Annotated in this window: 53 protein-coding genes, 1 tRNA gene and 2 pseudogenes (1 of these 56 cut by a window edge); 26 read left to right on the top strand and 30 right to left on the bottom strand. The window is 74.4% G+C overall.

Going from position 1 to position 56,609, the window contains the following annotated elements:
• From urtC to FB558_RS13490, 4 genes are all read right to left on the bottom strand, one after another.
• A protein-coding gene (gene urtC, locus FB558_RS13505; RefSeq protein WP_142052467.1) for an urea ABC transporter permease subunit UrtC crosses the window boundary here: on the bottom strand, positions 1 to 648 show its 5' portion. 432 nt of this gene lie to the left of the window's left edge; 648 of the gene's 1,080 nt are visible here — the first part of the coding sequence; its start codon is at positions 646 to 648; the stop codon falls past the left edge of the window.
• The gene (gene urtB / locus FB558_RS13500; protein ID WP_142052464.1) at positions 645 to 1,529 is read right to left on the bottom strand and encodes an urea ABC transporter permease subunit UrtB; all 885 of its coding nucleotides are present in this window, start codon (positions 1,527 to 1,529) and stop codon (positions 645 to 647) included. The genes urtC and urtB overlap by 4 nt, the downstream gene beginning before the upstream one ends.
• Position 1,530: 1 nt before the next feature.
• Entirely contained in the window at positions 1,531 to 2,787 is a 1,257-nt protein-coding gene (gene urtA / locus FB558_RS13495) for an urea ABC transporter substrate-binding protein (protein ID WP_142052461.1), read from the bottom strand.
• Positions 2,788 to 2,848: 61 nt separating this feature from the next.
• Positions 2,849 to 3,574 (bottom strand): hypothetical protein, encoded by a 726-nt coding sequence (locus tag FB558_RS13490; RefSeq protein WP_246106407.1) that lies wholly within the window; start codon positions 3,572 to 3,574, stop codon positions 2,849 to 2,851.
• A gap of 57 nt (positions 3,575 to 3,631) precedes the next feature.
• Here FB558_RS13490 and FB558_RS13485 point away from each other — a divergent pair, with 57 nt between their 5' ends.
• Positions 3,632 to 4,912 (top strand): adenylosuccinate synthase, encoded by a 1,281-nt coding sequence (locus FB558_RS13485; protein WP_142052457.1) that lies wholly within the window; start codon positions 3,632 to 3,634, stop codon positions 4,910 to 4,912.
• Positions 4,913 to 5,256: 344 nt separating this feature from the next.
• On the opposite strand, the gene FB558_RS13480 is transcribed toward FB558_RS13485, so the two are convergent.
• The 4 genes from FB558_RS13480 to nth all read right to left on the bottom strand — a co-directional run bounded on the left by FB558_RS13480 (position 5,257) and on the right by nth (position 8,800).
• Positions 5,257 to 6,453, bottom strand: coding sequence for a MarP family serine protease (locus tag FB558_RS13480; RefSeq protein ID WP_142052454.1), 1,197 nt, complete (start codon positions 6,451 to 6,453; stop codon positions 5,257 to 5,259).
• A gap of 19 nt (positions 6,454 to 6,472) precedes the next feature.
• Positions 6,473 to 7,165, bottom strand: coding sequence for an NUDIX hydrolase (locus tag FB558_RS13475; protein WP_142052451.1), 693 nt, complete (start codon positions 7,163 to 7,165; stop codon positions 6,473 to 6,475).
• The gene (locus tag FB558_RS13470) at positions 7,162 to 7,806 is read right to left on the bottom strand and encodes a TlpA family protein disulfide reductase (RefSeq protein WP_246106406.1); all 645 of its coding nucleotides are present in this window, start codon (positions 7,804 to 7,806) and stop codon (positions 7,162 to 7,164) included. Before FB558_RS13470 ends, FB558_RS13475 begins: the two co-directional genes overlap by 4 nt.
• A gap of 115 nt (positions 7,807 to 7,921) precedes the next feature.
• On the bottom strand, positions 7,922 to 8,800 hold the full coding sequence (gene nth / locus FB558_RS13465) for an endonuclease III (protein ID WP_425467999.1): 879 nt from the start codon (positions 8,798 to 8,800) through the stop codon (positions 7,922 to 7,924).
• 153 nt (positions 8,801 to 8,953) lie between these two features.
• Between nth and FB558_RS13460 the strand changes: the two genes are divergently transcribed.
• From FB558_RS13460 to FB558_RS13450, 3 genes are all read left to right on the top strand, one after another.
• Positions 8,954 to 9,205, top strand: a complete 252-nt coding sequence (locus FB558_RS13460) for a hypothetical protein (protein ID WP_094922125.1) — start codon at positions 8,954 to 8,956, stop codon at positions 9,203 to 9,205.
• A gap of 146 nt (positions 9,206 to 9,351) precedes the next feature.
• Positions 9,352 to 10,026 carry a Crp/Fnr family transcriptional regulator gene (locus tag FB558_RS13455; RefSeq protein ID WP_094922123.1) on the top strand — a complete coding sequence of 225 codons (675 nt, stop codon included), beginning with the start codon at positions 9,352 to 9,354 and terminating at the stop codon, positions 10,024 to 10,026.
• Between the two features lie 120 nt (positions 10,027 to 10,146).
• Positions 10,147 to 11,388, top strand: a complete 1,242-nt coding sequence (locus tag FB558_RS13450) for an MFS transporter (RefSeq protein ID WP_246106405.1) — start codon at positions 10,147 to 10,149, stop codon at positions 11,386 to 11,388.
• Between the two features lie 10 nt (positions 11,389 to 11,398).
• On the opposite strand, the gene FB558_RS13445 is transcribed toward FB558_RS13450, so the two are convergent.
• Complete coding sequence (locus tag FB558_RS13445) at positions 11,399 to 12,193, bottom strand: MBL fold metallo-hydrolase (protein ID WP_142052447.1); 795 nt, start codon at positions 12,191 to 12,193, stop codon at positions 11,399 to 11,401.
• Positions 12,190 to 12,990: an NUDIX hydrolase gene (locus tag FB558_RS13440; protein ID WP_142052444.1), complete on the bottom strand. Its 801-nt coding sequence runs from the start codon at positions 12,988 to 12,990 to the stop codon at positions 12,190 to 12,192. The genes FB558_RS13445 and FB558_RS13440 overlap by 4 nt, the downstream gene beginning before the upstream one ends.
• Positions 12,991 to 13,103: 113 nt before the next feature.
• On the opposite strand from FB558_RS13440, the gene FB558_RS13435 reads away from it, so the two are divergent.
• Positions 13,104 to 13,994, top strand: coding sequence for a Gfo/Idh/MocA family protein (locus FB558_RS13435; RefSeq protein WP_142052441.1), 891 nt, complete (start codon positions 13,104 to 13,106; stop codon positions 13,992 to 13,994).
• Positions 13,995 to 14,267: 273 nt separating this feature from the next.
• On the opposite strand, the gene FB558_RS13430 is transcribed toward FB558_RS13435, so the two are convergent.
• From FB558_RS13430 to sp36, 4 genes are read right to left on the bottom strand one after another with little or no spacing between them, the layout of a single operon-like run.
• Positions 14,268 to 16,730 (bottom strand): hypothetical protein, encoded by a 2,463-nt coding sequence (locus FB558_RS13430; protein WP_142052438.1) that lies wholly within the window; start codon positions 16,728 to 16,730, stop codon positions 14,268 to 14,270.
• A gap of 32 nt (positions 16,731 to 16,762) precedes the next feature.
• Positions 16,763 to 17,332, bottom strand: coding sequence for a hypothetical protein (locus FB558_RS13425; RefSeq protein ID WP_142052436.1), 570 nt, complete (start codon positions 17,330 to 17,332; stop codon positions 16,763 to 16,765).
• Positions 17,329 to 17,796, bottom strand: coding sequence for a RidA family protein (locus tag FB558_RS13420; RefSeq protein ID WP_142052433.1), 468 nt, complete (start codon positions 17,794 to 17,796; stop codon positions 17,329 to 17,331). Before FB558_RS13420 ends, FB558_RS13425 begins: the two co-directional genes overlap by 4 nt.
• Positions 17,793 to 17,966, bottom strand: a complete 174-nt coding sequence (gene sp36, locus FB558_RS13415; protein ID WP_142052430.1) for a Sp36 family protein — start codon at positions 17,964 to 17,966, stop codon at positions 17,793 to 17,795. Before sp36 ends, FB558_RS13420 begins: the two co-directional genes overlap by 4 nt.
• A gap of 72 nt (positions 17,967 to 18,038) precedes the next feature.
• On the opposite strand from sp36, the gene bagA reads away from it, so the two are divergent.
• Positions 18,039 to 19,064 carry an ATPase BagA gene (bagA, locus tag FB558_RS13410; RefSeq protein ID WP_142052427.1) on the top strand — a complete coding sequence of 342 codons (1,026 nt, stop codon included), beginning with the start codon at positions 18,039 to 18,041 and terminating at the stop codon, positions 19,062 to 19,064.
• On the top strand, positions 19,061 to 20,212 hold the full coding sequence (bagB, locus tag FB558_RS13405; protein WP_211366372.1) for an ATPase BagB: 1,152 nt from the start codon (positions 19,061 to 19,063) through the stop codon (positions 20,210 to 20,212). The genes bagA and bagB overlap by 4 nt, the downstream gene beginning before the upstream one ends.
• A gap of 7 nt (positions 20,213 to 20,219) precedes the next feature.
• Here bagB and FB558_RS13400 read toward each other — a convergent pair whose 3' ends face one another.
• A complete protein-coding gene (locus FB558_RS13400) occupies positions 20,220 to 20,648 on the bottom strand; it encodes a VOC family protein (RefSeq protein ID WP_142052423.1) in 429 nt (142 codons plus the stop codon).
• Between the two features lie 78 nt (positions 20,649 to 20,726).
• On the opposite strand from FB558_RS13400, the gene FB558_RS13395 reads away from it, so the two are divergent.
• Complete coding sequence (locus FB558_RS13395) at positions 20,727 to 21,308, top strand: TetR/AcrR family transcriptional regulator (protein ID WP_211366370.1); 582 nt, start codon at positions 20,727 to 20,729, stop codon at positions 21,306 to 21,308.
• A 12-nt stretch (positions 21,309 to 21,320) separates the two neighbouring features.
• On the opposite strand, the gene FB558_RS13390 is transcribed toward FB558_RS13395, so the two are convergent.
• Positions 21,321 to 21,677, bottom strand: coding sequence for a WhiB family transcriptional regulator (locus FB558_RS13390; protein WP_142052417.1), 357 nt, complete (start codon positions 21,675 to 21,677; stop codon positions 21,321 to 21,323).
• A 166-nt stretch (positions 21,678 to 21,843) separates the two neighbouring features.
• On the opposite strand from FB558_RS13390, the gene FB558_RS13385 reads away from it, so the two are divergent.
• The 6 genes from FB558_RS13385 (at position 21,844) to FB558_RS13360 (ending at position 32,266) form a co-directional block, all read left to right on the top strand.
• Entirely contained in the window at positions 21,844 to 24,228 is a 2,385-nt protein-coding gene (locus tag FB558_RS13385) for a transglycosylase domain-containing protein (RefSeq protein ID WP_246106404.1), read from the top strand.
• Positions 24,229 to 25,324: 1,096 nt separating this feature from the next.
• On the top strand, positions 25,325 to 25,666 hold the full coding sequence (locus tag FB558_RS13380) for a hypothetical protein (RefSeq protein ID WP_142052414.1): 342 nt from the start codon (positions 25,325 to 25,327) through the stop codon (positions 25,664 to 25,666).
• 199 nt (positions 25,667 to 25,865) lie between these two features.
• Positions 25,866 to 27,884, top strand: a complete 2,019-nt coding sequence (locus FB558_RS13375) for a bifunctional MFS transporter/dTMP kinase (RefSeq protein WP_142052411.1) — start codon at positions 25,866 to 25,868, stop codon at positions 27,882 to 27,884.
• Entirely contained in the window at positions 27,881 to 29,032 is a 1,152-nt protein-coding gene (locus FB558_RS13370) for a DNA polymerase III subunit delta' (RefSeq protein WP_142052408.1), read from the top strand. The genes FB558_RS13375 and FB558_RS13370 overlap by 4 nt, the downstream gene beginning before the upstream one ends.
• Before the next feature lie 86 nt (positions 29,033 to 29,118).
• On the top strand, positions 29,119 to 31,902 hold the full coding sequence (locus FB558_RS45180; RefSeq protein WP_211366368.1) for an ATP-binding protein: 2,784 nt from the start codon (positions 29,119 to 29,121) through the stop codon (positions 31,900 to 31,902).
• A 118-nt stretch (positions 31,903 to 32,020) separates the two neighbouring features.
• On the top strand, positions 32,021 to 32,266 hold the full coding sequence (locus FB558_RS13360; protein ID WP_142052404.1) for a hypothetical protein: 246 nt from the start codon (positions 32,021 to 32,023) through the stop codon (positions 32,264 to 32,266).
• Between the two features lie 34 nt (positions 32,267 to 32,300).
• On the opposite strand, the gene FB558_RS13355 is transcribed toward FB558_RS13360, so the two are convergent.
• Positions 32,301 to 33,257, bottom strand: coding sequence for a helix-turn-helix transcriptional regulator (locus FB558_RS13355; RefSeq protein WP_142052395.1), 957 nt, complete (start codon positions 33,255 to 33,257; stop codon positions 32,301 to 32,303).
• Between the two features lie 54 nt (positions 33,258 to 33,311).
• Here FB558_RS13355 and FB558_RS13350 point away from each other — a divergent pair, with 54 nt between their 5' ends.
• Positions 33,312 to 34,460, top strand: coding sequence for an epoxide hydrolase family protein (locus tag FB558_RS13350; protein ID WP_142052392.1), 1,149 nt, complete (start codon positions 33,312 to 33,314; stop codon positions 34,458 to 34,460).
• Between the two features lie 121 nt (positions 34,461 to 34,581).
• On the opposite strand, the gene FB558_RS13345 is transcribed toward FB558_RS13350, so the two are convergent.
• Positions 34,582 to 35,286, bottom strand: a complete 705-nt coding sequence (locus FB558_RS13345; protein ID WP_142052389.1) for a class I SAM-dependent methyltransferase — start codon at positions 35,284 to 35,286, stop codon at positions 34,582 to 34,584.
• A gap of 119 nt (positions 35,287 to 35,405) precedes the next feature.
• On the opposite strand from FB558_RS13345, the gene FB558_RS13340 reads away from it, so the two are divergent.
• Positions 35,406 to 35,482, top strand: a tRNA-Thr gene (locus FB558_RS13340).
• A 100-nt stretch (positions 35,483 to 35,582) separates the two neighbouring features.
• On the opposite strand, the gene FB558_RS13335 is transcribed toward FB558_RS13340, so the two are convergent.
• The 3 genes from FB558_RS13335 to FB558_RS13325 form a co-directional block, all read right to left on the bottom strand.
• A complete protein-coding gene (locus tag FB558_RS13335; protein WP_246106403.1) occupies positions 35,583 to 36,377 on the bottom strand; it encodes a DinB family protein in 795 nt (264 codons plus the stop codon).
• A gap of 90 nt (positions 36,378 to 36,467) precedes the next feature.
• A complete protein-coding gene (locus FB558_RS13330) occupies positions 36,468 to 36,827 on the bottom strand; it encodes a type II toxin-antitoxin system RelE family toxin (protein ID WP_142052386.1) in 360 nt (119 codons plus the stop codon).
• Between the two features lie 10 nt (positions 36,828 to 36,837).
• Entirely contained in the window at positions 36,838 to 37,140 is a 303-nt protein-coding gene (locus FB558_RS13325; RefSeq protein WP_142052383.1) for a type II toxin-antitoxin system Phd/YefM family antitoxin, read from the bottom strand.
• 165 nt (positions 37,141 to 37,305) lie between these two features.
• On the opposite strand from FB558_RS13325, the gene FB558_RS13320 reads away from it, so the two are divergent.
• Positions 37,306 to 38,292, top strand: a complete 987-nt coding sequence (locus FB558_RS13320; RefSeq protein WP_142052380.1) for a helix-turn-helix transcriptional regulator — start codon at positions 37,306 to 37,308, stop codon at positions 38,290 to 38,292.
• 69 nt (positions 38,293 to 38,361) lie between these two features.
• Positions 38,362 to 39,294, top strand: coding sequence for an alpha/beta fold hydrolase (locus tag FB558_RS13315; RefSeq protein ID WP_142052377.1), 933 nt, complete (start codon positions 38,362 to 38,364; stop codon positions 39,292 to 39,294).
• A gap of 355 nt (positions 39,295 to 39,649) precedes the next feature.
• Here FB558_RS13315 and FB558_RS44460 read toward each other — a convergent pair whose 3' ends face one another.
• From FB558_RS44460 to FB558_RS45890, 3 genes and pseudogenes are all read right to left on the bottom strand, one after another.
• On the bottom strand, positions 39,650 to 40,657 hold the full coding sequence (locus FB558_RS44460; RefSeq protein ID WP_246106402.1) for an ATP-binding protein: 1,008 nt from the start codon (positions 40,655 to 40,657) through the stop codon (positions 39,650 to 39,652).
• Between the two features lie 438 nt (positions 40,658 to 41,095).
• Positions 41,096 to 41,221, bottom strand: a pseudogene (locus tag FB558_RS45895) (hypothetical protein); the annotation flags it as partial.
• Positions 41,222 to 41,676: 455 nt separating this feature from the next.
• Positions 41,677 to 42,753: pseudogene (locus tag FB558_RS45890) on the bottom strand (AfsR/SARP family transcriptional regulator); the annotation flags it as partial.
• A gap of 238 nt (positions 42,754 to 42,991) precedes the next feature.
• Here FB558_RS45890 and FB558_RS13305 point away from each other — a divergent pair.
• Complete coding sequence (locus FB558_RS13305) at positions 42,992 to 44,020, top strand: NADP-dependent oxidoreductase (RefSeq protein ID WP_142052374.1); 1,029 nt, start codon at positions 42,992 to 42,994, stop codon at positions 44,018 to 44,020.
• Positions 44,021 to 44,322: 302 nt separating this feature from the next.
• Here FB558_RS13305 and FB558_RS13300 read toward each other — a convergent pair whose 3' ends face one another.
• Positions 44,323 to 45,786 (bottom strand): amidase, encoded by a 1,464-nt coding sequence (locus FB558_RS13300; protein ID WP_142052371.1) that lies wholly within the window; start codon positions 45,784 to 45,786, stop codon positions 44,323 to 44,325.
• A 170-nt stretch (positions 45,787 to 45,956) separates the two neighbouring features.
• On the opposite strand from FB558_RS13300, the gene FB558_RS13295 reads away from it, so the two are divergent.
• Positions 45,957 to 46,841 (top strand): LysR family transcriptional regulator, encoded by an 885-nt coding sequence (locus FB558_RS13295; protein ID WP_142052368.1) that lies wholly within the window; start codon positions 45,957 to 45,959, stop codon positions 46,839 to 46,841.
• Between the two features lie 15 nt (positions 46,842 to 46,856).
• On the opposite strand, the gene FB558_RS13290 is transcribed toward FB558_RS13295, so the two are convergent.
• From FB558_RS13290 to FB558_RS13280, 3 genes are all read right to left on the bottom strand, one after another.
• Entirely contained in the window at positions 46,857 to 47,948 is a 1,092-nt protein-coding gene (locus tag FB558_RS13290) for a winged helix DNA-binding domain-containing protein (RefSeq protein ID WP_142054143.1), read from the bottom strand.
• 9 nt (positions 47,949 to 47,957) lie between these two features.
• On the bottom strand, positions 47,958 to 48,533 hold the full coding sequence (locus FB558_RS13285) for a DinB family protein (protein ID WP_142052365.1): 576 nt from the start codon (positions 48,531 to 48,533) through the stop codon (positions 47,958 to 47,960).
• Between the two features lie 287 nt (positions 48,534 to 48,820).
• Positions 48,821 to 49,249, bottom strand: coding sequence for an ATP-binding protein (locus FB558_RS13280; protein WP_142052362.1), 429 nt, complete (start codon positions 49,247 to 49,249; stop codon positions 48,821 to 48,823).
• A gap of 147 nt (positions 49,250 to 49,396) precedes the next feature.
• On the opposite strand from FB558_RS13280, the gene FB558_RS13275 reads away from it, so the two are divergent.
• The 6 genes from FB558_RS13275 to FB558_RS13250 all read left to right on the top strand — a co-directional run bounded on the left by FB558_RS13275 (position 49,397) and on the right by FB558_RS13250 (position 54,794).
• On the top strand, positions 49,397 to 50,392 hold the full coding sequence (locus FB558_RS13275) for a Gfo/Idh/MocA family protein (RefSeq protein ID WP_142052359.1): 996 nt from the start codon (positions 49,397 to 49,399) through the stop codon (positions 50,390 to 50,392).
• Between the two features lie 36 nt (positions 50,393 to 50,428).
• Entirely contained in the window at positions 50,429 to 50,944 is a 516-nt protein-coding gene (locus FB558_RS13270; protein WP_142052356.1) for a helix-turn-helix domain-containing protein, read from the top strand.
• A complete protein-coding gene (locus FB558_RS13265; protein ID WP_211366366.1) occupies positions 50,941 to 52,041 on the top strand; it encodes a serine hydrolase domain-containing protein in 1,101 nt (366 codons plus the stop codon). The genes FB558_RS13270 and FB558_RS13265 overlap by 4 nt, the downstream gene beginning before the upstream one ends.
• Positions 52,038 to 52,397 (top strand): hypothetical protein, encoded by a 360-nt coding sequence (locus tag FB558_RS13260; RefSeq protein ID WP_142052353.1) that lies wholly within the window; start codon positions 52,038 to 52,040, stop codon positions 52,395 to 52,397. Before FB558_RS13265 ends, FB558_RS13260 begins: the two co-directional genes overlap by 4 nt.
• Before the next feature lie 121 nt (positions 52,398 to 52,518).
• Positions 52,519 to 54,003: a GntP family permease gene (locus FB558_RS13255; protein WP_211366365.1), complete on the top strand. Its 1,485-nt coding sequence runs from the start codon at positions 52,519 to 52,521 to the stop codon at positions 54,001 to 54,003.
• A gap of 8 nt (positions 54,004 to 54,011) precedes the next feature.
• Positions 54,012 to 54,794, top strand: coding sequence for a DeoR/GlpR family DNA-binding transcription regulator (locus FB558_RS13250; protein WP_211366363.1), 783 nt, complete (start codon positions 54,012 to 54,014; stop codon positions 54,792 to 54,794).
• 12 nt (positions 54,795 to 54,806) lie between these two features.
• Here FB558_RS13250 and FB558_RS13245 read toward each other — a convergent pair whose 3' ends face one another.
• Both FB558_RS13245 and FB558_RS13240 read right to left on the bottom strand, forming a co-directional pair.
• Positions 54,807 to 56,087 carry an MFS transporter gene (locus tag FB558_RS13245; protein ID WP_142052350.1) on the bottom strand — a complete coding sequence of 427 codons (1,281 nt, stop codon included), beginning with the start codon at positions 56,085 to 56,087 and terminating at the stop codon, positions 54,807 to 54,809.
• Positions 56,084 to 56,536, bottom strand: a complete 453-nt coding sequence (locus tag FB558_RS13240; RefSeq protein ID WP_211366361.1) for a MarR family winged helix-turn-helix transcriptional regulator — start codon at positions 56,534 to 56,536, stop codon at positions 56,084 to 56,086. Before FB558_RS13240 ends, FB558_RS13245 begins: the two co-directional genes overlap by 4 nt.
• Between the last annotated feature and the right edge of the window lie 73 nt (positions 56,537 to 56,609).

The raw sequence follows: 56,609 nt of genomic DNA, 5'->3' as shown, positions 1-56,609 counted from the left end.
CACCAGCAGCTCGCCGTAGCGGCTCACCATGAGCTGGCGGGCGAGCGCCAGCAGGAGCAGCAGCACCCCCGCCGCCGTGAGGAACAGCACGAGGCGGTTGGCCGGGTCGGACAGCGCGAACCCGAAGAACCCGCGGAAGCCCGACAGCCCCGTGGAGCCGCCCGTGCCGGTCGGGTTGCCGATCAGCAGGATCGCGAACGCCGCCGCGAGTGCCTGCGAGAGGATCGCGAAGTACGCCCCGCGCACCTTCCGCCGGAACGTCGCGAGGCCGAGCACCGCGGCCAGCGCCGCCGGGAGCAGCAGGATCGCGAGCAGCGTGACGACCTCGGACCGGAACGGCTCCCACCACCACGGCACGCCGTCGGACGAGATGAGCGCCATGAAGTCGGGGGTGCCGCCGGGGCCCGCGTCGGCGAGCGTCAGGTGCATCGCCATCAGGTACGCGCCGATCCCGAAGAACACGCCCTGGCCGAGCGTCAGCATGCCGCCGCGGCCCCAGGCCAGCCCGATCCCGACCGCGACGATGCCGAAGCAGAGGTAGCGGCCGAGCTGGTCGAGCCGGAACGGCGACAGCACCAGCGGCGCGACGACGAACAGCAGCAGCGCGGCCACGGCGAAGGCGGCGGGCACCCGCCAGCGCGTGCTCATGCGAGGCTCCTCGTCCGGACCGCGAAGATCCCCTGCGGGCGCACCTGCAGGAACGCGACGATGAGCGCGAAGACGAGCACCTTGGCGATCGACGCGCTCGTGGAGTACTCGATCCAGCTCTGCACGACGCCCAGCAGGAACGCGGCGATCACCGCGCCCTTGATCTGCCCGATCCCGCCGACCACGACGACGAGGAACGCGTCGACGATGTAGGCGGTGCCGAGGTTCGGCGAGATCGAGCCCATCAGCGTGAGCGCGACGCCCGCGACGCCGGCCAGCCCGGACCCGATGAAGAACGTGAGCCGGTCGGTGGCGCGCGTCGAGATCCCCGCGGTCTCGGCGAGCGGCCGGTTCTGCACGGTGGCGCGGATCCGCCGCCCGAGCGCGGTGTACCGGAGCAGGGCTGCCAGCGCGACGAACGCCGCCACCGCGAGCAGCAGGATGAACAGCCGCGTGCGGGGGAACGCGAACCCGAGCACCTCGACCGGCCCGGACAGCCACGCGGGCGCCGGCACGTCGACGCCCGCCGTGCCGAACACGTCGCGGGCGAGCTGCTGCAGCACCAGCGAGACGCCCCAGGTGACGAGCAGCGTGTCCAACGGGCGGTGGTACATCCGCCGCAGCAGCGTGGCCTCCAGCACCACGCCGAGCACGCCGCCGACGGCGAACGCGATCGGCAGCGACACCAGCAGTGACAGACCCGCCGCCCCGAGCACGTTCTGCGTGACGAACGCGGTGTACGCCCCGGCCATGAGGAACTCGCCGTGCGCCATGTTGATCACGCCCATCTGGCCGAACGTGAGCGCGAGGCCGAGCGCGGCGAGCAGCAGGATCGAGCCGCCGGACAGGCCGTTGAAGACCTGGGTGACGAGGATGTCCACGTCAGCTCGCGAGACCGGAGGCCCACGGGTACGTCTTCAGGAACGGGTCCGGCTCGATCGGCGCGCCCGACGACCACTCGGTGTGGATGAGGCCGTCGGGGCCGATCTTGCCGATGAGCGCGGTCTTCGCGATGTGGTGGTTCTCGCCGTTCACGGTGACCGTGCCCTCGGGCGCGTCGTAGCTCACGCCGCCGGCGGCCTCCTGCACCGCGGCGACGTCGAAGGATCCGGCCTTCTCGACCATGCCCTTCCACAGCCACAGCGAGGTGTACGCCGCCTCCATCGGGTCCGAGGTCACCCGGTCCGACCCGTACTTCGCCTTGAACGCCTCGACGAACTGCTGGTTCGCCTGCGAGTCGAGCGTCTGGTAGTAGTTCCAGGCCACCGGCTGGCCGACGATGTTGTCCACGCCGACGCCGCCGACCTCCTCCTCGGCGATCGACACGCTGAGCACCGGCATCGCCTCCGGCGTCAGGCCGAGGTTGCGGTACTCCTTGAAGAACGCGACGTTGGAGTCGCCGTTGAGGGTGTTGAACACCGCGCCCGCGCCCGCGTCGCGGACCTTGGAGACGATCGTGGCGAAGTCGGTGTGACCGAGCGGGGCGTACTCCTCGCCCCGGACCTCGATGCCGTTCGCGGCGGCGTACGCCTTGATGATCTTGTTGGCGGTCTGCGGGAAGACGTAGTCGCTGCCCACCAGGAACAGGCTCGTGACGCCCTGCTCCTTCAGGTAGTCCAGCGCCGGGATGATCTGCTGGTTGGTCGTGGCGCCGGTGTAGAAGATGTTCTCCGACGACTCCAGGCCCTCGTACTGCACCGGGTAGAACAGCAGGGCGTCGTTGCTCTCGAACACCGGCAGCATCGCCTTGCGCGACGACGAGGTCCAGCCGCCGAACACCGCGGCCACGCAGTCGCTGCGGATCAGCTTCTGCGCCTTCTCCGCGAAGATCGTCGGTTCCGACGCGCCGTCCTCCGCGACGACCGCGAGCTGCTTGCCGAGCACCCCGCCCGCCGCGTTGATCTGCTCCGCGGCGAGCGAGAGCGAGTCGAAGACGGTGTTCTCGCTGATCGCCATCGTGCCCGACCGGGAGTTGAGGAAACCGACCTTGACCTCCGGCCCGGACGTGTCGACGCACGAGGGGGCGGCGGCCGCGGGACCGCCGGGATCGTCGACGCGGGCTCCGCAGGCGGAGAGGGCGATGCCCACCGCCAGGACGGCGGCGGTCGACAGGGTGCGGCGGGATCGCGGAGTCGTCACCCGGCGGAACCTAGGAACGCTCTGTTGCCCCTGTGATCCGTTGAGGTGAACAGGGTGTGACTCAGGGGCGCACCAGCCGCCAGTCCTCGGTGTGGCGGTACCAGGTCCAGCGCGGCACGGTGCGCGGGTGCGGGACGCCGTCGACGACCACGGTGTTCGGCTCGCAGCCCACCTGCACCGCGCGCCCGAGGGCCGAACCCGTACCGCTCGGCGCGCGCGACGCCACCGGACGCGTCCGCCCGTCCGGGGCGCGCCCGCTCCACCCCGCGCGCACGCCGATGCCCTCCGGACCGGGGGCGACGACCAGGCGCCGGGCCGCCCCGCGCAGCACCAGCACGTCGTCGCAGTAGCACTCGCCGCGCACGTCGCGCAGCTCCCCGCGGCCGACGAGCACGCCGCCGCTGTCGTCGCGCACGAGCGGGACCGGCGAGGCGTCGCCCTCCACGGCGAGCGCGGCCGCGTCGTCGCCGGTGGGCAGCCCCCACGCCGCCGTCGCGGGCGATCGCGCCTCCGGCAGGTAGGCGACCTCGACGTCCAGCCGGTCGGTGCGCAGCAGCCGCAGCAGCACGGCCGCGAGGGCGGCGTCGGTGCCGCTCACCACGACCCTGCGGGGGCGGCGCTCGGCGAGCACGGGGTCGAGCGCGGCCCGATCCGGGCGAGCGGGCAACGCCACTGCCGGGAGGGCGGCGAGAGCGGCGGCACGGCGACTACCGTGCACGGGGAGCCGCGGTGCCTGCCCGGTGTCGGAGCAGGTCAGCAGCACCACGTCCGAATCGATCGAGTCCACTTGATCGGTTACCCTTCCCCGCCGCGTGCCGACGCGCGGCCAGGACTGGAGTTTCACATGCCGGCGATCGTGCTGATCGGCGCCCAGTGGGGCGACGAGGGCAAGGGCAAGGCCACCGACATCCTTGCTGGTCAGGTCCAATGGGTGGTGCGCTACCAGGGCGGCAACAACGCCGGCCACACGGTGGTGCTCCCCGACGGCCAGGACTTCGCCCTGCACCTGATCCCGTCCGGGATCCTCACGCCGGGCATGCGCAACGTGATCGGCAACGGCGTGGTGGTGGACCCGGGGGTGCTGCTCGACGAGCTGTCCGGGCTCGAGGCCCGCGGCGTCGACACGAGCAACCTGATGATCAGCGCCGACGCGCACTTGATCATGCCGTACCACGTGGCCATCGACAAGGTCACCGAGCGGTTCCTGGGCAAGGCCAAGATCGGCACCACCGGCCGCGGGATCGGTCCGGCCTACCAGGACAAGGTCGCCCGCGTCGGCGTCCGGGTGGCCGACGTGCTCGACGAGAAGATCCTGCACCAGAAGGTCGAGGCCGCCCTCGACCTCAAGAACCAGATCCTGGTCAAGGTCTACAACCGGCGCGCCCTCGACGTCGACGAGGTGGTGGACACCGTGCTGGCGCACGGGCGCCGGTTCGCCGAGCGGATCGCCGACACCCGCCTGCTGCTCAACAAGGCGCTCGAGGGCGGCGAGACCGTGCTGCTGGAGGGGTCGCAGGGCACGCTGCTCGACGTCGACCACGGCACCTACCCGTTCGTCACCAGCTCGAACCCGACCTCGGGCGGCGCGGCCGTCGGCTCCGGCATCGGCCCCAACAAGATCACCCGGGTGATCGGGATCCTCAAGGCCTACACCACGCGCGTCGGTTCCGGCCCGTTCCCCACCGAGCTGCTCGACGCCATGGGCGAGCACCTGCGCAAGGCGGGCGGCGAGGTGGGCGTCACCACGGGGCGCCCGCGGCGCTGCGGCTGGTTCGACGCGGTGATCGGCCGCTACGCCGTGCGCGTCAACGGGATCACCGACTTCTTCCTCACCAAGCTGGACGTGCTGTCCGGGCTGGAGAGCGTGCCGATCTGCGTCGGCTACGAGGTCGACGGCAAGCGCGTGGACGACATGCCGATGACGCAGACCGACGTGCACCACGCCCAGCCCGTGTACGAGGAGCTACCGGGCTGGTTCGAGGACCTCTCGGCCTGCCGCACCTTCGACGAGCTCCCCGCGAACGCGCGGGCCTACGTGCAGCGGATCGAAGAGCTCACCGGGGCGCCGGTCAGCGCGATCGGCGTGGGGCCCGGACGGGACCAGACGATCACCCGGGACGTCTGAGGCCGGCCGGAGGGCCGGCACGAAGACGGCCAGCACCGCCACCACCGCGAGCGCGCCGGCGGCCAGCACCCCCGCCCGCCCCGGCAGCGCCGGGAGCTCCGGCCAGCCGAGCAGCATGACGCAGGCGGCCGCGGCGACCGCCCCGGCCAGCAGCGGGGCGACGGTGCGCCCGGTCGTCGCGCGCCGCCTGGTCGATCGGCCGGAACGGGATGGGGGCCTGGCGTAGGTCACGCTAGGACAATCGGCCCAACCCGCGCCCGTGTTGCACCCGTCGTCACTGCGTGACGGGTCGTGCGAGGCCCGTGACCAGCAGGAACAGCGCGTGCTGTGATCGCTTCGCGTGGTCAGACGGCGCAGCTGCCGGTGTCGACCTCGCGCCGCAGGCCCGGGGCCGCCTCGACGGCGCCGGCCACCTGGTCGACCGTCAGGACGAAGCCGGTCTCCTGGTCGTCGAGGGCCGCGCCGAACACCACACCGACCACGCGGCCGTCGGGAGCGATCATCGGTCCTCCCGAGTTGCCGGAGCGCACGACCGCCCGCACCGTGTACACCTCGCGGGTGACCTCACCGGAGTCGTAGATGTCCGGCCCCTTGAGGTTGATCATCGAACGGACCTTCGCCGCCGTGGCGGTGTACGGGCCGTCCAGCGGGTAGCCCACGATGATCGCGTCGTCGCCCGCGGCGGCCGCGCCCGGGTCGAACGACAGCGGCTCGGCCTCCAGGTCGGGCACGCGGATCACGGCGAGGTCGACGGCCGGGTCGTAGAGCACCACCTCGCCGTCCAGCTCCCGCACCTTCCCCCGGCTCGTGCGGATCTCGACGCCGGTCTCCGCGGTGCCCGCGACGACGTGCGCGTTGGTCATGACCAGCTCCGGGCCGATCACGAAGCCGGTGCCCTCGAGCTGGCGCGCGCACGACGGGGCCCGGCCGCGGACCTTGAGCACGCTGCTCGCGACCTCGTCGACGACGGCGCTCTGGGCCAGCGCCGGGTCGGGCACGCCGACCTCGGTGATCGGGGTCTCCGCGAACGGGCTCAGGACGTTCGGGAAGCCGGAGTTGTTGAGCAGCTGGCCCAGCTCGGCCGGGAGGGCCTTGGCGGCCTCCGGCATGACGTTGTCGACGGTGCGCAGGACGTCCGAGCCCCGCACGGCCGACGCGAGCCCCGGGAAGCTCGCCGAGGCCAGCGGCAGCGCCACGAGCCAGGCCGCGACCACGACCGTGAGGGCCTGCAGGACCGAGCCCAGCGTGGAGTCGACCTGCAACGAGCGCGCACCGGTGATCCGGTCGCGGATGCGCCTGCCGAAGAAGACGCCCGTGGTCTCCCCCAGCGCCACCAGCAGCACGACCACCGCGATGCTGACGATGATCCGCGTGGTGGGTGCCTCGACGCCCGCGGCCAGCAGGGGAGCCAGCCGCACGCCCAGCACGGCGCCGGTGAGCACCCCGACGAACGACAGCAGCGCCACCGCCATGCCGTGGCGCCATCCGGAGACGGCTGCGATCAGTGCGAGCAGGACGACGACGACATCAACCCAGCTCACCTGGTTCCGGCCCCCGAGTTCATCCTGCGACCTCCCGCCGATCGGCCCGCGCAGCCGACCACGCAGCGTCGAGGTCGACCACCCGAGTGGTGTCCCACGAACGCGCCCATCCCCCGCGATCCAACAGCGCGGACAATAGGCCCCCGGTGAAACCCCACACGAGCAGGCCCGCCACGGCGAAGGCCGGGCCCGTGTAGCCGGACGGGTGGTGCACCTGCATGCGGTGGGCCGGATCGGCGAGCGCGGCGATCGGCACCCGCACCACGCTCGCGGTCTCGCGCGCGTCGACGGCGTGCACCGCGACCGGGCGCTCCCAGTGGGCGAGCACGGGCGTGACGACGAAGCCCGACGGCGGGACGAACAGCTCGGGCAGCAGCGCGAGCGGCGCCACCCCTGAGGGCTCCACGCCGGCCTCCTCCTCGGCCTCCCGCAGGGCCGTGGCCACCACGTCGGCGTCGTCGGGATCGGCGCCGCCGCCCGGGAAGGCCACCTGGCCCGCGTGGTTGCGCAGGGTGCTCGCCCGCTCGACGAGCAGCACGTCCGGGCCGTGCGCGGCGTCCTCGCCGAACAGCATCAGCACCGCGGCCCGGCGGCCGCCTGCCGGCGGCGGGATCCGGCGGTGCCCCAGCGCAGCCGCGTCGATGTCCCGGACGCCCCGCAGCAGCGGCCGCAGCCAGTCCGGCGCCCGCTCGGGCCGCAGCGCGGCGCTCACGACAGCCGCTCCACGGCCGCGGCGACCTCGTCGGCCGTGACGAACGGGGTGGGCGGGTCGACCCGGACCGCCGTGCCGTCGGCGCGCACCACGTACGAGGCGGGCAGCGCGGGTGGGACGTCCAGCGCGGCGCGCAGCGCGCCGTCCGGGTCGGTGACCGACGGGAGCGCCACACCGAGCTCGGTGAGCAGGCGCAGCGCGGCGCGCGGGTCGTCGCGCACGTCGATGCCGAGCACGGGCACGGCGCCGGGCCGCGCGGCGTACTCGGCGAGCGCGGGCAGCTCCTCGCGGCACGGCCCGCACCAGGAGGCCCAGACGTTCAGCAGGGCGGGCCCGCCGGCCAGCGCGGCGCCGACGTCGACGGGACCCGGGACGCCGAGGCAGGGGACGGTGATGCCCGCCAGCGGACCGGCGGGTGCCGCGCCGGTGGGCGCCGGGCACGCCACCGAGCCCGCCGCGGCCCGGGCGGCGGCGAGCTCGGCGTCGGGAACGGGGGCCGGCTCGCCGGTCGCGACCGGCGGCGGCCCGGGCGCGGGATCGTCGCGCGGCCAGAGCGCGAACACGGCGACCGCGGCGAGCACCACGACCACGACCGTGGTGACGATCTCCGAGCGCCGCACCACCGCGCCGGGGCCGGTCACGTGCCCGCCCGGACGCCCTCGCACACCGATCGCCGCGCTCGCACACCGACTGCAGTCGGTGTGGCAGCGCCGGAACCGGTGTGCGAGCGACGACGGGCCGCGGTGTGGCAACGGCTCACGGGGCGTCCGCGTCCTCGCGGCCCACCGGTGCGGGCGCGTCGTCGTCGGGGATGCCGACGATCTCGAGCAGGTGGGCCCGCGACGGCCCCTTGACCAGCGCCGCCGCCTTCATCGGGTCGGTGGGGCCCGCGCCGAAGGTGGGGCAGTCGGCGCTGAGCGAGCAGGCCCCGCAGGCCGGCTTGCGCGCGTGGCAGACCCGGCGCCCGTGGAAGATCACGTAGTGCGACACCATCGTCCAGTCGCGCTTGGGCACGAGCGCGCCGATGGCGTGCTCGACCTTGACCGGATCCTCCTCCTCGGTCCAGCCCCAGCGCCGGACCAGGCGGCCGAAGTGCGTGTCGACCGTGATGCCCGGGACGCCGAAGGCGTTGCCGAGGATCACGTTGGCCGTCTTGCGCCCGATGCCGGGCAGCGCCACCAGCTCCTCGAGCGTTCGCGGCAGCTCACCGCCGTGCTTCTCCACGACGGCGGCGCCGAGGCCGATGAGCGAGCTCGCCTTGTTCCGGAAGAAGCCGGTGCTGTGGATCATCTCCTCGAGCTCCGCGCGGTCGGCCTGCGCGTAGTCGAGTGCCGTGGGATACCGGCGGAAGAGCGCCGGTGTGACCGAGTTGACCATCTTGTCGGTGGACTGCGCCGACAGCACCGTGGCGACGGCCAGCTCCAACGGCGTGGTGAAGTCGAGCTCGCAGTGGGCGTCGGGGTGGGTGGCGGCGAGGGTGCGCAGCATCCGGCCGACGCGCCGGGCCCGGCCCAGCGCGGGCTCGCCCTCGGCGACCCGCTTGGCGAGCCGGGCCGCGCTCCGGGCGGTGGCCCGAGGTGCGGGAGCGGGCTCTGCGGCGCCCCGCGTCGGCGTGCTGCGGGAGGCGGTGGTCACGGGTTCGAGGGTACGGAAGCCCCCCGACTGTGTCTGACTGCCTCCGCCTGCGCTCCGGCGTGCCCGCGATGGTCACGAAATGGTCTCGGGACGGGAACGCGCCGACCCCCGCCGACGCGCGACCCCGGGCGGTGCGGGACCATCAGCGCCGACATGACTGCCTGGTTGTCCGTCCTCGTGCCGTTGCTGGTGATGTTCTTCGCGCTCGGAATGGAGCGCGTCGAGTCCAAGCTGCGGGAGACCACCGTGCGCCCGGAGGAGCTCGAGGAGCTGCTCGAACGGCCCCGTCCCGACGAGGTCCGCGCCCTCTTCCGGCAGGGTTCGGGCCGCGCTCTCGAGCTGTTCCGGCTCCGCAACCGGAGCTCGCGAGGACGACGGCCGGGGCGTCGCAGCAAGGCCGCCTGACGGGCGGATCAGGGCGATCCGGGGTGAATGTCCCCCGGTCGTGCGAGTAATTCGGCGGTTGCCGCGTCACCGACGGTGCGCGCACCCCCTAGACTGACGCGCCGGTGATCCGCCGCGGGGCAGCGGCCGGGACGAGGAGCGGTGCAGTGGACGAGGTTCTGATCCGCGCAGGGATCTTCCAGGGCGTGGAGCCCCACGCGGCCGACGCGCTGGCCCAGGCGCTCGAGCCCGCGGAGTTCCCGCGCGGGCACGTGATCTTCGCTGAGGGCGAGCCGGGCGACCGGCTGTACATCGTGGGCAGCGGCAAGGTGAAGATCGGGCGCAAGTCGCCGGACGGCCGGGAGAACCTGCTGATGGTGGCCGGTCCGTCCGACATGTTCGGCGAGCTGTCCATCTTCGACCCGGGGCCGCGCACGTCGTCGGCCACCGCGGTCACGGAGGTCCGCACGTACACGATGGACCGGCCGGCGCTGCGGGAGTGGATCGGCAAGCGCCCGGAGATCGCCGAGCAGCTGCTGCGGGTGCTCGCCCGTCGGCTGCGGCGCACCAACAACGCGCTCGCCGACCTCATCTTCACCGACGTGCCCGGTCGCGTCGCGAAGGCGCTGCTGCAGCTGGCGCGCCAGTTCGGGTCGCAGGAGTCGGGCCTGCTGCGTGTGACGCACGACCTCACGCAGGAGGAGATCGCACAGCTGGTGGGGGCGAGCCGGGAGACGGTGAACAAGGCTCTCGCCGACTTCGCCCACCGCGGCTGGCTGCGGCTGGAGGGCAAGAGCGTGCTGATCCTGGAGCCCGAGCGGCTCGCGCGCCGCGCCCGGTAGCTCCCGCCTCGACGCACGAAAGGCACTCTCGTCCGACAGAGCGGGACGAGAGTGCCTTTCGTGCGTGCGGAGCCGGAAACGAGTGGTACGGCCGTACCAGTTTGTGCGACCCTGGTCTCCGTGACCGCCGCTCCCGCCTCCCTCGCCGACTACCGTGCCGCGCTCACCGCCCCGGGAGCCGCGGTGCCGGTGCTCGCGTCGGCGGTCGGCCGGTTCCCCATCGCGATGCTGTCGCTGGCCACGCTGCTCTACATCCAGCAGGTGAGCGGATCGTTCGCCGTGGCGGGGCTGGTCTCGGCCGGCACGATGATCGGCGTCGCCGCCGGGTCCGTGACGCAGGGCAGGCTGATGGACCGGTTGGGCCCGACCCGGCCGTTGCTGGTGATCATCGCGTTGTTCGTGGTCGCGGTCGGCGCCCTGGTCGCCGCCGTCGAGACCGCGCAGCCGGTGCCGGTGCTGGTCCTGCTGGCCACGTCCACGGGCCTGGTGCACCCCGCGCTGGAGGGGGCCTCCCGGTCGCTGTGGAGCGAGCTCGTACCGCCCGGGCGGGTCCGTTCGGCCGCCCTGAACTACGAGGCGATCAGCCTGGAGACCTTCTTCATCCTCGGCCCGGCGACCGCCGCGTTCCTCGTCACGGCGCCGTGGCCGGGCCTGGGACTGGCGGTGGCCGCCTCCGCGATGACCCTCGGTGCCACCGGCTTCGCGTTGAGCGGGCCGGCACGTCGCACGGCGCCGGCCCCGACCACGGGGCGGACCAGCATGCTGGGCGCGATCGCCCGGCCGGGGATGCGGACGGTGGCGCTCGCCGCGCTGGGATTCGGGCTCGTCGTCGGATCGGTGGAGGTCGGGGTCCCCGCCGTCACCGCGGCCGCCGGGTCGCCCGCGCTGGGCGGTGTGCTGCTGTCGGCGTGGTCGGTGACGTCCGTGCTCGCCGGCGTGCTCTACGGCATGCGCCCCTGGCCGCGCCCGCTGCACCTGCGGATGCCGGTGCTGCTCGGTGGGTTCGGCGTGCTGGTGGCGGCGATGGCGCTGTCCGGGCCGACCGGCTCGCTGGCCGTGCTCCTCGTCACGATGCTCGTGGCCGGTGCGCTGATCACCCCGCAGGTCACCGGGCACTCGCTGGCCGTCGACGTCACCGCCCCTCCCGGCACGGCCACCGAGGCGTTCGGCTGGGTGATCACGGCGGCCACCCTCGGCATCGCGGCCGGCCAGTCGACCGCGGGCGTCGTCGTGGAGGCGTACGGCCCCGCCGCGGCGTTCCTCACCGGCGGCCTGGCGGGCGTGGTGCTGGCGGCGGTGCTGTGGCTGCGCAGGGCCACCCTGATGGCCGACCCCGTGGGGCAGCCGGCCGTCGCGGCCTGAGCGTGCGGGATCAGGAGGCCGTGCCGCGCAGGTGGTCCAGCTGGGCCCGCACCGACAGCTCCGCCGCGGGCCACACCGCGCGGTCGACGTCGGCGTAGACGGTCTCCACCACCTGCCGGGGCGTCGCCTGCGGCCCGAGCCGCACCAGCGCCGTGCGGACCTGCTCCAGCCGTTCCTCGCGGTGGGCGAGGTAGGCCCGCGCGACGGCGGGCGCGTCGGGCAGCTCGGGCCCGTGCCCGGGCAGCACGGCCGTGCCCGCGGCGAGGTCGGCCAGCCGGTGCAGCGAGTCGAGGTAGGGCCCCAGCGCGCCGTCCGGGTGCGCGATGACGGTGGTGCCGCGGCCGAGGATCGTGTCCCCGGTCAGCACGACGGGGTCCGCCTGCGGGCCGGAGAGCAGGAACGACAGCGAGTCGGACGTGTGGCCGGGAGTGGCCACCACGCGCAGCTCGACGCCGGCCTCGGCCACCACGTCGCCGTCGCCGAGGGCCTCCGAGCCGAGCACGAGCGACGGGTCGAGGGCCCGCACCGGCGCCCCGGTGATCTCGGCGAACCGGCGGGCGCCGCCCGCGTGGTCGTGGTGGCGGTGGGTGAGCAGCACCAGCGCGACCGGGCCGTGCGCCGCCACGCGCTGCAGGTGCGCCTCGTCGTCCTCACCCGGGTCGACCACCACGCAGTCCGGCGCCCCCGGCGCCCGCAGCACCCAGGTGTTCGTGCCCTCCAGGGTCATCGGGGACGGGTTCTCGGCGAGCAGCACCGCGGCCAGCGGGGTGACCGGCCGCAGCACGCCGTAGGCGGGACGCGTCATGCGGGGCGGTCCGGGAAGCCGGCGGCGGGCACGGCGGTCTCGTCGGGCAGCACCGCGACGAGCAGGTCGCCCTCCTTGCGCACGCCCGGGACGATGGGCCGGATCTCGCGCCCGGCCGCGGCGTCGAGAACGGTGCCGCTCTCGGCGTGCTCGGCGATCTCCTGGAGGGTGTAGGAGGTCGGTGGCATCAGCTGCATCTCGCCGCGCCGCCAGTGCTCCAGCGCCTCGTCGGGGTGCCACCACGTGGCTTCGACCGCCTCCGTGGTGTGCGCGTCGGCCTCCTGCCCCTCGGGCACCAGCGCCGCGAAGAACGCCGTGTCGTAGCGCCGTGGAGGGCCGGGCGGGGTGATCCAGCGGGCCCAGGGGCGCAGCAGGTCGGCACGCAGCGCCAGGCCGCACGCGGTCAGGACGTCGCCCAGGGTGCGGCGGCGGGCCAGGAGGTCGTCCCGGTACCGCTGCGTCCCGGGCGGCACGTCGGGCCCGGCGAGCAGCACCCCGCACTCCTCGAACGTCTCGCGCACCGCGGCGTGCACCAGCGCGCCACCGAGCTCGGCGGGGTGTCCGAACCGGTCGCCCCACCACTGCGAGTCGGGTCCGGTCCAGTGCTCGGCCTCGGTGCGGTCACCGGCGTCGACGCCGCCGCCGGGGAACACGGTCATCCCGCCGGCGAACACCATCCCCGCCACGCGCCGTTGCAGGAACACCTGCAGGGGCGTGCGGCCGGGTGGCGGAGCGGGGTGGTCGCGCAGCAGCAGCACGGTCGCCGCCGGTCGGGGGTCGACTGGGGCGGGGGGCACGTCCGCACACTAGTGCTCCCCACCGCAGATTCGCCAAGGGTCTCGGCGGCCACCGATACCCCCGAGCGGCCTCCGACAGGAGGTACCAGCCCCGGACCGGCAGGATGTGCGCCATGGATGGGCTGCGGGTGGGTCTGGTCGGCGGCGGGCCGTGGGCCCGGACGGTGCACGGTCCGGGGCTCGTCGCTCATCCCGACACCGAGGTCGCGGCGGTGTGGACGCGCCGTCCCGAGATCGCCCGTGAGCTGGTCGGCGAGTTCGGCGGTCGCGCGTTCGAGGACCTCGAGGTGTTCCTCGACGCCGTCGACGCGGTCGCGTTCGCCGTGCCGCCCCAGGCGCAGGGCAGGCTCGCCCTGCACGCCGCGGCCGCGGGGAAGCACCTGATCCTCGAGAAGCCCCTCGCGGGCACCGTCGCCGAGGCGCGGGCCGTGGTGGACGCGGTGGCGCGCGCGGGCGTCCACTCGTCGGTGGTGCTGACCATGCGCTACGCGCCCGGCGTCCGCGACTGGCTGGCCGGCATGCCGGAGGAGCCCGCGGGCCCGGACACCGTCGCCTCGGCCCGCTGGCTCTCCGGATCGCTGCTCGGCGGCCCCTACGCCACGTCGTCCTGGCGGGCCCAGCACGGCGCGCTGTTCGACATCGGGCCGCACGTCATCGACCTCCTCGACGCGGCCGTCGGGCCGGTCGCCGAGGTGGCGTGGGCGCGGTGCGACGATCCCGACCTGTGGCGGTTCGGCCTGGTCCACACCGGCGGGGCGCAGAGCACGGTGACGCTGTCGATGAGCCTGCCCGTGGACCCGTCGGAGATCGAGTTCACGGTGCTCGGCGGGGCGGGGCGCCACCGGCTCGCGGGCCGCGGCGCGGACGCGGCCACCTGCTACGCCGCGCTGCTCGACGAGCTGGTGGCGGCGGCCGACGGCTCCGGCCCACCTCCCGCGTTGGACGCCGCACGCGGGCTCCGCGTCCAGGAATTGGTCGAGGCCGTCCGCACCGCCGTCCGCTGACCCGGCCCCGGCTTCACCCGGTCGTCGATCGTTCCCACCCGCAGTCCTTCCGAGACGCATGTCGGTGTGGCCGTGACCGCTCTGGTGTGCGGGTGGAAGTGATCTCGGGACAGGCGCCCGTGATCGCGCCGACCCGCACGCTGGTGCTGTCGGGCGGGCGGTGGTGTGCGGGTGGGAACGATCTGGTCGGGGCCCGCTTCGGTGATCCTTCCGACGCGCGCGTGCGTGTCGTTCGGATCTGCGCGGTGTGCGGCTCGCCGTGATCTCGACCGGTCAGCCGGCGAGGTCCGGGGGTGCGCTGCGCCGGCTGCCGTTGGTCCTGGGAGCGGCGCCGCGGGCCAGGTCGGGCCGCCTGCCGATCCGCGGCTTGCGGCCCTCCACCAGCTCGGCCTGGAGCCGGGCCAACAGCTGCCGGTCGGCGTCGCTGAGCCGCGCGAGCGACTCGGGGCGCAGACCCAGTTCGGGCCGCTGTCCTGCGGGCCGGGTGCCGGCCCGGTCGTGGGGCTCGGCCCGGTCGTCGCCCTCGCCGTCCGGGTGCTCGTCGTCCGCGTGCCGGTCGTCCGGGCGCCGGTCGTCGTCCTCGTCGGCCCGGTCGCGGTCGTCGGCACGGGAGGGGACGTCCTCGTCGAGATCGTCCTCGAGGGCGTCCTGGTCGTCGGTGAAGCGGTGCCGGGGGGCCGGGCGCGGCGCCGGGCGGGGCGGGGGTTCGCCGCGCGCGTCCCCGTCCTCGTCGGTGGTGCCCGGGCCCTGGACGCCGCGGTCGGGTCGCTCGTCGAGCGCCGACGGTGCCATCGCCCAGGTGCCCGAGAGCCACTCCTCGGACCAGTCGTCGTCACCGGCCGGCTCGGCCTCGGCGGCCGGCGCCGGGCGTCCCGGCTCCGGGCCGAGCGGGTCGTCGAGCGCCGTCGGGTCCAGCAGGGGTGCGAGCAGGGGCTGGTGCAGCGGCCCGTTGAAGGGGTCGTTCAGCGAGTCGAACGCCGGCGTCTCGCGGCGCTCCGGCTGCGGGTCGGGCTTCCGCGGCGGGCGGGGCGCACGGTCCTGCACGTCGGCCGGTGGGGCCTGGTCCCGGTCGTCGTCGAGGCGGTGCACCGCGGGACGGGGCTCGGTGACGGGCAGGGGCCGGGGAGCGGGGTGCGGCCCGGTGCGCCGGACCAGCGGGATCGGGGGCGGGACCGGGGCGCGGGAGATCGGTGTGACGGTCGGCCGCGGCCTCGTGGTGGGCGCCGGGCGGGGCGCGGGCCGCGAGTCGTCGCGCATCGGGACCGGGCGGGGCGGGGCGAGCGGGTGCGGCGCGGGCGGTCCCGCGGGGTCCTCGTCCTCGGCGCCGGGCGGGGGCTCCTCGACGCGCCGGTCGTGGCGGATGTCGTCCCGCCGGTCGTCGCGGATGTCGTCGGCGAGGTCGTCCTCGTCGCCGTACTCCCCGTCGCTGTACTCCCCGTCGCCGCCCTCGTCCTCGCCGCTCTCGTCCCCGCGGCGGTCGCCGTTGCGGAAGGCGGCGGGCAGGTCGTCGCGGTAGCCGTCGACACCGCGCAGGTGACGGTCGCCGCCGCGCTCGGCGGGCCGGTCGTCGTGGGACCCGTCGGTCGGGTCGCCCCGCCGGTCGTCGCGGGAGCCGTCGCGGAGGTCGTGCCAGGCCTCGTCGCGGTGGTCGTCCCGCGGGGCCTCGTGGTGGTCGTCGAGCGGACCGTCGTGGTCCGCGTCGTCACCGTCGACCGGGTGGACCGGGGCGAGGACGTCCTCGTCAGGGGCGCCGTCGATGCGGTGGCCGTCCCACGGGCTGCCGGGCTCCGGCGCCCTGCGGGCCGGGACCGGACGGTCGTCCCCGCTCAGCCCGCCACCGGGACGGTGGCCGTTCTGCTCCGCCGGGGTGAACCGGTCGAGCCGCTGGGTGCCGGCGACCTCCTCGGCGCCCGGCCGCGGAGACGGCGCGCGGCGGGGCTCCTGCGCCGCTGGGGTGTCGCGGTGCCACGGCGTCGGCGTGCGATCCGGCTGCGGGGCGAGCGCGTGCCGTTCCTGCACCGGGGCCGGGGTGGGTGGCGTGGTGGGGAGGACCGCCGTGGTCTCGGCGTCGTCCTGCGGGGCTGCGGGTTCGCCCGCGGTCGCCGGAAGTGCCGGTTCCTCGCCCGCGTCGGTACCCGCGCCGTCGGTGCGCAATGTGACCGCGTTGTCCAGCGCGGCCGCGTGGTAGTCGGACAGCGGCCCGCTCGCGGTGAGCACCTCGACGGAGGCGGGCGTCCCGGCGCGCTCCAGGACCGCCGCGAGCTGGTAGGCCAGCACGTCGGGCGGCCGGGCGGCGGCCGGGAGCTGGACGAGGACCACGGGGTGCGGCAGCGGACCGGGCGCGGTGCCCGCCGGGGTGACGCGCCGGGTGAGCAGGACCCGGCAGCCGGTCAGCGTGCGTGCCGGGAGGCCGCGAACGGCGGCGGCCACCGGGTCGTCGTCCCCGGGGGCGGTGAACCGGTGTTCGGTGCCGTCCTCGTCGTGGGGTGCCGGGAGCGCCTCCGCGGGGCCGAGGTCGGTGCGTGCCACCCGGGCCGCGGCGACGAGCGCGGCGCGCAGGGGCGCCGGCAACACGGCGCGGGCGGCCACGAGGCTCGCGGTCAGCATCTCGACGGCCCGTGCGTCCTCCCCGACGGCCACGAGCTCGCGTGCCCAGGTCAGGAGGTCGTCGTCCACCCGGCCGGCCAGTGCCAGCAGCAGGTCGTGCGTCGTCCCCTGCGACGTCCGGTCCTCCACCTGGCCTCCTTCCGTTCCGTCGGCGGCTCCCCTCACGCGCCGACCAGCGCCGCCGCGGATCTCCAGAGCGGCGCGGAACCGATGATGGCTGCCTGGTGGTAGGCCGGGGGCTCCCCGTGCGGTGGGAGCACCTCCACGCACGGTGTGCGGTCGCCGTGGGCGCGCAGCAGCCGTTGCAGCGTGCCGGCGAGCTCCCAGGGCCGCTCGGCGCCGAGCACGAGGACGACCCGCTGCCCGCCGCGCCAGCACTGGCGCAGCTCGACGCAGCCGGGATGCCCCCGGACGACGGCGAGCACAGCCAGCGCAACGGTGTCGACGGCGCGGTCGCCGGGGTGGAAGGCCGCGGGCGGGTCGTGCGGTGCCGACGCGGGCAGCACGGCGTCGAGCAGCGGGTGGGCGGAGCCCACGGCCACCTCGAGCAGGTCGCGCTCGTCGTCGGTGAGCCCGACGCGGTGGCGCAGCAGCTCGCGGGGCAGGGTGGCGCCGATGACCTCGCGCCCGCCGCCGGCGAGCCAGTCGCGCATGCGCCACAGCAGTTCGTCCGGCAACCGGCCGGCAAGGCGCAGCAGCAGCTCGTGGCAGGCCGGGTCGGGACCGGTCACGCGGTGCCCAGCTCGACGACCAGCTCCACCTCGACCGGGACCCCGAGCGGCAGCTCCGCGACGCCGACGGCGGACCGCGCGTGCAGGCCTGCCTCGCCGAAGACCTCGCCGAGCAGGTCCGACGCGCCGTTGATGACCTTGGGCTGCCCGGTGAAGCCCGGCGCCGACGCGACGAAGCCGACGACCTTCACGATGCCCGTGACCGAGTCGATGCCCACGAGGGAGTGGACGGCGGCGAGCGCGTTGAGCGCGCACAGCCGGGCCATCCGGTAGGCCTCGTCGGCGTCGACCTCCGCGCCCACCTTGCCCAGCGCGGCCGGTTTCCCGTCGACGAACGGCACCTGGCCCGCGGTGAACACCAGGGAGCCGGTGCGGCGCGCCGGGACGTAGGACCCCGCTGGCGCGGGCACGGACGGGAGCGTGATGCCCAGCTCGGCGAGCCGGGCGCTCGGGGACGTGCTCATCCGCGCACCGGCCGCTTGAACCACGCCACGAGCTGCTCCGGGTTGGCGCCGGTGGTGACGGAGACGAGCTCCCAGCCGTCACGCCCGAAGTTGTTGAGGATCGCCTGCGTGTTGTGGATAAGGACCGGGGCGGTGAGGTACTCCCACCTGGTGACCTCGCCATTGCTCATGGAAAGTCACTGTAGCCAGCGCCTCACCCGCTCGGACGGCCGGTCGGGCGCCACCTTTCGTAACCTGGACCGGTGACGTTCTCCGGTTGGCCAGCAGCGCTGTCGGCCGCCCGCCTCCACGTCGTCTCGGGGAAGGGCGGTACGGGCAAGACCACCGTGGCCGCCGCCCTCGCGCTGGCGCTGGCCTCGGGTGGCAGGCGCACCCTGCTCATCGAGGTGGAGGGCCGGCAGGGCATCGCGCAGCTGTTCGACACCGCCCCGCTGCCCTACGAGGAGCGCCGCATCGCGGTGGGCCCCGGCGGCGGTGAGGTCCGCGCGCTCGCCGTGGACGCGGAGGCGGCGCTGCTGGAGTACTTCGAGCTGTTCTACCGGCTCGGGATGGCCGGTCGGACGCTGCGCCGGATGGGGGCGATCGAGTTCGCCACCACCCTCGCGCCCGGCCTGCGCGACGTGCTGCTCACCGGCAAGGCCAAGGAGTGCGTCAACCGGCGGGACGCCGAGGGCCGCCCCGTCTACGACGCCGTCGTGCTCGACGCCCCGCCGACCGGTCGCGTCGTGAGCTTCCTCGACGTCACCAAGGCGATGGCCGACCTCGCCCGCAGCGGCCCGATCCACAGCCAGGCCGAGGGCGTGGTGCAGGTGCTGCACTCCCCGCTCACCGCGGTGCACCTCGTGACGCTGCTGGAGGACCTGCCGGTCACCGAGACGCTCGAGACCGTCGACGAGCTCACCGAGGCCGGCTTCCCGACCGGCGCCGTGTTCGTCAACCGGGTGCGCCCGCAGTGGTTGCCCGAGCGGTCGGTCGCGGCGGCGGCGGGCGGGCGCGTCGACGCCGCCCGCATCCGGTCCGGCCTCGCCTCGGCGGGCCTCGACCTGCCCGCCGACGTGCTGGAGGGGCTCGTGGCCGAGACCGTGGAGCACGCCGTGCGGGTGCACGGCGAGGCGGCGGCGCGTGGGCGCCTCGAGGCGGCCACCACGCTGCCGCGCCTCGAGCTCCCGCAGCTCGTGGAGGGTGTGGACCTCGGATCGCTCTACGAGCTCGCCGAGGCGCTGGTGGCGCAGGGCGTCGGGGTGCAGGACGCCGAGGTGGCCTCGTGAGCCCCCGCCCGGCGCCTGCGCTGGAGATCGACACCCTCCTCGACGACCCGGACACGCGCATCATCGTGTGCTGCGGCTCCGGCGGTGTCGGCAAGACCACGACGTCGGCGGCGCTGGCGATCCGGGCCGCCGAGCGCGGCAGGCGCACGGTCGTGCTCACGATCGACCCCGCGCGGCGCCTCGCGCAGGCGCTGGGGTTGGAGGCGCTCGGCAACGAGCCCGGTCGCGTGGCGGCGGCGGGCGGGGACCTGCACGCGATGATGCTGGACATGCGCCGGACCTTCGACGAGATGGTCCACGCCCACGCCGAGCCCGACCGGGCCGAGGCGATCATCGCCAACCCCTTCTACCAGACCATCTCCACGTCGTTCTCCGGCACGCAGGAGTACATGGCGATGGAGAAGCTGGGGCAGCTGGCGGCCACCGGCGAGTGGGACCTGATCGTGGTGGACACGCCACCGTCGCGGTCCGCGCTGGACTTCCTCGACGCCCCGCAGCGGATGTCGACCTTCCTGGACGGCCGGATGATCCGGTTGCTGTCGGCGCCCGCCCGCGCGGGCGGGCGCAGCCTGCGCAAGCTCGTGGGCGCGGGTTTCTCGCTGTTCGCCAAGGCGGTGTCCAGCATCCTCGGTGGACAGCTGCTGGCGGACGCGTCGGCGTTCGTGCAGGCCTTCGACACGATGTTCGGCGGGTTCCGGGAGCGGGCCACCACCACCTACGCCCTGCTGCGCTCGCCCGGCACGGCCTTCCTCGTGGTGGCCGCCCCCGAGCCGGACGCGCTGCGCGAGGCCGCCTACTTCGTCGACCGCCTCTCCGACGAGGAGATGCCGCTGGCCGGGCTCGTGCTCAACCGCACCCACCCGGTGCTGGCCGACCTGTCGGCCACGAAGGCACGCGCCGCGGCCGACGAGGTGCGCTCGGCCCCGCTCGCCGCTGCCGTGCTGCGGCTGCACGCCGACCGCGTGGACCTCGCCGAGCGGGAGGAGCGGCTGCTCTCCCGCTTCACCGGCGCCCACCCGGGCGTCGCGGTGGCGCGGGTGCCGGTGGTGGTCGGCGACGTCGCCGACCTCGACGGCCTCCGCGAGGTCGGCGAGCGGCTGGCCGACGGCCACGAGCCGGCCGCGGAGCCGTTGCGCAGCGCCCGCTGAGGGACCACTAGTTCCCCGGGCCGGGCTCGCGGAATGCCTCGCTGTACTCCGCACCCGGCGCGATCGGCGTGATCACGTCGACCAGCACCCCGGACGGGTCCGCGACGATGAAGTGGCGCTGACCGAACGTCTCGCTGCGCAGCGTGAGCTCGGGAGTGAGCCCGCCCCGGACGACGAGCCGCTCCCACTCCGCGTCGACGTCCTCGACCTCGACGTTCAGCAGCAGCCCCTGCACCGGGCGGCGGTAGGCCTCGGGCACCGTCGGGTGGGTGTGGTCGAGCAGGGCGAGCTCGTAGGACGGTGGGCCCGGGCGGCGCAGGCTGACGTACCAGTCGGCCTCGAAGGTGGTCTCGAACCCGAACAGCTGCGTGTAGAACGCGTGCGCCTCACGCAGTCGGGGCGTGCCGATCACGGGGTAGAAGCTGGTCAGTTCCACGTGCCCACCTCCATTGACGTACCGTCGGTATGTGAAGAAGGTAGTTCACATACCGCTGGTATGTCAACGGAGGTGCGGATGACGCGGGCCGAGCAACGGGAACGGACCAGGGCCGGGCTCGTGGAGGTGGGCAGGCGCCTGTTCGCCACGCGCGGGTACGCCGCGGTGGGCCTGGCCGAGATCGTGCGCGAGGCGGGCGTGACCAAGGGCGCGCTCTACCACCACTTCGCCGGTGGCAAGACCGACCTGTTCCGCGCGGTGCTCGCGCAGGTGCAGGCCGAGGTCGGGGCCACGGTGGCCGCCCGTGCCGACGCCGAGGACGACCCGTGGGCGCAGCTCACGTCGGGGTGCCGGGCCTTCCTGACCGCGAGCACCGATCCCGCGGTGCGGCGCATCATGCTCGTGGACGGGCCCGCGGTGCTGGGCTGGAGCGAGTGGCGTGCGATGGACGAGGCCGGTTCCGCGAGCCACCTCGCCGACGTGCTCACCGCACTGGTCGAGACGGGCCGGGTGGCACCGCAGCCGGTGGCTCCGCTGGCCCGGCTGCTGTCGGGGGCGATGAACGAGGCGGCGCTGTGGCTCGCCGAGACCGGCGACCCGGCGGACCTGGACGACGTGCTGGCCGCCCTCTTCCGCATGCTCGGGTCGCTGCGCCCCTGACGGCGCCGGTCCTCAGGCCGACTCGTGCAGGTCCGGCTCCTCCTCCTGTGCGGCCGCGGCGGCGAGCCCGGCCGCCGTCTCCTCCGCCGCGGACGCGTAGTGGGCGCTGCGGGCGTCGTGCAGGAGGTCGTACCAGGACCGGACCTCCGGGCGGGCCCGCAGCAGCGCGCGGCGCTGCCGCTCGGTCATCCCGCCCCAGACGCCGAACTCGATGCGCTGGTCCAGGGCGTGGGCGAGGCACTCGGTGCGCACCGGGCACGTCCGGCAGAAGACCCGCGCCTCCCGCTGCCGTGCCCCGGTGACGAAGAGCCCTTCGGCATCGGCCGTCCGGCACCGCGCGGCGCCCCGCCAGTTCCACCGCCCCGTCATGGTCGTCCTCCCCGGATCCCCGTACGCGTGAACGCTGTGCTCGTCATGACCAGCACAGACGGATTCTGGGAGCCCGCGGTTCCATCGGAAACCGAGCAAAACTACTCAATCCGGTGGACGGTGACCCGCCCGGTGCGGCGGGGCCACCCGCGTACCCTGACGACTCGTGAGCTTCCCGCGCCATCTCGCCCGGCCGATCGGCCTGCTGCTCGGGCTCGGGCTCCTCGCCGGGGTCGTCGTCGGCGGAATGGCCTTCCCGATCACGGCGGGCCTCGGGCTGATCGCCAGTGATACGGGCGACAGCGTCAACACGGTCTCCGCCGACCTGGTGGACGGGCCGCTGCCGCAGACCACCACCGTCACCGACTCGGCGGGCGCCCCGATCGCCCGGTTCTTCGAGCAGAACCAGAACCGCCGCTCGGTCACGGCCGCCGAGATATCGCCCGCGATGAAGGCCGCCATAGTGGCCGTCGAGGACCGGCGGTTCTACCAGCACCAGGGCGTCGACTGGCAGGGCACGCTGCGCGCGCTCGCCGCCAACTCCGCATCCGGTGAGATCCAGCAGGGTGCCTCCACGCTCACCCAGCAGTACGTCAAGAACTACATGCTCTACGTGGCGGCGGAGACGGAGACCGAACGGCTCAAGGCCACCGAGCAGACGCCGGCACGCAAGCTCAAGGAAGCGCAGATCGCGCTCCAGATGGAGCAGTCGCTGCCCAAGGACGAGATCCTGACGCGCTACCTGAACATCGTCTCGTTCGGCAACGGTGCGGCGGGAATCGCCTCCGCCGCCCGGCTGTACTTCAACACCACGCCCGACAAGCTCACCGTTCCGCAGGCGGCCCTGCTCGCCGGAATGGTGAACAGCACCTCGGCTTTCGACCCGGTGCGGCACCCGCAGGCCGCGCTCGAACGGCGCAACATCGTCATCCAGCAGATGCGCGACCAGCAGATGATCGACGAGGCGCAGGCGCAGGCCGCGCTCGCCACGCCGCTCGGCGTGGCCGAGCCGCTCGTCCCCCAGCCCAACGGCTGCAACGGAGCGGGCGACGCCGGCTTCTTCTGCAAGTACGTGGTCGAGTACCTGACCGAGGCGGGGTTCTCGCTCGAGCAGCTCAACCGCGGCGGCTACACGATCAAGAGCACCCTCGACCGCAACGTCCTGCAGCAGATGAAGGCCGCGCTGGACGCCGAGGTGCCCCCGAAGCAGCCCAACGTCGCGAACGTGATGTCGGTGGTGGCGCCGGGCCAGGAGAAGCACCGGGTGCTCGGCATGGCCTCCAGCCGCACCTTCGGGTTGGACGCCGAGGAGCTGGAGACCAGCTACGGGCTGCCGTACGAGCCGGTCAACCTCGGCGCCGGCTCGGTCTACAAGATCTTCACCGCTGCCACCGCGCTGGAGAAGGGGCTGGGCATCAACTACCAGCTCACGGTGCCGCCGAGCGGGTACGCCTCGCCGATCTACACCGACGGCGGCGGCCGACCGCTCCCGGTGGCCAACTCCGGCGACTACGCGCCGCGGCTGAGCCTCACCGACGCGCTGGCGCAGTCGCCCAACACCGCGTTCATCAAGCTCGAGGAGTTCACGGGCGTCCCGCCGGTGGTGGACATGGCGGTCCGGCTGGGCATGCGCTCGCTGGCCACCACCCCGTTCGTCGACCCGGGCACCGGCCGGCCCACCGACCGCTCGATCGCCGAGGTCACCAAGGCCCAGAACCTGGCCTCGTTCACCCTCGGCGTGAGCCCGACGAGCGTGCTCGAGCTGTCGAACGTCGGGGCCACCCTGTCCAGCCACGGCACCTGGTGCCCGCCGAGCCCGATCGAGTCGATCACCGACTCCGAGGGCAACCCGGTGCCGGTCACCGAGGCACCGTGCGAGCAGGTGGTCGAGCCGGGCCTGGCCGACGCGATGGTCAACGCGCTCGGCAAGGACGAGCTGCCCGGCGGCACCGCGGCCCGTGCCGCCGGTGAGGTCGGGTGGAACCGCCCGATGTCGGGCAAGACCGGCACCACGCAGCAGCACAAGTCGGCGGCGTTCCTCGGGTTCGTCCCGCAGATGTCCGGCGCGGTGATCACGTTCGACAACTCGCGCGCTCCGCGCCCGCTCTGCGACAGCGGGGGCGCGCCGTTCCCCTGCCGCAGCGGCAACATCTTCGGTGGCAAGACCCCGGCGGAGACGTGGTTCGGCACGATGCAGCCGCTGCTCGCGAGCCAGCCGGTACTGCCGTTGCCGCCGGTGGAGGACCGCTACCTGGAGGGCGGCGCCGAGTCGCGGGTGCCCGACGTCATCGGCGACCCGGAGAACGAGGCGCGTGAGGAGCTCGAAGAAGCCGGGTGGGCGGTGTCCGTGCGCAGCGTCGACAACGCCGCCGAACGCGGCACCGTCGTCGGGCAGAACCCGAACGGCTCGGCCCTGCCCGGGGAGACGATCGAGCTGAGCGTCAGCAGCGGCACCGTGCCGCCGCCCCCCGCCGCCCCGGGCGAGGACGACGACGGGGACGACGGCGACGGGGACGGCGACGACGGCGGCGACGGGGACGACGACGGCTGACGCGGTGGCCACGAGCGTCTTCCGGATCGGGGTGCGTGCGAGGACCCGGGGGGCGTCAGCACCGCGGCCGCTCCTCCCCGAGGTGGTCCTGACGGGTGGCGCGGGTTGCGGTGGGCGCGCCGTTCCGGCTCGGGACCAGCTGCCCCACCCCGCGCCCGGCCGTCACTCGCAGTCGGCCCAGCGCCCCGGCCCGACCCCGCGTGTCGAGGGTGGCCCGGTTGGCACAACTACCGGGTGACGTGGTCGCCCTGACGGCCGTCCCCGACCGGGCCTCGGCCGGTTCACGACGAGGACGTTCCCGCCGGGTGCCACTCATCCGGCTGTGGTCCCGTTCAAGAACGCCTTCGACACGGCCTTGAGCAGTGATTCCGACGATCAAGGGCGCCTGGATGGGCCGCGGACCGGTCCGGTGATCACGCGCAAGTGGTGGGACGGGACCACCGCCAGGTGCGCACCCACCCGGCAGGGGCGTTCTCGTCCGGGCAGGCCTGGGCCATGTCGGGACGGCCGCCCGGCCGGCCACGGCACTCGGTAGTTGACCCAACCCGGCCACCTCGCCGACGGGGCGGGGACCGGGGAACCGGTCGACTGCGCCGAAGACCCGGGCCGGGCGGGCGGCAGTGGCGTCGAGCCGGGAACGGCCCGCCCACAGGAGAATCCACGACTACATCGACACCATGGGTCTGCGACCGCGGTCGCAGACCCATGACGTCGACCGGGTCTGCACGGGCGCGTTCCGCGGAACGCGCGACCGGCCATGATCAGCGGGAGTGGTGTGAGGGCGACAGATCGAGCCTGTTGCCGATCGGCCCCGGTCGCGTGTGGTGGGGCGGCTGACTCAGGAGCTCCAAGAGCGGGATCCGCATGACGAACGGCACTTTCGTCGGCTAGGGACCGACGAGAGTGCCGTTCGTCGGGGTGGGCGCCTGCAGCGGAGCCTGACGATTGGGCAACACGCTCGATCTGTCGCCGTGGCACCACCCGTGGCGATCATCCCGGCGAGAAGCACGTACGCGTGGCCGACGGGGAAACCGGCGCGCCGCGCGCCGCGCGATTTCCCCGCACCGGTCGGAGCGCCGCCCTACCATCCGTCCCCGTGACGGTGGGGCCGGGTGATCGTCGGTTCGGCCGGGACGGCTCCGGCGGGGAGGCCGCTGTTCCCGAGCCGCGGGATGCGCCTGCCGGGGGCGGGCCTTCGGGCGAGGAGGTCCCGGCGCCACCGGCCTCCGCGGTACCGCAGCAGCGGCGCCCCGACGCACCGCACGACCGCTACGAGCTGCCCCCGCGCCCCCGGGTCACCCCCGATCCGGCGATCCTCGGCCTGTCCCGGCTCACGCGGGGCCGGGTGGGGTCCCGGCTGTTCACGTTGTTCTTCGTGCTGGTGTTCACGGTGATCGTCGTGCAGATGGTGGCGGCGATCCTCGACAACCCGTGGTGAGAATCGCGTACACCGGGTACTGAGAAGCCACTGTGGGTCGCTGCCGCCCAGGTCCGGAGCCCGTCGGTGCCCCCGACTACCCTGGTCCGCGGACGGCGAGCCCGCGTCCGGCCTGAGGATCCGCCGGCATGCGGCCCGCCAGCCGAGGAGGTGAGGAGCGATCGCGCCCGAGCCCTCTCCGTCCCGTTCCACGGGGGAGGTGCCGCGGCTGTCCGCGCCCACCTCCCACCGGGTCCGCAGCGTGCTGGCCATCCCGGCGTTTCGGCGGCTGTGGCTCGTCACGTCGGTCGCGGGCATCTGCGACTGGATGAGCCTGCTCGCCCTCTCCGCGCTCGCCACCCAGCTCACCAGCGGCTACACCGCGCAGAGCTTTGCGCTCGGCGGCGTGGTGGCCACCAAGCTGCTCCCGGCCCTGGTGCTGGGGCCGCTGGCCGGCGCGCTCGCCGACAAGTTCGACCGCCGCCGCGTCATGGTGGTGTGCGACCTGCTGCGGTTCGTCCTCTTCGTCTCCATCCCGCTCGTCGGGTCGCTGTGGTGGCTGTTCATCGCCGTGTTCCTGATCGAGATCTGCGCGCTGTTCTGGATCCCGGCGAAGGACGCGTCGGTGCCGAACCTGCTGCGCAGGCCCGACCAGGTCGAGACGGCCAACCAGCTCAACCTCGTGATGACCTACGGCGTCGCGGTGATCACGGCGTCCGGCCTGTTCACGGTGCTGTCCAGCGTCGGCGGGATCGTCGGGGGCGCCGGTTCGGCGCTGGCCACCGTGTTCGTCGCGCTGGTGCTCAGCGGCGTGGCGTACCTGGTCATCGCGCTCACCGTGCTCTTCCGGATCCCGGAGATCTCCGGGCGGGCCACCGAGCAGCGCGCGGCCGCGCCGGGCCTGCTCGCGCTGCTCCGCGACGGTGCCTCGTTCGTGGTCCGCACGCCGCTCATCCGCGGGCTGGTCATCGGGATCATCGGGGCGTTCGCCGCGGGCGGCACCGTGGTCGGCTCCGCCACCCTGTACGCGGCGAGCCTCGGCGGCGGCAACGCCGCGTATGGGGTGCTGTTCGCGTCGGTGTTCATCGGGCTCGCGCTGGGCATGGGCGCGGCACCGCGGATGGCGCGGCGGATCCCGCACAACCGCCTGTTCGGAGCGGCGATCGTCGCGGCGGGCGTCGCGCTCGTGCTGGTGGCGGTGAGCCCGCACCTGTTCGTCGCGATCGGCGCGGTGATGCTGGTGGGCGGGTTCGCCGGCATCGCGTTCCTCACCGGCCTCACCATCATCGGGGCGCAGGTCGCCGACGAGATCCGCGGCCGGATCGTCGCGTTCGTGCAGTCCATCGTGCGGCTCACGCTGCTCGGCTCGATGGCGCTGGTCCCGGTCATCGTCGGCCTCGTGAGCGCCCGGCGCGTCGACGTCCTCGGCTACCCCTTCCTGATCGACGGCACCCGGGTCGTGATGCTCGCCGGTGGCGCGGTGGCCTCCGTCGTCGGGATGCTGGCCTACCGGCAGATGGACGACCGGCGCACCGAGCCGATCCTGCCCGACCTGCTGTCGGCGCTGCGGCGGGGCGAGCCCCGTCAAGGCGCGGGCGTGCTGATCGCGGTCGAGGGCGCCCCCGCGGAGGAGACCACCGAGCAGGCCGCGCGGCTGGCCGGGCGGCTGCGGGCGGCGGGCTACCCGGTCGTCGTGCCCGACGGCGGGGAGCGCGACCGGGAGCGCTGGAGCGCCGCCACCCGGGAGGCGGCCCTGTCCGGTGCGCGGGCGAAGGCGCTGGCCGCCGCGGCCGTCCGGGCCGACCAGGTCGAACGGGTGATCCGGCCGGCGCTGGCGCAGGGCGCGGTGGTGGTCGTCGACCGCTTCCTCGTCAGCCCGCTGGTCCAGTTCGGCGTGGCGGCCGACCGCGCGTCCTCCGGCGGCGGGCACGTGGAGCTCGATCCCGGCGAGCTGGAGAACCTCGCGGCGTGGGCCACCGGCCGGTTGCGGCCGGACGTGTCCGTGCTGCTGGACAGGGCGCCGGCGGACGCCGCGCCGCAGACGGGCGGGTTGCCCGGGGAGGAGCACGTGCGGGTGCAGCGCCTGCTCACGCGGATGGCGGCCGCGGAGCCGCACCGCTACGTCGTCGTCGACGCCGACGGCGCACCCGACGAGGTGGCCGAGCGCGTCTTCCGCGGGCTGGCGCCGGTGCTGCCCGAGCCCGCGCAGCGGCCCGCCGACGTGGAGGTGGCGCCGTGACCGTGTGGGACGAGGTGGTCGGCCAGCCGGCCGCCGTCGCCGAGCTGAGCGCGGCCGCCACCGACCCGGCGGCGATGACCCACGCGTGGCTGTTCACCGGCCCTCCCGGTTCCGGCCGATCCGTGGCCGCCCGCGCCTTCGCCGCGGCCCTGCAGTGCCCGCAGCACGGGTGCGGCGACTGCACCTCGTGCCACACGGTCATGGCGGGCACCCACTCCGACGTGCGCGAGGTCGTGCCCGAGGGGTTGTCGATCTCGGTGAAGTCGATGCGGCAGCTGGTGCAGCAAGCCGCCCGCCGCCCGGCCACCGGCCGCTACCAGGTCCTGATCATCACCGACGCCGACCGGCTCACCGAGAACGCGGCCAACGCGCTGCTGAAGTCGATCGAGGAGCCGCCGGAGCAGACGATCTTCCTGCTGTGCGCTCCGTCCGACCACCCCGAGGACGTGGCCGTCACCATCCGGTCCCGGTGCCGGCCGGTCCCGCTGCGCACACCGTCGGCGCCCGCCATCGCCGACGTGCTGGTCCGCCGCGACGGGATCGACCCCGAGACCGCCACCTGGGCCGCCTCCGTCTCGGGTGGCCACGTGGGCAGGGCCCGCAGGCTCGCCCGGGATGACGCCGCCCGCGCCCACCGCGAGCTGGTGCTGGGCCTGCCGCTGCGGGTGCGCACCCTCGGCGACGCGTTCTCCTACGCGAGCGACCTGGTCCGCGACGCGAAGGCGGAGGCGGGCGAGCTGAGCGAGAGCCGCGACGCCGCGGAGCGCGAGGAGCTCGCGGTCGCGATGGGTGCCGGTGGCACCGGCAAGGGGGTCGCGGCGGCCGCGCGCGGCGCCCGGGCCGCGGAGCGCGACCTGGAGCGCCAGCAGAAGTCGCGCAACACCCGCACCCAGCGCGACGCGCTGGACCGCGCGCTCGTCGACCTGGCGGGGTTCCTGCGCGACGCGCTCGTGGTCGGCAGCGGGGCGCAGGTGCCGCTCACCCATCCCGACCGGGAGGCCGACGCGCGCCGCGCCGCCACCGACTGGAAGCCGGAGTCGGTGCTACGGCGGCTCGAGGCCGTGCTGGCGTGCCGCAGCGCCCTGGACCAGAACGTGAAGCCGGAGATCGCGGTCGAGGCGATGATGACGGCGTTGCAGCGCGGCTGAGCGGAGCTTGCGGAGCGAACAGAGGGCGCTGAGCGGGGCGCGAACGACACGCCGGGGCGTCAGGGGCGTCAGGCAGAATCGATCGGGTGGGGCACCTGGCGGACGCGGCCGTATCGACGCGCGAGGCCGAGGTGCTGGCGGCCGTCGGTGAGCACCTGAGCAACGCGGAGATCGCCGCGCGGTTGTTCATCTCGGTCCGCACGGTCGAGAGCCACGTGTCGTCGCTGCTGCGCAAGCTCGGCGCCGAGGACCGTCGCGCACTCACCCGGATCGCCGGCGAGCGCACCGGCGCACCGCGGGCCGCCCGCCCGCAGGCGCCTGCGCTGCCGTCGGCGCTCACCTCGTTCGTCGGCCGGGTGCGGGAGCGCGCGGAGCTGGCGGCGGCGGTGGAGGGGCAGCGGCTGGTCAGCGCGGTCGGCCCCGGCGGGGTCGGGAAGACGCGGCTGGCGTTGGCCGTGGCCGCCGACGTCAGCGACCGGTTCGCCGACGGCGTCTGGTACGTCGACCTCGTGCCGGTCACGGACGCCTCGATGATCGCGTCCACGGTGGTCGCGGCGCTCGGCCTCGGCGAGCAGCCGGGCCGGTCGGCGCAGCAGACCGTGCTCGAGTGGGCCGCGGGCCGCCGGGCGTTGCTCCTGCTGGACAACTGCGAGCACCTCCTGGGCGGCGTCGCCGAGTTCGTGGAGCGGCTGCTCGCGAGCGGCCCCGGGATCGTCGTGCTCGCCACCAGCCGGGCCCGGCTGTTGCTGCCGTTCGAGCGGGTGTTCGCGGTGGACGGCCTGTCGGTCGCCGACTCCGGCGCCGACGCAGGCGATGCCCTCGCGCTGTTCGAGGAGCGGGCGGCCACGGCGGGCGTCACGCTCTCCGAGGAGGACCGCGGCCGGATCACCCGGGTGTGCCGCGGGCTCGACGGCGTGCCGCTCGCGATCGAGCTGGCCGCGGCGAGGCTGCCCACGTTGGGGGTCGACGGGCTCGAGGCCGGCCTCGCCGACCACCTGCAGCTGCTCACCGGGGCCCGCCGCGTCGACGGCCGGCACCGGTCGCTGCGTTCCACGCTCGACTGGAGCTGCGCGCTGCTCGAGCCACCGGTGCGGTCGGTGCTGCGCCGGGTCGCGGTGTTCGCAGGGCCGTTCCGCGCCGACGCCGCCGCCGTCGTCGTGGGCGCGCCGCCCGTGGCCGCCCGTGAGGTCGGCGACCACCTCGCCGCGCTGGCCGACCACAGCCTGCTGGTCCCGGTCGCGGCGGGCGACGGTACGCGCTACCGCGCGTTGGAGACGGTCCGGCAGTACGGCGTCGAGCTGCTCGACGATTCCGAGGAGCTCGACGCGACCCGCACCCGGCACCTGCGCTGGGCCGTCGACGCGGGCGCGGAGCTGCTCGGCGCCGACGTGCCGATGCCGGAGTGGCGGGCGCGGTTCGACCGGCTGGCCGACGAGCTGCGGGCCGCGCTCGGGTGGGCGGTGGCCCGGCCCGACCTGCGCACGACCGCGTACGAGGGCAAGACCCTGCTCGCTGCCCTGTGCCACCGCCGGGGTATCCCCAGCGAGTCGCAGTGGCGCTACGAGCAGGCGGCGGGCCTGGCCCCGGACGACCTCAGCGCCGCGACGGCCCTGCACCGTGCCGCGGGCGCCGCCGAGTCGCGCCTGGCGGGCGACGACGCCATCCGGCTGCACCGGGCTGCCGCCGACGCGGCGCTGCGCGCCGGCGCCCCCGCGTCGGCCGCGCGTGACCTCGCGCAGGTCGCGGAGCTGATGTACCGCGCGGCCGGCACCATCACCGACCCGCCGGATCGCGCCGTCGTCCGGGCCGTGATCGAGGAGGCGCGGGAGCACGCCGGTGAGGACCTCGCGGCCCGCGCCCGGATCGCCGTTGCCGAGGCGTTCGCGGAATCGGAGGCCGATCCGGACGCCGCGCGGGACGCTCACCGCGCGCTGGAACTCGCTCGCAGCGTCGGCGACCCCCTCGTGGAGAGCGCCGCGCTGGACCGGCTCACCATCGTGCAGCTCGCCGACGGAGCCCCCCGGGACGCGCTGGCCAACGCCTTGCGGCGCACGGAGCTGCTCGCTCCGGTCGCGCTCGACGCCGATCTGGGGTTCGAGCTCTCCGACGCCCACGTCATGGCCACGGAGTCCGCGATCGCGGCGGGCGACCTGCCCACGGCGCGCCGGCTCGCCGAGCGCATCCGTGACCTGCCGCTGCACCGGGAGATCCGCCACGTCGCGCTGGCGCGGCTGATCACGGTCTGCGCGCTGGAGGGCGATTGGGAGCTCGCCGTCGAGGCGGGCGGCCGGTTCCGGGCAGACTGGGAGCGGGCCGGGCGGCCGCGCGTGCCCACCCTGCGCCGGTCCGCCCAGGCGATGGCTCTCGTGCACGGCCTGCGGGGGGAGGCGGAGGAGCGCAGCCGCTGGGCGGCGATCGTCGAGGCGCTGGCGCCCGTTGATCGCCCGCACGACCAGCACGCCGCCGCGTTCTTCGAGGCGCTCCTGCTGCTGCACGACGGTCGGCCCGAGGAGGCGTTGGTGGAGCTCGCGACGCCGCCGCACGAGCTGCGCCGCTGGTACCAGGGCATCTGGCGGCCCTGGTACGCGGCGCTGTGGGCGGAGGCGGCGGTGCTCGCCGGGCGCAGCGATGCGCGCGCCCGGATCGACGCCGTCCGCGCGGCCACCGCCGAGAACGTGGTCGCGGCGGCGGTCGTCGACCGCGCTGACGCCCTCGCCGCAGGCGCCCCGGCCCGGGTGCTCGCGGCCGCGGACGACCTGGACCGGGCGGGTTGCCGCTACCAGTGGGCCCGCAGCCTCGTCCTGGCCGGCGGCGCCGAGCGCGAGAAGGGCGTGTCCGCCCTGGTCGCGATGGGTGCCACGGTCGTCTGACCGCGCCACGCACGCAGATCACGGACGCCGGAATCCGTGGTGGGTCCGTGCGCGGTACGGATGTTCGGGAGCGCCCGGAAGCCGAGGGTTGTGGCATCGCAACCGCCGGACCGAGGACGTGACCACGATGCTGAACCAGCTCCACACCGTCGCCGACATCGCCGCCGACCACCGCCGCACCCTGCTCGCCGAGGCTGCGGCGGAGCGCCTGGCCCGTTCCGCGGCGCCCGCCCGCCCGCAGCGGTCCGGGTGGCCCGAGCGGCTCGGACCGCTGCGCCGGCTCGGGCGCCGGGCGGCCGGCACCCCGGTGTCGAAGATCGAAGTGGGCGGGGAGCCGACGAACGGCACTCTCGTCGGTACCTAGTCGACGAGAGTGCCGTTCGTCGTCCGTGTCCCGATCACCCCGGCAAGGCGCCGGCGTACCGCGTCGCGAGCACGCGGATGTGTTCGACCAGCTCGGGTGGCTCGGTGACGTGGAAGTCCAGTCCGAGCATCCCGATCCACACGGCCACGATCTCCAGGCTGTCGCCGCCGGTGACGAGCACGCAGCGCCGGTCGTCGACGGTCTCGACCACGCCGACCGTCGGGTTGATCCGGGCGAGCACCTCCTCCGCCGGGGCGTCCACCTCGATCCGGGCGTGCACCGACCACCCGGCGAACGCCACCTCGCGGAGCACGAACGCCGTGTAGTCGCCGCCGGGAAGGGGGTCGGGGGAGAAGCGGGCGCCGCCGGGCGTCTTGAGCCGCATCCAGTCGGCGCGGTAGCTGCGCCACTCCCGCGTGGGCCGCTCCCGCGCCACCAGGTACCACCGCTGTTGCCAGCTCACCAGCCGGTACGGCTCGACCTCCGCGTGCTCGTCGTCCCGGTAGGCGAAGCGGATGCCGACGCTGTCGCGCACCGCCACCGCGAGCTCGGTGAGCAGGGCGGCGTCGACGGCCGGGTCCGCCACGTTGGTGGCGGTGTTCGCCGGGCCGGTCGACGTGCTGTCGTGCAGGGCGCGGACGCGGCGGCGCAACCGGGACGGCAGCACGTGCTCGAGCTTCGCCAGCGCCAGCGCGCTCGCCTCCTCGATCCCGCGGACCGCGGTGACCGCCTGCAGCCCGACGGCGACCGCCACGGCCTCCTCGTCGTCGAGCAGCAACGGCGGGAGCTTGCCGTGCTCGCCGAGCCGGTACCCGCCTGCGGGGCCCCGCACCGCGTCGATCGGGTAGTCGAGGGCCCGGAGCCGCTCGACGTCCTTGCGCACGGTCCGCTCACCCACGCCGAGCCGGGCCGTCAGCTCCGCGGCCGACCACGTGCGGGGCGTCTGCAGGAGGCCGAGCAGGGCGAGCAGCCGTGCTGACGTCTCGAGCATGCCGCCTCCGAGTACAGGAACGAACTGTGCCGGTACTGGTTCTACCTTAAGGGCATGACCAGCACCGAGACGCTCTCCGTCCGCCCCTTCGAGGTCGCGGTCCCGCAGGCCGACCTGGACGCCCTGCAGCACCGCCTGGAGATCACCCGCTTCCCCGAGCCCGCCCCCGGCGACGACTGGAGCTACGGCACGCCCGTCGGCTACCTCCGCGAGACGGTGGAGCACTGGCGCACCGCGTTCGACTGGCGCGCGCAGGAGGCCCGGATGAACGGGTTCCCGCACTTCCTCACCGAGATCGACGGCCAGACCGTGCACTTCCTCCACGTCCGGTCCGCGGTCGCGGGCGCGACCCCGATCGTGCTCACCCACACCTACCCGGGGTCGTTCGCCGACTTCCTCGACGTGATCGGCCCGCTGACTGACCCCGTGGCCCACGGCGGCCGGGCCGAGGACGCCTTCCACGTCGTGATCCCCTCGGTCCCCGGTTTCGGGTTCAGCACGCCGCTCGCCGACGGCGACTGGACGACGGCGCGCGTCGCCCGGACCTGGGACGCGCTCATGCGCGGGCTCGGCTACGACTCCTACGCCGCGCACGGCAGCGACGTCGGGGCGATGGTCTCCCGCGAGCTCGCGATCCTGAACCCGCCCGGATTCCTGGGCGCCCACGTCCTGCAGCTGTTCTCGTTCCCGTCCGGCGACCCCGCCGAGTTCGAGCGGATGACGCCTGCGGACCACGCGGCGCTGGAGTTCGCGGGCTGGTTCCAGACGGTCAACGGCTACGCGCTCATGAACGCCTCGCGGCCGCAGACGATCGCGGCGGCGCTGTCCGACTCACCCGTCGGCCTCCTGGCCTACAACGAGCTGTTCGAGAACTTCGGCAACGGCACGAGCCTGGTCGGCCGGGACCAGGTGCTGACGCAGGTGTCGCTGTACTGGCTCACGAACACCTCGGCCACGGCCGTGCGCTACCACCACGCCGAGCGGAACGCGGCCCCCGTCGTCAACGACGGCCCGATCGGCGTCACGGTCTTCGCCGACGACTTCCGGTCGATGCGGCCCTTCGCCGAGCGGGACAACACGAACATCGTGTCCTGGACCGAGCGGCCCCGCGGCGGCCACTTCGCCGCGATGGAGGTGCCGCGGGACCTGGCGGAGGAGATCCGGGCCTTCTGCGCGGAGCGGCGCAGCCCCGACCCGCGCTGATGCCACGCGCGCCCGCCGGCCGAGTACGGCGCGGCGCGGACCCGACGGCACAGACCTGGTGGGGTCCGCACACATCGCGGGACACGTGTGCGGGCGCCATCCGGTGTGTGCGGTGCTGCGGTCACCGCGGGGCGGGCATCTCGAAGAAGATCATCGGGTTGTCGCCCGCTCCGCGGATCGCCGCCAGGCCCAGGTCCTGCCGCAGGACGGTGAGCGTGTCGTAGGCCGTGCGGGACTTCGCGCGCGACGGCGTGAAGAACGGCACCCCGCGCTCGTCCAGCCAGCGCACGACGACCTTGCCCTCGTGCAGGGGCAGGGTGGCGCGGAAGTGGTAGACGTCGTGCACGCTCACCGGGATCCCGGCCGGCACCCGCGGGAACAGGTGCTCGAGGTACCAGCGGGCGAAGCGGCTGTTGTGGGCGGCGTCGACGAACAGGTAGCCGGTGTCCGTCGGGACCTGGTCGAGGGTCTGCTTGATGTCGCCCCGCACGAACGTCCACCGCCCCTCGGCGAGGTCCTCCGGCACGTTGCGCACGACGTTGTCGATCCGGTCGAAGCTGTGCAGCCGCCCCGACCCGTTGTCGCGCAGGGCGCTGAGGATCCACGACGTCGACCACCCGTGGAACGTGCCCAGCTCCATGACCACCGCAGGCCGCGTCTCCCGCAGCAGCAGGTAGGTGATCTCCGCCTCGAGGTCGTCGAGCTGCGGTGTCATCCGCGACCCCATCGACTCGGCGAACGCCCGCTGCTGCGCCCCGACCGCGGCCAGGTCCTCCGCGTACTGGCGGTACAGCCCCGTGACGAACCCCAGGTCGAGCTGCTTCAAGGGACGGACCTCCAGGGCGTACCGGCACGGGCGGCGCCACTGTATCGGCCGGTCAGCGGCGGGCCGGGGAGGGCGACGGGCGCCGTCGGGCGGTCGCTACACTGGGCCGCGCACCACCTGCCGCCTTAGCTCAGTCGGTTAGAGCGACGCACTCGTAATGCGTAGGTCTGGGGTTCGACTCCCCAAGGCGGCTCCACGAGGCCCCTGGTAGATCGCTTGCCGGCCTCCCACGCGGCTCGGCACCGCGCAGACGGTCAGCGATGCCCGCATTCGAAGATGTGAGTCCGTAAGCGGCCCTACTCAGCGTCCTGTGCCTCGATCAGGTCGAGGTCGCGGACGCAGAAGCCGTGGTGCTCGAAGGTCTCGTTGAGCACCGTGCCGAGGCACTGCCGCACCGAGCGGCCCCGGGCGTACGGCGGCCAGGCATCGTCGTCGGGCACCGGTGCTCGCGCTGCGAGCTGCCCAGCGGTGACCCCGTCGAGCCAGGCCTCGAGCTCCGCGGCCTGTGCGGCACGCACGCTCACGATCTCGTCGAGCGCCGGATCGAGCGAGGGGTCGAGCCCGTGCGCTCCACGGTAGGGCTCGACGGTCGTCCCGATGCCCATCGGCGTGAACAGCTGCGTCGAGCCCAGGCAGCAGCGGCGGAACCACGAGTCGTGGACGAAGACCAGGTGGCGCATCGTCTGCACCGCCGACCACTCGTCGTGCACGCTGCGGCGCTCGATGCCGGGCGTGCGGCGGATCCGCTCGATCGTGGCGGCCCAGCCGGCGTGGAGCTGACGCGATGCCTCGCGCAGGTCGGCAGGGTCCTCGGAACGGATCAGCACCCGCACCGGATGCCGCCGGTCGAGCTCTGCCTCGACGTACTCGGTGACCTCGACACCGTTCACGACGAGGTTGGTGATGAGCCCGTCGATCACGGCGTCCTGCATGACGACGCCGATCAGGCGGGCCCCGGTCAGGTCGCACTCGCGGAACTCCGCACCCTGCAGATCCTCGTCGGCAAACCGCGTCATGCTCCGCAGGCTAGGTCCGAGCCCCGACATGATCCGGACTGGTTCGTGCTGTGCAGTGGGCTTGTTGCGGCACATCGAGGCGAACCGCTGTGAACCCTGCTCGGCGGGAGGTCGCTGTGCGGCGCGACGTTCCTCGGGCCGGCCGAACTCGTCGATCAGACCGGGTCAGCGGTCCCAGACCTGCTCGAGGCTGCCGGCGAGCTCCCGAACGGTCGCGTCCGCATGCAGCCGGAGGCGGCTCATCGCCAGCTCGTAGGCCTCACTGTCGGCCCGCTTCGCGATCACCCAGACCACGACCACGGAACCGTCGGGTTCGATGCGGTAGATGATCCGGTAATCACGGTTGCCGACGACGAGCTTGCGGAACGTGGTGAGGTCTCCCCGCGCCCGGCTGCCGAGCGGTTGACCCCGCAAGTGGGGGTCGGTCGCAAGCTTCTTCAGAGCCTTGGCGACGACCCGCTGAGCCGCCCCGTCCAGGTCCTGGAAATCCTCAACGGCCTCCTCGCTCAGCTGCACCTTCGCCACGAGCCTGCCCTCAGTCCTCGTCCAGGCTGTCCGGGTCGATGCCGGCATTCGCCAGGACGTCGTCGAGGTCGAAGCGCCGGCCGCTGTCCGCCGCCGCGCGGACCAGGGCGATGCTGAGCAGGCGTAGGTCGTCCTCGAGTTCGTCGATGCGCTGGAGCCGATCGATGCTGTCGATGTTCACGACGGCGGCCACCGCCTTGCTGTTGCGCAGCAGGACCTGCGGCCGGCCCTCCTCGGCATCGGCCACGAGCCTGGACACGCCCTTGTTGCTCGCTTCGGTGATGCTGATCAGGTCCCTCGTATCCACGTTCATGTTCCGCGCTCCCCGTCCGTCCTGGGTAGGATTCTACCCAGGCGGGGCGTGGGTCGCCACCTGTCCCCGAGCCGGGGATGTCGCCCCGCGTCTGTATGTGAACAGTCCGGGTACCGGCAGGCATGATCGGCCCGGATCGTCGGGGGTGGCTGGCACCGTGCGGGCATGCGCGCGGCCCGGTTGCTGTCCGTTCTGTTGTTGTTGCAGGCCAGGGGCCGGATGACGGCCCGGCAGCTCGCCAGTGAGCTGGAGGTCTCGGTGCGCACGGTGTACCGGGATGTGGAGTCACTGCACGCGGCGGGCATACCGCTGTACGGGGAGGCGGGCCACGCCGGCGGCTATGCATTGCTCGACGGCTACCGCACCCGGCTGACCGGGCTGACCTCGCAGGAGGCGGAGGCCTTGTTCCTCACCGGGTTGCCCGGCCCGGCGGCGGATCTGGGGCTGGGCGCGGTGCTGGCCACCGCCCGGCTGAAGCTGATGGCGGCGCTGCCCGACGACCTGCGGGAGCGGGCGAACCGGCTGCACCAGCGCTTCCACCTGGATACCTCGGGCTGGTACGTCGATCCGGATCGCACCCCGCACCTGGGCGCGGTGGTGGGTGCGGTGTGGGAACAGCGCCGGGTCCGGGTGCGCTACCGCCGCTGGGCGCCGAAACCGGAGGTGACTCGCACTCTCGAGCCCTACGGCGTGGTGCTCAAGGGCGGCCGCTGGTACCTGGTGGCTGGTTCCTGCGGTGCGGCGGACGAGGTTCGGACCTACCGCGTCGCCGAGATCAGTCGCCTGCGAGTGCTGGACGAGCGGTTCGAGCGGCCCACTGGATTCGATCTGGCCGCGCACTGGGACGCGTCGCTGCGCGAGTTCGACGCCCGCCGCCACACCGGTGAAGCGACCGTGCGGCTCACGCCGCGCGCGCTGGAACTGCTGCCGCACCTGTGGGAGCCGGCGCTGGTCTCGGCCGCGCGGCGCAGCGCCCGCCTCGATGAGCCGGACGGCTGGTTGCGGGTGATGATCCCGATGGAGTCGGTGGAGCACACCGGCGGGCTGCTGCTGCGGCTGGGCGCCGAGGTCGAGGTGCTCGAACCGGAGGCGCTGCGCGAGCATGTGACCCGCGCCGTCGCCGCTCTCGCCGATATGTACCACCTCCACTGACAGAAGATGTCAGCGGACCGTCCCTAGGTTCTCGGTGCCCGAACACCGAGACGACAGAGAGGACGGATCGTGATCCCCGCCGAGGAGACGTTCGACGGCACCTGGCCCTATCCCGCGCGCTACAGCAAGGCACCCGGATTCACCTACCACTACATCGACGAGGGCGAGCCCGGCCGAGGGCGCAACCTGGTACTGCTGCACGGGGAGCCGACCTGGGGCTACCTGTGGCGCCATCTGATCGGCCCGCTGTCGAAGCGGCACCGGGTGGTGGTGCCCGACCACATGGGCTTCGGCAAGAGCGCCACTCCGCAAGACCGGAGCTATCTGGCCGGCGAGCACGTCGACAACCTCGAAACACTCCTGGTCGACGAGCTGGACCTGCGTGACATCACATTGGTGCTGCACGACTGGGGCGGGCCGATCGGTGCGGGGTTCGCGCTGCGCCATCCGGACCGGGTGGACCGCATCTTCGCCACCAACACCGTGCTCACCCTCGGGCTGCCCGGCTACGAGGAGGCCTTCGCCGCGAACATGGCGGAGAGTGCCTGGTTCCGCTGGGCGCGTGCCGCCCATGCCGACGGCAGCTTCGAGCAGATCCTGGGCAACGCCGGGCACACGGTCACCCACCTGATGCTCGCGCTGCAGACCATCGCCCGGCCGGAGATCGTCACCCCCACCTGGATCCGCGCCTACGCCAGTCCGTTCCCCACCCCCGCCGAGTGCCGGGGCGTGATCCGGTTTCCCCGCCAGCTCGTCGCTCCCGACGCGGCGGACGCGCCGCCCCCACCCGACCCGGCCGCCGTCGCCGCCGTGCGGGCCAAGCCGGCGATGCTGGTCGAGGGCATGCGTGACACCGCGCTCATCCCCCGCCACATGATCACAGCCTTCCGCGAGGCCTACCCGACCGCGCCCGTGATCGAGCTCGCCGACGCCGGCCACTTCACCCCGGAAGACGCCCCGCAGACCCTGCTCGCGTTGCTGGAGATGTTCCTGCAGGCGTAACCCGGACGCCTGCAATCGAGGCGATCGCGGCGTTCGCCCGTGGAAGTTCCGATCTCGCGCGGCGACGGCCTCCAGCCTGCGACGTCCCTCATGGCCGATGTCGAGAACCGACCGGTGGCAGCGTCCTCGGAGCGGACCGACAACACGACCGTCTTGATCGCCCCCAGCCGTACCGCACGGCTGCCTCGGCCGCGCTGACGTGCTGCTCGAACCGATCAACCGCGCGTGGATCAACAGCGGGCAGGGGCGACGGACGGCCGGGTCAAGAGCGACTGAGCTTCCCGCACCTTGGAGCCGTACTGCTCTCCTGGGCGTCGTCAAACAGTAAGGCTCCAAGGTGGTCAATGGTTGCCGGTCACACGTCCTCCAGCCGCGTTGCGGCGCCTTCCGTGAACGCCTCGGCGTACGCCGCCGCACCCAGGGCTGCGCGAGCGGTGGCCGCGATCCGATCGACATCGCCGCGCTCGGCGGGGGGCAGCGCGGCGCCGACGGCCTCCCGCCCCGCGCTCGCGGCGCCGAGCAGCCGGGCGGCGCGGACGTGGTGCCCCGCGACCGCCGCGGCCCCCGCCAGCCCTTCGACCGCGAGCGCGACGGCCCGGGGCTCGCCGACCCCGCGGGCCGCGGCCAGCGCCTCGCCGTGCAGGGCGGTGGCGCGGGCGGCGTCGCCTCGCAGTTCCGCGACGAAGCCGAGCTCGGCCAGCAGCAGCGTGACCCCGTAGTACGCGACCCCGTAGTCCGCCTGCAGCGCGCGGTTGCGGGTGAGCGCGGCACCGAGGTGCTCCTCAGCGGCGTCCAGATCCCCCTGCCGCCGCGCTCCGAGCCCGAGGCCGACCCGGGCGTACTCGGCGGCGAACGGGTTGCCCTGGTCGGTCGCGAGCCGCAGGGCGCGCTCGTGCAGCTCGGTGCCGGCGGCGAAGTCGCGCGTCAGCAGCGCGATCCGGCCGAGGCCGGACAGGCGGTAGGAGGCGTCGGTCCACAGCTGCAGGTCCTCGGCGATCCGCAGGTCCTCGCGGTGCAGCCGGGCCGCCGTGGCGTGGTCGCCGGTGACCTCCGCGTGGTGGGCGAGCATGTCGTCGGCCAGCAGCCGGCCCCAGCGGTCGCCCAGCTCCACGAACCGGCGGCGGCTGTCCGCCGCGGCGTGCTCGGCCGCGGCGAGCTCTCCCCGGAACATCGCCACCTTCGCCCGGCTGCTCAGCGCCGCGGCGATCCCCCAGCCGTCGTCGACGGTGCGGAACGCGGCCAGCGCCGTCGCGCTGAGCTCGTCCCCCGCGGGCACGTCGCCGAAGTTCAGGTGGGCGTGCGCGAGGAACCACTCCGCCCGGGCCCGCTGCCGCGGGGCGTCGACACCGTCGTAGCCGGCCACGGCCGCCCGGCTGGCGCGCAGGAGATCGCTGCCGTCACCGACGAGCATCGCGAACGCGGCCTGCCAGGCCCCGGCACGCGCCACGGCGGCGGGCGGACCGCCGACCGCCAGTGCCCCGCCGAGGGCGCGGTGCGCCTCCCGGTGCCGCCCGCGCAGGTACCAGTACCAGGACATCGCGTTGACGAGCCGCAACGCGCCCTCGCCCGCGCCGCGGGCGAGGGCGCCGTCGAGGGCCGCGCGCAGGTTCGCGCTCTCGGCGTCGAGGCGCAGCAGCCAGCGGCGCTGGTCGGGGCCGTACAGGTGCGGCTCGGCCCGCTCGGCCAGCGCCGTGTGGTGGGCCTGGTGGCGCGCCTGCGCGGTGTCGAGCTCCCCGGCCGCCGCGAGCTGCTCGCGCCCGTAGGCCGCCACCGACTCGAGCAGCCGGTACCGGGGGCCGTCCGCGTCGTCCGGGGAACCGGCGACGACCAGGGACCGGTCGACCAGCCGGGCCAGGACGTCGAGGACCGCATCGGGGGCTCGACGTCCTCCCCGGCGCAGACCGCCTCCGCCGCGGCGAGGGTGCATCCTCCGGCGTGCACGGCCATCCGGCGCAGCACGGCGCGCTCGGGCGCGGTGAGCAGGTCCCAGCTCCAGTCGATCACCTCCCGGAGCGTGCGCTGCCGTTGCGGGGCGTCGCGCCTGCCGCCGGAGAGGAGCCGGAACCGGTCGTCCAGGCGCCTGGCCACGCCCTCGACGCCGAGCGCGCGGACCCTCGCCGCGGCCAGCTCCAGTGCGAGCGGCAGCCCGTCGAGCCGGGCGCAGATCGCGGCGACCGCGGCGGCGTTGGTCGCGTCCACGGCGAATCCGGGGGCGGCGGCAGCAGCGCGCTCGGCGAACACGCGGGCGGCCCCGGACGCCGCGACGGCGGTGGGGTCGCCCGGATCCGCGGGCAGGTCCAGCGGCGCGACCTCCTGCAGCGCCTCCCCCGCCACGGCGAGCGGCTCGCGGCTGGTGGCCAGCACGCGCAACCCCGGCGCGGCCGCGAGCAGCGCCGCCACGAGACCGGCGGCCGGCTCGACGACGTGCTCGCAGTTGTCCAGCACGAGCAGCAGCTCCCGGGACCGCAGCGCGTCGCACAGCTGATGGGGCAGGTCGGCGGGACGCCCGCCGGTCTCGTCGCGGACCCCCAGCACCGCCGCCACCAGCTCGGCCACCCCCACCGGGGACGGATCCGTGCCTGCCCCGATCGCGGCGAGGTCGACGAACCACGCGCCGTCGGCGAACTCCCCGGCGACCTGCGAGGCGACCTCCAGCGCGAGGCGGGTCTTGCCGACACCGCCCGGACCGGTCAGCGTCACCAGCCGGCCTGCCGCGAGCCGGTCACGCGCCGCCGCGACCGCCCCGGACCGGCCGACCAGAGCGGTCACCGGCACCGGGAGGTTGCTCCGGGGACGGGCGCCCGTCGTCACGGGCGCCGGCACGGCCGTCAGCCCGGGATCGTGCCCGAGGATCGCCCGGTGCAGCGCGACCAGCTCCGGACCGGGGTCGAGGCCGAGCTCCTCGACCAGGCGCGTGCGGAGCGTCCCGAAGCTCGTCAGCGCCTCGCTCTGCCGGCCCGCACGGTAGAGCGCGAGCACGTGGGCGGCCCGCAGCCGTTCCCGCAGCGGGTGCTGCGCGACCAGGTCGCCGAGCTCGTCGGCCAGCAGCGCGTGCTCGCCGAGGGCGAGGCGGGCCTCGGCGAGCTCCTCGACGACGGTGAGCCGTTGCTCGTCCAGGCGGGCCGTCGCGGCCCGGGCGAAATCCTCGTCGCGGAAGTCGGCGAACGCCGGGCCGCGCCAGAGCGCGAGCGCGTCCGCGAGCAGCGCGGCCTTCGCGGCGGGATCCGGCGTGGCGCGGGCCTGCGCCGCGAGCGCGGCGAACCGCGCGGCGTCCACCGCATCGTCGCCGGCCCGCAGGACGTACCCAGCCGCCGCTGACGCCACCAGCTCGCGCCCGCCGGGCTCGGCGTCCTCCAGCGCCTTGCGCAGCTGCGACACCTTCGCCTGCACGGCGCGGACGGGGCTGCCCGGCCGTCGTCCGCCACCCCACAGGTCCTCGGCCAGCCGATCGGCCGACACCGGGTGCCCGTCCCGGGCGAGCAGGGCCGCGAGCAACGCGCGGACCTTCAGCTCGGGCACCCGCACCGCCCGCCCGTCCGCCGTCCGCACGTCCAGCGGCCCCAGCACCCCGAAACGCACGTCCCGACGGTAGCCGGGTGCGTCCGAACGCGATCACAACAGGACCCGAGCCGAACCCGAACACCACAGGCGCAACCTCGGTCTCGTCGCGACGAGGACCTACGAGAGGAACGAGACGATGAAGGCCACGCTCGCCACCACCCGCGAGATCCGGCTGGCCGCGCGCCCGGTGGGCGAGCCCCGCCCCGAGGACTTCGCGCTCGTCGACGCCCCGCTGCCCGCGCTGCGCGACGGCCAGGTGCTGGTGCGCAACACCTGGATGTCGGTGGACCCGTACATGCGGGGCCGGATGGACGACGTCCCGTCGCCCGTGCTGCCGCCCTTCGCGATCGGCGCCCCGCTCGAGGGCTCGGCGGTCGGCGAGGTCGTCGCCAGCCGCGCTCCCGGCGTCCCCGTGGGCGCCACCGTCGCGCACTTCCTGGGGTGGCGCGAGCACGCCGCCCTCGACGCGGAGGCCGTCACCGTCGTGGACACCGCGCTCGCCCCCGCGCAGGCCTACCTCGGCCCGCTCGGCACGACCGGGCTCACCGCGTACATCGCGCTCACCGAGATCGCTCCGGTGCGCGGGGGTGACGTCGTGCTCGTCTCCGCCGCGGCCGGCGCCGTCGGGAGCGTGGCCGGCCAGCTGGCCCGCCGGTTCGGCGCCGCGCGCGTGATCGGCTCCGCGGGCGGGCCGGAGAAGGTGAAGAAGGTGGTGAGCGACTTCGGGTTCGACGCCGCCGTCGACCACCGCGCCGGCCCCATCGCGCCCCAGCTCGCCGCCGTCGCACCCGACGGGATCGACGTCTACCTCGACCACGTCGGCGGCGAGCACCTGGAGGCGGCGATCGGCGCCCTGCGCGTCAACGGCCGGGCCGCCCTGATCGGGGCGATCAGCGGGTACAACGCCACGGAGCCCGTGCCCGGGCCGAGCAACCTGCTCGACGCGGTGAGCAAGCGGCTGTCCCTGCGCGGGATGCAGGTGGGCGACCACCTGCACCGGTTCGGCGAGTTCATCGGGCTGGCCGCCCCACTGCTGGCCGACGGCACCCTGCACACCGAGCAGACCGTGGTCGACGGTCTCGACCAGGCACCGGCCGCCCTCCTGGGCGTCCTCCGCGGGGCCAACGTCGGCAAGATGCTCGTCCGGTTGGGCGGCGGATCGTGACGACGCCCGAGCGCGCTGCTGGTCCTCGCCCACCCGCGGCAGGACTCGCTCACTGCGCGGGCCGCCCTGCGGCACGCGCGCGGCTCGACGCGGGTGGCGCCACCGTCGATGTGCTCGACCTGCACGTCGAGGGCGTCGACCCGCGCCTGACCCCGGCCGACGAGCCCGCCCGGACCGACCGGGACAAGGAGTACTCGGCCGAGGTCGAAGCCCACCTTCGCCGGTCGCGGCGAGGATGCGGCCGAGCACGTGCGGACGGTCCTGGCCGCGGCCGGTGCGGCCCGCGACGACCTCCTCGGTGATCAAGCCGGCGCGCCGGTGGCTCCGGGCTGAGCAGTGGTCCGTGGCAGCGCGACCTCCGGCCAGTCCTGCTGCTGCTCGACCGCTGATCCGATCCGGAAGGGGGTGGCGTCGTCGAACGGCCTGCCGACGATCTGCACCCCGGTGGGCACGCCGTTGCGGGCGAACCCGGATGGCACGGCCAGCACCGGGCAGCGGTTCATGATGTTGAACGGGAGCGCGAGCAGCGACTCCAGGTAGTGCCCGAGCCGCTCGCCGTCCACCTCGGGTCCGTGGTCGACGTAGTCCTCCCCCGCGACCAGCCCTCGAGTGGCGGCGGTCGGGCAGACGAGCGCGTCGAAGCGCTCGAAGAGCGCACCGACGGGCGCGTGGAGGTCGGATTCGATCGCGAGCCCGTCGAGCACGGTCGCCCCGGCGGACGCGGTGGCCGCCCACCGGACGAACGCCTTCGCGTAGGGCGTGAGGCGGGCACCGGGCCTCCGGCCCTCGGCCGCGACCGCGCCGGCGAACCCGTGGTGGAAGTGGATCGCCGCCGCCCGCATCACCTGTGCCCGCGGCACGTGCAGTTCGACCTCCTCGACCGTGGCGCCGGCCGCGCGCAGGCGCTCGGCGAACCTCCGGGTGTTGCGTCGGACCTCCGGGTCGACGGCCCAGTCGCCGAGGTCCTCCGACAGCCCGATGCGCACACCCTCCAGGCCGTCCCCCCGCCCGGCCGGATCCGGCAGCACGTAACGGGGCCGCAGCGATCCGACGTCGCCTGCGTGCGGCCCTGCCACCACGTTCTGCAGCAGTGCGGCGTCGGCGACCGTGCGGGCGAGCACGCCCGAGTGCACGTAGCCGTCGAGGTGGAAGGGCGGGTCCACCGGCACCCGGCCGTGCGGTGGCTTGAACCCGACGACGCCGGTGAACGATGCCGGCACCCGGATGGAGCCTGCGGTGTCCGAGCCGCTCGCCAGCACCGTGGAGCCGGCCGCGAGCGCCGCGGCGGACCCACCCGACGAGCCGCCGGGCGACACGTCCGGGTTCCACGGGTTGCGGGTCACACCCCAGAGCGCCGAGTGCGTGAACGCCGCCGTGGCGAACTCGGAGGCGGTGCTCCTCGCGTGCACGATCGCGCCGGCGTCGATCAGGCGCCGCGCGTAGACCGAGGTGTGCGTGGCCACGAGGTCCCGGTGGTTCAGCGATCCCTGGGTCCAGGGCTGCCCGGCCACCGGCTCGTCCTCCTTGACGACGGTGGGCAACCCCTCCAGCGGCCGCGGTGGGCCGTCCTCGCCCGCGTAGCGGCGCTCGGCCCGCTCGGCCTGGCGGAGCGCCTCGTCGAAGAAGCGGTGGCCCAGCGCGTTGACGACGGGCTCGGTCCGCTCGGCGCGCGCGATCACCGCCTCGGTGAGCTCGACCGGCGACAGCTGCCGGGTGCGGAAGGCACGGAGCGCCTCGGTTGCCGAAATGTGGTGCAGTTCGCCCATCAGGGCACGTTCCTCTCCGAGTTCGTCACGGTCATGCCGCACGCCTCGATCGACGGTGCCCTGCGCCGCGGAGGGGCTGCCGCAGGCGTTGCGAGGAGATCGTCGCGGCCCTCGAAGTGGTAGTCAATCCTCGGGTTTTACGCGGTATTGATAAGCGATAGCTTCATGCGGTGACGTTGGAGGACCTGCGGGTGTTCGTGGAGGTCTGCGACCGCGGCAGCTTCACCGCGGTGGCGAGGGCGATGTCGTGCAGCCAGTCGGCGGTGAGCCAGCACGTGCGCCGGCTGGAGCGCGAGTTCGGGCTGAGCCTCCTCGAGCGGCGCCCGCGCGGAGTGCTGCCCACGGCCGCCGGCCGGCTGCTGCGCGACGCCGCCCTGGCGGGAGTGGGACGCATCGACGCCGCGACGCTGCAGCTGCGCGCGATGGCGGCCGGAGGGGCGGGTGAGGTGCGGGTCGGCTCGGGCGCCGCCACGGTCCGCCACTTCATGCCCGACGCGATCCTGCAGGTGCGCCGCCGCCACCCCGGCGTGCAGCTGACCTTCCGCACGCAGGCGACGACCCGGGCGTGCCTCACCGATCTCGCGGCGAACCGCGTCGACATCGCACTGATCTCCATCACCGGCCCGCTCACCGACGTCGAACTGCGCCCGCTGGTCGAGCTCACGTGGTCGCTGGCGGTCAACCGCGACGACCCGCTGGCGGCGCGGGCGAGCCTGAGCCCGGACGAGCTCGTCGACATCGCGAACATCGTGCTGCCCGTGTCGTCGAGCTCGCAGGGGTGGCTCGAAGCGCTGTTCGGCGAGGACGTACTCGCGACACGGGGTGTCGCGGAGTGGGACACCGCGCTCCTGCTCGCGGAGCTGGGCGTGAACCGGGCCGTCGTCGCGACCGTCCCGGACTGGGCCCCGCCGGCGCACCCGGAGCTCCGGTTCGTGCCGATCCCGGAGCTGCCCGGGCCGACCGCCGGTTGGGCTGCGCGGTCGTGGGCCGACCTGGAGCCGGCTGCCGCCGAGTTCGCCGAACTGGTCGGGCAGCAGATGCGCGGCCCGGGGTGAACCACCCGAGGTGGCTCAGGGGGAGATGCGCACGTGGTGGTGCTCGCCTTCCGAGAGGAAGGACGACACCTCCCGGCCCTCCTCCTCCACCGCCGCGCGGTCGGACCGGGAGAGCCGGCGCAGCGGGGTGACGACCACGGTGCCCGCCTCGACCGTCCAGGTCGCGGCCACCCGGCCGTCGACGAGCACGGCGCGCTCGCCGGCCACCGACAGGCCGCGGTGGGCGTCGTCGACGATGCGGCTGCGGTCGTCGTAGCCCAGGATCGCGTTGTCGAACGCAGGCAGGAAGCGCACCGGGGCCGGGGTGTCGGGGTCCGGGCGCGGCGCGTCGGGGAGGTCGAGCAGCTCGCGGCCGCGTTCGTCGCGGAAGGAGACCAGCTGATCGCGCAGCGCCGCCACCGACCGGGGCAGCCCGGCGAGGCCGCACCAGGCGCGCAGGTCGGCCGTGGCGGCAGGCCCGAACGCGGCGAGGTAGCGCCGCACCAGCGTTTCCCCGACCGGGTCCGTGCCGTCCGCGGGCGGTGGGTCGACCTCGCGGCCCAGCCACGACGACACCGGGGCGTTCTGCACGCCGGCGGTCGAGCGCCAGAGCCCGCGGGGCGGCAGCTGCACCGTCGGCACGAGGGTGGCGATCACCACCTCGCCCAGCACGCGCGGTCCCGGAGCCGGCCAGCGTTCGGCGAGGATCCGCCCGAGCTCGGACATCGAGCGGGGCGTCCCGTCGGCCAGCACCGCGCGGCCGGCCGCGGCGAGCTCGTCGAGATCGATCCCGTCGAGCTCGCGGCGGTACACGCCCATGGCCCGTTGCCGCAGCATCGCGTCGTGGCGCGACCGCCACGCCAGCACGTCGTCCGCGGTGACGAGGTGGACCGTGCGGCGCATGAGGTGGGTGCGCACCACCCGCCGCTCGAGGAGCAGACCCGACAGCGTCGCGGGATCGAACGCGCGCAGCCGTGACCAGAGCCCGACGAACGGTTCCTGCGGTTCCTGGGCCTGCAGGCCGCACAGGTGCGCCACGGCGTCCTCGACCGTGACCTCGGCGCGGTCGAGCAGGAGCTGCCGGGCGAGCGCTGCGCGGTTGAGGGCGCGGGAGCCGATCCGGGACACCACGGTCGATCAGCCCGCGGTGCGGCCGTCGAGCGCCTCGCGGAGGATGTCGGCGTGCCCGGCATGCTGGGCGGTCTCGTGGATCAGGTGGAGCAGCACCTGGCGCACGCTGCGCTCCTCGCCCCGCGGGTGCCACGGCGCCTCGGGGAGCGGGTGGGACGCGGACAGGTCCGGGATGTCGGCGACGACCTGCTCGGTGCGGGCGGCGACGCGCGTGTAGCGCTCGAGGACGCCTGCCAGGGTCTCGCCGGGCAGCACGCGGAAGCCGTTCTGGTGCTCGATGGCCCACTGCGGGTACTCGCGGGCGGTGCCGGCCGCGAAGTCCTCCCAGGTGACGCCGTCGGGCAGGTCGTAGCGCATCGCGGAGGGGCCCTCGACCGCGAAGCGCATCCAGGTCTCCTCCATGGCCGCGACGTGCTTGACCAGCCCGCCGAGGCACAGCGAGCTGACGGTCGGGTGCGCGGCGGCCTGCTCGTCGGTGAGCCCCTGGGTGGTGCCGATCAGGGCGGAGCGTGCGGTCGCGAGCCCCGCGAGCAGCTCGGCCCTCTCGGGATCGAGGGCCCGGGTCGTCGTGGTCACGGTCATCGCCGTCCTTCCGGTGCTCGATGGAGGTCGAGGATCTCGGGCCGAGCGGACAGTTCCTGACCCCTTCTACCGCATCGTCGGATGGCGCACGTCACACCCGGATCGGCGATCGCCTCGCTGTTCACGGTTCGTGTCGGTCGCGCTCACCCACCGTGGCGGCTGGGTAACCTCGGCACCATGATCAACTTGGCGCGATGGCTGCGGCGGTACTTCCGCCGCGGCCGCCATCGCGTCAGGCGGGGGCACCGCTCGAGCGTGGAGCTGCGGGCGCACAACGGTCGGCGGCGTCACGGGCGTTGAGCGGCTCCGTCGAGCGCGCGGTCGGTCGGCACCTCCGCCCACACGGTCTTGCCGGCGCCGTCGGTGCTCCAGTTCCAGCGCGTCGCCAGGGAGTCGACCACCAGCAGGCCCCGCCCCCGCAGTGAGGACGGGCTCGGGGACCGGAGGCGTGGTGGGTCCGCGGAGGCGTCCCGGACCGCGATCCGGACGGAGCCGTCGGAGAACGTGGCGTCGACGTCCACGGAGCCCTCGCCGTGCTCCACCGCGTTCGCGGCGAGCTCGTTGGCGACGAGGAGCACCGCCTCGTGGGCCTCGTCCGGGACGTCGCGCTCCCGGAGGGCGGCGTCCAGCCGGCGGCGCACGAGCCCCACGGCGGCGGGCGCCGGCGGGAGGTGCCAGTGCAGTGCCGCTGAGCGCGTCTCGTTCCCGGTGTCCACGTGGTCACCTCCACTCCGGCGCCCTCACCGTTCCCGGGTGGGGGAGCTGCCACACCGACGAGTCCCCAGGAGGCCAATCTCGAACACGCGTTCGGTTGTCCACGGGGTTGTCCACAGCTGTGGAACGGCGTGGACGAGGATGGCCGCATGAGCAGCGTTCGTTGGGGAGTGGTGGGTCCGGGCCGGATCGCGGCGAAGGTCGTGCGCGACTTCGTGCACCTGCCCGATGCCGAGGTCGTCGCGGTCGCGTCCCGGTCGCCGGAGCGGGCGCGGGCGTTCGCGGACGCGAACGGGATCGGCCGCGCGCACGGCTCGTACCGGGAGATCGTGGAGGACCCCGAGGTCGACGCGCTCTACATCGCCACACCGCACCCGCAGCACCGGGCGGTGGCGCTGGCGGCGGTGAAGGCGGGGAAGGCACTGCTGGTCGAGAAGGCGTTCACGGTGACGCCCGCGGCCACCCGCGAGGTCGCCGCGGCCGCGACCGACGCCGGTGTGTTCGTGATGGAGGCGATGTGGACGCGCTTCCAGCCCGCGATCGTGCGGCTGCGCGACCTGCTCGCCGACGGCGCGATCGGCGACGTCCGCGGCGTGCAGGGCGAGCTCGGCGTCAACGCCCCCACCGACCCGCAGGACCGGTACTACAACCCGGCCGTGGGTGGGGGTGCGCTGTTCGACCTGACGGTCTACCCGGTCTCGTTCGCGCAGATGGTGCTCGGGACGCCGGACACCGTGGTCGCGCACGGCACCCTCGCGCCGTCGGGGGTGGACGTCGAGGAGGCGGTGCTGCTCGGCTGGGCCGACGGCCGCACGGCGTCGCTGTTCACGTCGCTGCGTTGCGCGACGCCCGGGCAGATGCGGGTGTTCGGCACCGACGGGTGGATCGACGTCCTGCCGCGCTTCCACCACCCCGACACGATCGTGCTGCACCGCACGGGCCGCGCCGCCGAGGAGATCACCGCGCCCGCCACCGGTGCCGGGTACTCGCACGAGCTGCGGGAGGTCACCGACGGCGTGCTGGCGGGGCGGCCGGAGAGCGCCGTGATGCCGCTCGCCGACACGATCGCGGTCCAGGACGTGCTCGGCGCCGTCGCCGACCAGCTCGGCATGGTGCCGCAGGAGGGGCCCGCCGAGCTGCCCTGAGTTGCAGCTTTTACGTAAATTCGTAATAGTTGATGGATGACCAGCGACCCCTGGCATGACCTGGACGCGCGGTTGCGTGCCGTCGAGGCCCGGCTCGGGATCGACCCGGCCGGGAGTGAGCTGCCGAGGCCGAACGATCCCGGGGTGTTCTGGGTGCTCGACGGCCTGCGGGAGCGGCTCGCGGGCGTCGACGGCGGCGGGGTCGTGTTCGCCGGGGCCGTCGGCACGACGGCGGGGCGCGCGGAGTGGCAGTACGGCCTCGGCACCGAAGCCCTGCTCGAGCTGGACGAGGGCGGCGCCGACAGCGCCGCGGCGCGCCTGGCCGCACTGGGCCACCCCGTGCGCCTGCGGCTCCTGCTCGCCGTGCTGAACGGGCACACGAGCCCCGCCGCGCTCGCCGAGCTGGCGGGCATGGGGACGACCGGGCAGGTCTACCACCACGTGCGCACCCTCACCGGCGCCGGCTGGCTGCGCTCGGGCGGGCGCGGCCAGGTCCAGGTCCCCGCGGACCGCATCGTGCCGCTGCTCGTCGCGATCGCGGCCGCGCTGTGACCGCGGCCGGAACGGCCCCGAGGACGGGACGGCGGGTCGCCCTGATCGTGGTCTGCGTCCTGCCGGCGCTGGTGGCCGGGCTGCTCTGGCGCCCGGCGCCGGGGCCGTTGCCGAGCGGTCACGTCGGTGACGCCGAGCTCGCCCGACTGGCGCGCGAGGTCGTGGGACCGGACCAGCCCGCGCTGGCCGTCGCGGCCGTGACCGCGCGGGACGTGCGCACCGCGGCGATCGGTGCCCGCCCGGAGGACCGGTTCGAGATCGGATCGATCAGCAAGGGCCTCACCGGCCTGCTGTTCGCGGACATGATCGAGCGCGGTGAGGTGGCGCCGGAGACCCGTGTCGGTGACCTGCTCCCGCTCGACGCGCCGCTCGCCGACGTCACCCTCGCGCAGCTCGCCACCCACCACTCGGGCCTGGCGCCCCAGCCGGAGACGCTCGCGCAGTTCCTGCGCAACTACTGGAGCTCGCTGACGGCCGCCAACCCCTACGACGGGACGATCGCCGAGCGGCTGGCATCGCTGGAAGGTGCCGAGCTCACCGCGCCGCCCGCCACCTACTCCAACACCGGCTTCGAGCTGCTGGGCGCCGCGCTCGCCGCGGCGGCCGGGACGCCGTACCCGCAGCTGCTGGCCGAGCGGGTGCTCGGGCCGCTCGGGATGCGGGACACGATCGTTCCGGTGTCCGCGGCCGAGCTCGGCCCGCGGGACCTGTTCGGCGAGACCGGGGGTGGCCGCCACGCCGACCCGTGGCTCGGCGAGGCGATCGCACCGGCGGGTGGCGTCCGCGCCGACGTCACCGACATGGCCGCCCTCGCCCGCGCCCTGCTCACTGGCCAGGCACCCGGGATCGACGCGCTCACCCCGCGCCTGCCCTTCGAGGAGGACCGCATCGGCTGGGCCTGGTTCACCACGACCGACGCCGGGACCGGGCGGGAGGTCGTGTGGCACAACGGCGGTACGGGCGGCTTCGCCGCGTTCATCGGCATCGACCGGGAGGCGGGCGTCGGCGTGGCGGTGCTCTCCGCGGCGGAGGAGTCGTCGAACCACGTGACGCGGTCCGGGTTCCGCCTGCTCGCCCGGATCGGAGGGGACGGATGAACGCGGTGGGCGGGGCCGTCGTGCTGGTGGTCGCGGCGGCGATGGTCGTCGGGCAGGTGCTGCGGGCGTGGTCCGCGCGGTTCGCGGCCCGCGACCGGTACGCGCTGGTCAGCTCCGGCGTGGACGCCGTCGTGGTGCTCGCGGCGGTGCGAGCCGTCGCGCCGCCGCCCGTCGCGCTGTCGTGGCTCTGGGTCGCGGCGGCCGGCGCGGTCGGGTTCGGGGTCGCGGGCGCGGTCCTGCGCTGGCCGGCACTGGGGTGGGCGCCGCCGGGCTCGGGCGGGTCCGGCGGTCGCCGGGCGGTGGCCGCCGCGGTGTACGCGGCGGCCGGGGCGGGCCTGCTCGTCGTGCTCGCCTGAATTGCTCGATCTGCGCATCTTCGTGGGCTGAAGTGCTTGCTTCGAGCAAGTCTCCTGCCCGAGGATGGCCCGGGCCTGATCATCGGGTCCGTGACCGCCCTCGACGAGGAGAGCCCCCCACGTGGACCTTCAACTCCTGCTCGCCCTGGTCCTTGGGATCGCGACCATCATCGTGCTGGTCCTGCGGACCCGACTCGACGCGTTCGTCGCGCTGCTGGTCGCCGCGGTCGTCACCGGCGCGGTGGCAGGCCAGAACGCGGGCGACATCGTCTCGTCGATCACGACCGGCTTCGGCAACACGCTCGCGTCGATCGGCATCGTGATCGGACTCGGCGTCGGGATCGGCAAGATCCTCGAGGTGTCCGGGGCGGCGGGCGCGCTCGCGCACGCGTTCCTGCGCCTCTTCGGCAAGGGCCGGGAGCCGTGGGCGATGGCGAGCACGGGCGCCCTCGTCTCCATCCCGGTGTTCTGCGACTCCGGGTACGTGATCATGAACCCGCTGGCCCGCTCGATCGCCCGCGCCGAGCAGCGCGGCTACGTCACGCTCGCCCTCGCGCTCGGGGCAGGCATGGCGATCACCCACTGCCTCGTGCCGCCCACCCCGGGACCGCTGGGCGTCGCCGGCATCATCGGCGCCGACCTGGGTGGGCTCATCCTCGCCGGCCTGGTGTTCTCCGTGCTCCTCCTGCCGGTCGCGGTGATGTACGCCAAGTGGCTCGGCCCGAAGCTGGAGAGCGAGGTCAGCCAGGCCGTGCGCACGGCGGTCTACGGGACGACCGGCGGGGGCGGAACGGCGCGCACCACCACGATCGAAGGTGGGCCGGGTACCGGCGACGCGGGTGACGACGCGGGTGACGACGCGGACACGGCCTCCGAGCTCGGCACCCCGCCCGACGGCGCCCGGCCGCACCGGGTCGGCGCGTTCCTCGCGTCCGTCCCGCTGCTGGTCCCGCTGCTGCTCATCGTGGCGAACACGGTGGCCACCGCCATCGACCGCAACAACCAGGGCGCACTGACCGGCGAGGGCTACGTCGCCTCCGACTGGGCCGCGGCCCTGGCCTTCATCGGCAACCCGGTCATCGCACTGGTCATCGGGATCGCGCTCGCGGTCTACCTGCTGCTCCCGCGGTGGACGCCGCGCGGGCGGGTGCACAACTGGCTCGCCGACGCGGCGGCGTCGGCCGGGTTGATCATCCTGATCACCGGTGCCGGTGGCGCGCTCGGCCAGGTCCTGCGGTCCTCGGGGGTGGGCGACGCGCTCGCCGAGGCGATCGCGGCGATCAGCCTGCCCGGCGTCCTGGTGCCGTTCCTCGTCTCCACGCTGGTCCGGCTGGCGCAGGGGTCCGGTACGGTCGCGATGATCACCGCCGCCTCCGTGACGGCGCCGCTGGTCGGCTCGCTCGGGCTCAGCCCGCTGGTCGCGGCGCTGGCGTGCTGCGCGGGTGCGCTCGTGACGAGCTACTTCAACGACTCGTACTTCTGGGTCGTCACCCGCTTCACCGGGCTGGACGGGACGGCCGCGCTGCGCGGCTGGTCGGGGATCACCACGGCCGTCTGGGTGGCGTCGCTCCCGCTGCTGCTCGTGGCCGACCTCGTGCTCGGCTGACCGGGATCGTGTCCGAGCTGCGCCGCGGCACGCGGTCCCGGCACGAGCGGCTGCTGGCGCTGCTGCGGGCCGGGACCACGCACGTCGACGCGCTCGCCGCGGCGCTGGACGTCTCACCGTCGACGGTGCGCCGCGACCTGGGGAGGCTGACGCGCCAGGGTGCGGTGACCCGGACCTACGGCGGGGCGGTGACGGCTGCGGCGTTCCACGAGCGCGAGCTCAGCGAGCGGGTGCGGCTGGAACCGGCCGCCAAGGCGGCGATCGGGGCGGCCGCGGCGGGCCTGCTGCCCGAGAGCGGCACGGTCTTCCTCGACTCGGGCTCCACCTGCGCCCGGCTCGCCGAGCACCTCCCGGGCCGCGCCGGGCTCACCGTGGTGACGCGCAGCCCGGAGATCGCGCTCTTCCTCGCGGGCGCGGCCGGGCTGGAGGTCGTGCTGGTGGGCGGCTCGGTCACGGCGAAGAGCCACGGGCTGGTCGGGCCGCTGGTGGCGCTGGCGCTGGACCGGCTGGTCGTGGACGTCGCCTTCCTCGGCGGTGACGCCGTGCACCCGGTGCTCGGCGTCGGCGAACCGACGCTGCCGGAGGCCGCGGTGAAGGAGAAGGTCGCCGAACGCGCCCGCCGGGTCGTCGTCCTCGCCGACGCCACCAAGCTGGCTCCGCACGCCGTGCCGTGCTGGGCGCCGCTGCCCGCGGGGTGGGTGCTCGTCACGGACGAGACCGACGCGGAGGTGCTGGACCCGTACCGCGCGGCCGGCGTCGCGGTCGTCGGCGTCGCCCCGGGCCGCCCCTGACCGGCCGGCGGATCAGCCGGTGGGAACGGGCTGCCCGGCCCCGGCGCCTGCGCGCCGCTGCTCGCGGCGGGCGACGAGCGCGGTGAGACCGGCCGCGAGCAGGCAGGCCACCGCGCCCATCGCCAAACCGGCGCGGCCGCCGAGGTGCTGGCTGACGTAGCCGGCGATCGGGCCGCCGATCGGCGTGGAGCCGAGGAACGCCACCGCCCACAGCGCCATGACGCGCCCGCGCATGTGCGGGGCCGAGGCCAGCTGCAGGGTGCTGTTGCCCGTGGACTGGAACGCGACGCTCGCGGCGCCCACCAGCGCCATCCCCACGAGCGCGACCAGCAGCGTGGGGGCCAGCGCGGTGGCCAGCATCGCGACGCCGAACGCTGCCGCCGCGACGGCGAGCGACCACATGCCGGTGCGTCCCCACGCGGCCATGCCGAGGCCGCCGACCACGGCGCCCACCCCCATCGCGGCGGTGAGGAAGCCGTAGGTGCTCGCGTCGCCGGCGAAGGTCTCGCTCGCGACGATGGGCAGGACCACCTGGAACTCGTAGGCGAGGCAGCCGACCAGCGCCATCATCACCAGCGGCACGGCCAGCACCGGGGTGCGCCGGACGTAGGCAAGGCCCTCCCGCAGCTGGCCGGGCGCGCGGGGGGTGGGCGCCGAGGGGGTGAGGGCGGCCCGGTCGAGGCGGGTCAGCGAGACGATGACGGCGGCGAAGCTCGCCGCGTTGAGCAGGAAGCAGACGGCCATGCCGCCGGTGGCGATGACGATGCCGGCGAGGGCGGGCCCGACGGCGCGGGAGACGTTGGCCAGCACCGAGTTGAGGCTCACGGCGTTGCGCAGGTTGTCGGCGCCGACGAGCTCCTGGACGAACGTCTGGCGGGCCGGGTTCTCGACGCTGCTCACCGTGCCGAGCAGGAAGGCGAGCACGTAGACGTGCCAGAGCGCCACGGTGCCGGTGGCCGTCAGCACGCCGAGCACCACGGCCTGCGCGCCCATCACGGAGAGCAGGCCGACGAGCAGCGTGCGCTTGTCCAGCCGGTCGACGACCACGCCGGCGTAGGGGCCGAACAGGAGGATCGGCAGCGTCTGCAGGGCGACGACCAGCCCGACGGCGGTGGCCGACCCGGTGAGCTGCAGGACCAGCCAGGACTGGGCGATGGTCTGCATCCAGGTGCCGGCCAGCGACACGGCCTGGCCGCCGATGAAGAGGCGGTAGTTGGGGATGGACAGGGAGGCGAAGGTCTGACGGCGCAGGGCGTCGAGCGGGGCGAGCGCACGCTCGCCGATGAGGGTCATCCGTTCTCCGTTCGGGGGGCGAGTTCGTTCGCCAGTGATTCGAGGGCGGGCAGGGCGGCGAGCAGTTCGGCCGCGCGGTCCGGGGGCAGGGCGGAGAGCCGGGCGCTCAACAGCTCGCTGCGCTCGGCGCGCAACCGCAGCTGCTCGACGCGGCCGGCCTCGGTGACCTCCACGAGGACGACGCGGCCGTCGGCCGGGTCGGGCAGGCGCCGGAACAACCCGGCGTCCTCCAGCTTCGCGACGATCCGCGAGAGCATCGTGGGGTTGACGCCCTCGACGTCGGCCAGCTCGGAGATCCGGATCGGGCCCAGGCGCATCACGCTGGCCAGCACGGACGCCTGCGTGCGCGTCAGCTGGTCGCCCCGGGAGCGCCGGTCGAGGAAGCGGGAGATGCGCCCCAGCGCGATGCGGAGGCGGGCGACGTCGTCGTCCTCGAATCCCGCGGCCACGTGCCCTCCCCGTTTATTTGTCTGCCAACAAGCAACTATACGCCCGTGCGGGCGCCCCGGGGCGCGAGCCGCG

Source organism: Pseudonocardia kunmingensis (genome assembly GCF_006716445.1).
Classification (GTDB): Bacteria; Actinomycetota; Actinomycetes; order Mycobacteriales; family Pseudonocardiaceae; genus Pseudonocardia; species Pseudonocardia kunmingensis.
The sequence above is the reverse complement of the archived record's forward strand: the minus strand, read 5'-3'. Positions and strand labels throughout refer to the sequence as shown.

Excerpts from the sequence above, each read along its gene's own strand:
- FB558_RS13485 (WP_142052457.1), top strand. The coding sequence starts at position 3,632 with ATGCCGGCGATCGTGCTGATCGGCGCCCAGTGGGGCGACGAGGGCAAG.
- FB558_RS13460 (WP_094922125.1), top strand. The coding sequence starts at position 8,954 with ATGACTGCCTGGTTGTCCGTCCTCGTGCCGTTGCTGGTGATGTTCTTC.
- FB558_RS13445 (WP_142052447.1), bottom strand. The coding sequence starts at position 12,193 with ATGACGCGTCCCGCCTACGGCGTGCTGCGGCCGGTCACCCCGCTGGCC.
- FB558_RS13435 (WP_142052441.1), top strand. The coding sequence starts at position 13,104 with ATGGATGGGCTGCGGGTGGGTCTGGTCGGCGGCGGGCCGTGGGCCCGG.
- FB558_RS13420 (WP_142052433.1), bottom strand. The coding sequence starts at position 17,796 with ATGAGCACGTCCCCGAGCGCCCGGCTCGCCGAGCTGGGCATCACGCTC.
- sp36 (WP_142052430.1), bottom strand. The coding sequence starts at position 17,966 with ATGAGCAATGGCGAGGTCACCAGGTGGGAGTACCTCACCGCCCCGGTC.
- FB558_RS13395 (WP_211366370.1), top strand. The coding sequence starts at position 20,727 with ATGACGCGGGCCGAGCAACGGGAACGGACCAGGGCCGGGCTCGTGGAG.
- FB558_RS13390 (WP_142052417.1), bottom strand. The coding sequence starts at position 21,677 with ATGACGGGGCGGTGGAACTGGCGGGGCGCCGCGCGGTGCCGGACGGCC.
- FB558_RS13355 (WP_142052395.1), bottom strand. The coding sequence starts at position 33,257 with ATGCTCGAGACGTCAGCACGGCTGCTCGCCCTGCTCGGCCTCCTGCAG.
- FB558_RS13350 (WP_142052392.1), top strand. The coding sequence starts at position 33,312 with ATGACCAGCACCGAGACGCTCTCCGTCCGCCCCTTCGAGGTCGCGGTC.
- FB558_RS13335 (WP_246106403.1), bottom strand. The coding sequence starts at position 36,377 with ATGTGCCGCAACAAGCCCACTGCACAGCACGAACCAGTCCGGATCATG.
- FB558_RS13325 (WP_142052383.1), bottom strand. The coding sequence starts at position 37,140 with ATGAACGTGGATACGAGGGACCTGATCAGCATCACCGAAGCGAGCAAC.
- FB558_RS13320 (WP_142052380.1), top strand. The coding sequence starts at position 37,306 with ATGCGCGCGGCCCGGTTGCTGTCCGTTCTGTTGTTGTTGCAGGCCAGG.
- FB558_RS13305 (WP_142052374.1), top strand. The coding sequence starts at position 42,992 with ATGAAGGCCACGCTCGCCACCACCCGCGAGATCCGGCTGGCCGCGCGC.
- FB558_RS13300 (WP_142052371.1), bottom strand. The coding sequence starts at position 45,786 with ATGGGCGAACTGCACCACATTTCGGCAACCGAGGCGCTCCGTGCCTTC.
- FB558_RS13285 (WP_142052365.1), bottom strand. The coding sequence starts at position 48,533 with ATGACCGTGACCACGACGACCCGGGCCCTCGATCCCGAGAGGGCCGAG.
- FB558_RS13275 (WP_142052359.1), top strand. The coding sequence starts at position 49,397 with ATGAGCAGCGTTCGTTGGGGAGTGGTGGGTCCGGGCCGGATCGCGGCG.
- FB558_RS13270 (WP_142052356.1), top strand. The coding sequence starts at position 50,429 with ATGACCAGCGACCCCTGGCATGACCTGGACGCGCGGTTGCGTGCCGTC.
- FB558_RS13260 (WP_142052353.1), top strand. The coding sequence starts at position 52,038 with ATGAACGCGGTGGGCGGGGCCGTCGTGCTGGTGGTCGCGGCGGCGATG.
- FB558_RS13245 (WP_142052350.1), bottom strand. The coding sequence starts at position 56,087 with ATGACCCTCATCGGCGAGCGTGCGCTCGCCCCGCTCGACGCCCTGCGC.